The organism is Acidovorax sp. sic0104, assembly GCF_019219095.1.
Lineage (GTDB): Bacteria > Pseudomonadota > Gammaproteobacteria > Burkholderiales > Burkholderiaceae_C > Acidovorax.
The window spans coordinates 1-57,011 of record NZ_JAHUWH010000003.1 but is presented as its reverse complement, the minus strand read 5'-3'; the positions used below and the strand labels follow the sequence as shown (position 1 = coordinate 57,011).

Annotated in this window: 52 protein-coding genes and 2 riboswitches (1 of these 54 running past the window's edge); of the genes, 30 read left to right on the top strand and 22 right to left on the bottom strand. The window is 66.7% G+C overall.

Annotation, left to right across the window (positions count from 1 at the left end):
- From KW835_RS27040 to KW835_RS06760, 4 genes are all read left to right on the top strand, one after another.
- Positions 1-2,035, top strand: partial view of an EAL domain-containing protein gene (locus KW835_RS27040; RefSeq protein ID WP_304505161.1) — the 3' portion only. It extends 929 nt beyond the left edge of the window; 2,035 of the gene's 2,964 nt are visible here — the last part of the coding sequence; the start codon falls outside the window, past its left edge; it ends in the stop codon at positions 2,033-2,035.
- A 109-nt stretch (positions 2,036-2,144) separates the two neighbouring features.
- Positions 2,145-2,696, top strand: coding sequence for a hypothetical protein (locus KW835_RS06770; protein ID WP_255593349.1), 552 nt, complete (start codon positions 2,145-2,147; stop codon positions 2,694-2,696).
- Between the two features lie 94 nt (positions 2,697-2,790).
- Positions 2,791-3,570: a 2OG-Fe dioxygenase family protein gene (locus tag KW835_RS06765; protein ID WP_218381602.1), complete on the top strand. Its 780-nt coding sequence runs from the start codon at positions 2,791-2,793 to the stop codon at positions 3,568-3,570.
- 179 nt (positions 3,571-3,749) lie between these two features.
- Positions 3,750-4,187 (top strand): universal stress protein, encoded by a 438-nt coding sequence (locus KW835_RS06760; protein WP_218381601.1) that lies wholly within the window; start codon positions 3,750-3,752, stop codon positions 4,185-4,187.
- A 190-nt stretch (positions 4,188-4,377) separates the two neighbouring features.
- Here KW835_RS06760 and KW835_RS06755 read toward each other — a convergent pair whose 3' ends face one another.
- The 4 genes from KW835_RS06755 to KW835_RS06740 all read right to left on the bottom strand — a co-directional run bounded on the left by KW835_RS06755 (position 4,378) and on the right by KW835_RS06740 (position 8,175).
- Entirely contained in the window at positions 4,378-5,373 is a 996-nt protein-coding gene (locus KW835_RS06755; protein ID WP_218381600.1) for a tripartite tricarboxylate transporter substrate binding protein, read from the bottom strand.
- Positions 5,374-5,567: 194 nt separating this feature from the next.
- Entirely contained in the window at positions 5,568-6,752 is a 1,185-nt protein-coding gene (gene bktB / locus KW835_RS06750; RefSeq protein WP_218381599.1) for a beta-ketothiolase BktB, read from the bottom strand.
- 92 nt (positions 6,753-6,844) lie between these two features.
- Positions 6,845-7,609, bottom strand: coding sequence for an SDR family NAD(P)-dependent oxidoreductase (locus KW835_RS06745; protein WP_218381598.1), 765 nt, complete (start codon positions 7,607-7,609; stop codon positions 6,845-6,847).
- Between the two features lie 44 nt (positions 7,610-7,653).
- A complete protein-coding gene (locus tag KW835_RS06740; RefSeq protein WP_218381597.1) occupies positions 7,654-8,175 on the bottom strand; it encodes a MarR family winged helix-turn-helix transcriptional regulator in 522 nt (173 codons plus the stop codon).
- 76 nt (positions 8,176-8,251) lie between these two features.
- On the opposite strand from KW835_RS06740, the gene KW835_RS06735 reads away from it, so the two are divergent.
- The gene (locus KW835_RS06735) at positions 8,252-9,139 is read left to right on the top strand and encodes an EamA family transporter (protein ID WP_218381596.1); all 888 of its coding nucleotides are present in this window, start codon (positions 8,252-8,254) and stop codon (positions 9,137-9,139) included.
- 56 nt (positions 9,140-9,195) lie between these two features.
- Here the strand turns inward: KW835_RS06735 and KW835_RS06730 are convergent, their stop codons facing one another.
- Both KW835_RS06730 and KW835_RS06725 read right to left on the bottom strand, forming a co-directional pair.
- Positions 9,196-9,870, bottom strand: coding sequence for an RluA family pseudouridine synthase (locus KW835_RS06730; protein ID WP_218381595.1), 675 nt, complete (start codon positions 9,868-9,870; stop codon positions 9,196-9,198).
- A complete protein-coding gene (locus KW835_RS06725) occupies positions 9,857-12,091 on the bottom strand; it encodes an ATP-binding protein (protein ID WP_218381594.1) in 2,235 nt (744 codons plus the stop codon). Before KW835_RS06725 ends, KW835_RS06730 begins: the two co-directional genes overlap by 14 nt.
- 368 nt (positions 12,092-12,459) lie before the next feature.
- Between KW835_RS06725 and KW835_RS06720 the strand changes: the two genes are divergently transcribed.
- Entirely contained in the window at positions 12,460-13,122 is a 663-nt protein-coding gene (locus tag KW835_RS06720; protein ID WP_218381593.1) for an NAD(P)H-dependent oxidoreductase, read from the top strand.
- Positions 13,123-13,188: 66 nt separating this feature from the next.
- Here KW835_RS06720 and KW835_RS06715 read toward each other — a convergent pair whose 3' ends face one another.
- The 10 genes from KW835_RS06715 to KW835_RS06670 form a co-directional block, all read right to left on the bottom strand.
- Positions 13,189-14,553: an MFS transporter gene (locus KW835_RS06715; RefSeq protein ID WP_218381592.1), complete on the bottom strand. Its 1,365-nt coding sequence runs from the start codon at positions 14,551-14,553 to the stop codon at positions 13,189-13,191.
- Positions 14,543-15,820 (bottom strand): acyltransferase family protein, encoded by a 1,278-nt coding sequence (locus tag KW835_RS06710; protein WP_218381591.1) that lies wholly within the window; start codon positions 15,818-15,820, stop codon positions 14,543-14,545. The genes KW835_RS06715 and KW835_RS06710 overlap by 11 nt, the downstream gene beginning before the upstream one ends.
- A 58-nt stretch (positions 15,821-15,878) precedes the next feature.
- Positions 15,879-16,928: a MerR family transcriptional regulator gene (locus KW835_RS06705; RefSeq protein WP_218381590.1), complete on the bottom strand. Its 1,050-nt coding sequence runs from the start codon at positions 16,926-16,928 to the stop codon at positions 15,879-15,881.
- 116 nt (positions 16,929-17,044) lie between these two features.
- Positions 17,045-17,443 carry an FKBP-type peptidyl-prolyl cis-trans isomerase gene (locus KW835_RS06700; protein ID WP_218381589.1) on the bottom strand — a complete coding sequence of 133 codons (399 nt, stop codon included), beginning with the start codon at positions 17,441-17,443 and terminating at the stop codon, positions 17,045-17,047.
- Positions 17,444-17,600: 157 nt separating this feature from the next.
- Positions 17,601-20,510, bottom strand: a complete 2,910-nt coding sequence (gcvP, locus tag KW835_RS06695) for an aminomethyl-transferring glycine dehydrogenase (protein WP_218381588.1) — start codon at positions 20,508-20,510, stop codon at positions 17,601-17,603.
- Between the two features lie 74 nt (positions 20,511-20,584).
- Complete coding sequence (gene gcvH / locus KW835_RS06690) at positions 20,585-20,959, bottom strand: glycine cleavage system protein GcvH (protein ID WP_218381587.1); 375 nt, start codon at positions 20,957-20,959, stop codon at positions 20,585-20,587.
- Between the two features lie 81 nt (positions 20,960-21,040).
- Positions 21,041-22,192: a glycine cleavage system aminomethyltransferase GcvT gene (gene gcvT, locus KW835_RS06685; RefSeq protein ID WP_218381586.1), complete on the bottom strand. Its 1,152-nt coding sequence runs from the start codon at positions 22,190-22,192 to the stop codon at positions 21,041-21,043.
- A 55-nt stretch (positions 22,193-22,247) separates the two neighbouring features.
- A riboswitch (glycine riboswitch) is annotated at positions 22,248-22,378 on the bottom strand.
- 13 nt (positions 22,379-22,391) lie between these two features.
- Positions 22,392-22,498: riboswitch (glycine riboswitch) on the bottom strand.
- Positions 22,499-22,504: 6 nt separating this feature from the next.
- Positions 22,505-23,782, bottom strand: a complete 1,278-nt coding sequence (locus tag KW835_RS06680; RefSeq protein ID WP_218381585.1) for a TRAP transporter large permease — start codon at positions 23,780-23,782, stop codon at positions 22,505-22,507.
- Complete coding sequence (locus KW835_RS06675) at positions 23,779-24,273, bottom strand: TRAP transporter small permease (protein ID WP_218381584.1); 495 nt, start codon at positions 24,271-24,273, stop codon at positions 23,779-23,781. The genes KW835_RS06680 and KW835_RS06675 overlap by 4 nt, the downstream gene beginning before the upstream one ends.
- 112 nt (positions 24,274-24,385) lie before the next feature.
- A complete protein-coding gene (locus KW835_RS06670) occupies positions 24,386-25,357 on the bottom strand; it encodes a TRAP transporter substrate-binding protein (protein ID WP_218381583.1) in 972 nt (323 codons plus the stop codon).
- Positions 25,358-25,726: 369 nt separating this feature from the next.
- On the opposite strand from KW835_RS06670, the gene KW835_RS06665 reads away from it, so the two are divergent.
- The 10 genes from KW835_RS06665 (at position 25,727) to KW835_RS06620 (ending at position 37,870) form a co-directional block, all read left to right on the top strand.
- Positions 25,727-26,185: an Lrp/AsnC family transcriptional regulator gene (locus tag KW835_RS06665; RefSeq protein WP_218381582.1), complete on the top strand. Its 459-nt coding sequence runs from the start codon at positions 25,727-25,729 to the stop codon at positions 26,183-26,185.
- A gap of 90 nt (positions 26,186-26,275) precedes the next feature.
- The gene (locus KW835_RS06660; protein WP_218381581.1) at positions 26,276-27,181 is read left to right on the top strand and encodes a LysR family transcriptional regulator; all 906 of its coding nucleotides are present in this window, start codon (positions 26,276-26,278) and stop codon (positions 27,179-27,181) included.
- A gap of 425 nt (positions 27,182-27,606) precedes the next feature.
- Entirely contained in the window at positions 27,607-28,446 is an 840-nt protein-coding gene (locus tag KW835_RS06655) for a putative hydro-lyase (protein ID WP_218381580.1), read from the top strand.
- Between the two features lie 47 nt (positions 28,447-28,493).
- Positions 28,494-29,759, top strand: coding sequence for an ABC transporter substrate-binding protein (locus tag KW835_RS06650; RefSeq protein WP_218381579.1), 1,266 nt, complete (start codon positions 28,494-28,496; stop codon positions 29,757-29,759).
- A gap of 32 nt (positions 29,760-29,791) precedes the next feature.
- Positions 29,792-30,658, top strand: coding sequence for a branched-chain amino acid ABC transporter permease (locus tag KW835_RS06645; protein WP_218381578.1), 867 nt, complete (start codon positions 29,792-29,794; stop codon positions 30,656-30,658).
- Positions 30,659-30,663: 5 nt separating this feature from the next.
- A complete protein-coding gene (locus KW835_RS06640) occupies positions 30,664-31,683 on the top strand; it encodes a branched-chain amino acid ABC transporter permease (protein ID WP_218381577.1) in 1,020 nt (339 codons plus the stop codon).
- A complete protein-coding gene (locus KW835_RS06635) occupies positions 31,683-32,396 on the top strand; it encodes an ABC transporter ATP-binding protein (protein WP_056412448.1) in 714 nt (237 codons plus the stop codon). The genes KW835_RS06640 and KW835_RS06635 overlap by 1 nt, the downstream gene beginning before the upstream one ends.
- A gap of 2 nt (positions 32,397-32,398) precedes the next feature.
- Complete coding sequence (locus KW835_RS06630; RefSeq protein ID WP_218381576.1) at positions 32,399-33,103, top strand: ABC transporter ATP-binding protein; 705 nt, start codon at positions 32,399-32,401, stop codon at positions 33,101-33,103.
- An 83-nt stretch (positions 33,104-33,186) separates the two neighbouring features.
- On the top strand, positions 33,187-34,155 hold the full coding sequence (locus tag KW835_RS06625) for a TRAP transporter substrate-binding protein (protein WP_255593343.1): 969 nt from the start codon (positions 33,187-33,189) through the stop codon (positions 34,153-34,155).
- A gap of 55 nt (positions 34,156-34,210) precedes the next feature.
- Positions 34,211-37,870, top strand: coding sequence for a hydantoinase B/oxoprolinase family protein (locus KW835_RS06620; protein ID WP_218381575.1), 3,660 nt, complete (start codon positions 34,211-34,213; stop codon positions 37,868-37,870).
- Between the two features lie 84 nt (positions 37,871-37,954).
- On the opposite strand, the gene KW835_RS06615 is transcribed toward KW835_RS06620, so the two are convergent.
- A complete protein-coding gene (locus tag KW835_RS06615) occupies positions 37,955-39,655 on the bottom strand; it encodes an electron transfer flavoprotein-ubiquinone oxidoreductase (protein WP_218381574.1) in 1,701 nt (566 codons plus the stop codon).
- Positions 39,656-39,794: 139 nt separating this feature from the next.
- Here KW835_RS06615 and KW835_RS06610 point away from each other — a divergent pair, with 139 nt between their 5' ends.
- Both KW835_RS06610 and KW835_RS06605 read left to right on the top strand, forming a co-directional pair.
- Positions 39,795-40,577, top strand: a complete 783-nt coding sequence (locus KW835_RS06610; RefSeq protein WP_218381573.1) for an SDR family oxidoreductase — start codon at positions 39,795-39,797, stop codon at positions 40,575-40,577.
- Between the two features lie 21 nt (positions 40,578-40,598).
- A complete protein-coding gene (locus KW835_RS06605; protein WP_218381572.1) occupies positions 40,599-41,024 on the top strand; it encodes a thioesterase family protein in 426 nt (141 codons plus the stop codon).
- Positions 41,025-41,103: 79 nt separating this feature from the next.
- Here the strand turns inward: KW835_RS06605 and KW835_RS06600 are convergent, their stop codons facing one another.
- Positions 41,104-41,676 (bottom strand): peroxidase-related enzyme, encoded by a 573-nt coding sequence (locus KW835_RS06600; protein ID WP_218381571.1) that lies wholly within the window; start codon positions 41,674-41,676, stop codon positions 41,104-41,106.
- A gap of 179 nt (positions 41,677-41,855) precedes the next feature.
- On the bottom strand, positions 41,856-42,671 hold the full coding sequence (locus tag KW835_RS06595; RefSeq protein ID WP_255593342.1) for an IclR family transcriptional regulator: 816 nt from the start codon (positions 42,669-42,671) through the stop codon (positions 41,856-41,858).
- A gap of 135 nt (positions 42,672-42,806) precedes the next feature.
- Here KW835_RS06595 and KW835_RS06590 point away from each other — a divergent pair, with 135 nt between their 5' ends.
- From KW835_RS06590 to KW835_RS06560, 7 genes are all read left to right on the top strand, one after another.
- On the top strand, positions 42,807-43,814 hold the full coding sequence (locus KW835_RS06590) for a tripartite tricarboxylate transporter substrate binding protein (RefSeq protein WP_218381570.1): 1,008 nt from the start codon (positions 42,807-42,809) through the stop codon (positions 43,812-43,814).
- 47 nt (positions 43,815-43,861) lie between these two features.
- The gene (locus KW835_RS06585) at positions 43,862-44,785 is read left to right on the top strand and encodes an amidohydrolase (protein WP_218381569.1); all 924 of its coding nucleotides are present in this window, start codon (positions 43,862-43,864) and stop codon (positions 44,783-44,785) included.
- A 20-nt stretch (positions 44,786-44,805) separates the two neighbouring features.
- Positions 44,806-45,825, top strand: a complete 1,020-nt coding sequence (locus KW835_RS06580) for a tripartite tricarboxylate transporter substrate binding protein (protein WP_218381568.1) — start codon at positions 44,806-44,808, stop codon at positions 45,823-45,825.
- Positions 45,826-45,900: 75 nt separating this feature from the next.
- Entirely contained in the window at positions 45,901-46,587 is a 687-nt protein-coding gene (locus tag KW835_RS06575; RefSeq protein ID WP_218381567.1) for an RraA family protein, read from the top strand.
- Positions 46,584-47,528 (top strand): NAD(P)-dependent oxidoreductase, encoded by a 945-nt coding sequence (locus KW835_RS06570; RefSeq protein ID WP_218381566.1) that lies wholly within the window; start codon positions 46,584-46,586, stop codon positions 47,526-47,528. The genes KW835_RS06575 and KW835_RS06570 overlap by 4 nt, the downstream gene beginning before the upstream one ends.
- Positions 47,529-47,665: 137 nt before the next feature.
- Entirely contained in the window at positions 47,666-48,622 is a 957-nt protein-coding gene (locus tag KW835_RS06565) for a tripartite tricarboxylate transporter substrate binding protein (protein ID WP_218381565.1), read from the top strand.
- A gap of 125 nt (positions 48,623-48,747) precedes the next feature.
- A complete protein-coding gene (locus KW835_RS06560) occupies positions 48,748-49,671 on the top strand; it encodes an SMP-30/gluconolactonase/LRE family protein (RefSeq protein ID WP_218381564.1) in 924 nt (307 codons plus the stop codon).
- Between the two features lie 18 nt (positions 49,672-49,689).
- Here KW835_RS06560 and KW835_RS06555 read toward each other — a convergent pair whose 3' ends face one another.
- Entirely contained in the window at positions 49,690-50,814 is a 1,125-nt protein-coding gene (locus KW835_RS06555) for an NADH:flavin oxidoreductase/NADH oxidase (RefSeq protein ID WP_218381563.1), read from the bottom strand.
- Positions 50,815-50,947: 133 nt separating this feature from the next.
- Between KW835_RS06555 and KW835_RS06550 the strand changes: the two genes are divergently transcribed.
- The 3 genes from KW835_RS06550 to pcaC all read left to right on the top strand — a co-directional run bounded on the left by KW835_RS06550 (position 50,948) and on the right by pcaC (position 54,734).
- A complete protein-coding gene (locus KW835_RS06550; RefSeq protein WP_218381562.1) occupies positions 50,948-51,877 on the top strand; it encodes a LysR family transcriptional regulator in 930 nt (309 codons plus the stop codon).
- Positions 51,878-51,984: 107 nt separating this feature from the next.
- Positions 51,985-54,195: a catalase/peroxidase HPI gene (gene katG, locus KW835_RS06545; protein WP_218381561.1), complete on the top strand. Its 2,211-nt coding sequence runs from the start codon at positions 51,985-51,987 to the stop codon at positions 54,193-54,195.
- 146 nt (positions 54,196-54,341) lie between these two features.
- Positions 54,342-54,734 (top strand): 4-carboxymuconolactone decarboxylase, encoded by a 393-nt coding sequence (gene pcaC, locus KW835_RS06540; RefSeq protein ID WP_218381560.1) that lies wholly within the window; start codon positions 54,342-54,344, stop codon positions 54,732-54,734.
- Between the two features lie 29 nt (positions 54,735-54,763).
- On the opposite strand, the gene KW835_RS06535 is transcribed toward pcaC, so the two are convergent.
- Entirely contained in the window at positions 54,764-55,312 is a 549-nt protein-coding gene (locus KW835_RS06535) for a PAS and helix-turn-helix domain-containing protein (protein WP_218381559.1), read from the bottom strand.
- A gap of 76 nt (positions 55,313-55,388) precedes the next feature.
- Here KW835_RS06535 and KW835_RS06530 point away from each other — a divergent pair, with 76 nt between their 5' ends.
- Positions 55,389-56,099: a CoA transferase subunit A gene (locus tag KW835_RS06530; RefSeq protein WP_218381558.1), complete on the top strand. Its 711-nt coding sequence runs from the start codon at positions 55,389-55,391 to the stop codon at positions 56,097-56,099.
- Between the two features lie 3 nt (positions 56,100-56,102).
- Complete coding sequence (locus KW835_RS06525) at positions 56,103-56,741, top strand: 3-oxoacid CoA-transferase subunit B (RefSeq protein WP_218381557.1); 639 nt, start codon at positions 56,103-56,105, stop codon at positions 56,739-56,741.
- Between the two features lie 70 nt (positions 56,742-56,811).
- Here KW835_RS06525 and KW835_RS06520 read toward each other — a convergent pair.
- Positions 56,812-57,011, bottom strand: a 200-nt coding sequence (locus KW835_RS06520) for a DUF4148 domain-containing protein (RefSeq protein ID WP_218381556.1), incomplete at its 5' end; no start/stop codon positions are given.

Here is a 57,011-nt window from a genome sequence, read left to right as displayed (position 1 = left end):
TTTCCGCTACGAGTACGCCAACCATCACATCCTGGAGCTTTTCGGCAGGCCCGCGCGGGACGTGGTGGGGCTGGACGATTCCGCCTTCTTCGACCAGGCCACCACCGCGCAATTGCAGGCCAATGACCGCCGCGTGCTGCAGCAGGGCGAACGGCTGGAGGTGGAAGAGGTCAACACCCACCTGGATACGGGCGAGACGCGGGCCTATCTGTCCGTCAAGATTCCGCTGCGCCAGCCCGACGGCAGCATCCATGCGTTGTGCGGCATTTCCACCGACATCACCGAGCGGCGCAGGGCGGAAGAGTCGCTGCGCATCGCAGCCACGGTGTTCGAGTCATTCGAGGGCATGGTGGTGACCGGCCCCGACCAGCGGATCCTGTCGGCCAACCAGTCGTACGCGCGGCTCACAGGGTACTCGGTGGACGAACTCATCGGACAGACGCCCCGGATGCTGCAGTCCGGCCGGCATGATGCACAGTTCTACGCCGCGCTGAAGGATGCGCTCGGCGCCACAGGCTCCTGGCAGGGCGAGGTCTGGAACCGCCGTAAGAACGGCGAGGTGTACCCCGCGTGGATCACCGTCACTGCCGTGCGCTCGCCGCAGGGCGAGATCACGCACTACGTGGGCACGCAGACCGACATCTCGGCCCGCAAGGCCGCCGAGGAGGAGATCCGGCTGCTCGCGTTCTACGACCCGCTTACCGGCCTGCCCAACCGGCGCCTCATGGCCGACCGACTGCAGCATGGGCTGGCAAGCGCCGCGCGCCTGGGCACTGGCGGGGCTTTGCTGTTCGTGGATCTGGACAACTTCAAGGACCTGAACGACACACAGGGGCACGAGATCGGTGACCAGTTGCTGTGCCAGGTGGCTTCAAGGCTGGGCGGCGTGCGCCAGGGCGTCACGGTGGCGCGTCTGGGCGGCGACGAATTCGTACTGTTGATCGAGGGGTTGAGCCCTCAGCCCGCGGAAGCCGCCGCGCAGGCCGAGGCGGTGGGCCGCACGGTGCTGCTGGCGCTGGGGCAGGGCTATCCGCTGGGTGGGCGCATGTACCACGGCTCCTGCAGCATCGGTGTGGCGCTGTACGCTGACGCACAGGGCTCGGTGGACGAGTTGCTCAAGCGCGGCGACCTCGCCATGTACCAGGCCAAGGGGGCCGGGCGCAACACGCTGCGCTTCTTCGATCCCCGCACGCAGGCGGCCGTGTCGGCCCGCACGGCGCTGGAGGCCGACCTGCGCGAGGCGCTGCGCGAAGGCCAGTTTTTGCTGCACTACCAGCCGCAGATCAGCCAGCGCGACGGCATGGTGGGGGCCGAGGCGCTGGTGCGCTGGCAGCACCCGGAACGCGGGCTGGTGTCGCCGGCGGAGTTCATCCCGGTGGCCGAGGCGGCGGGCCTGATTGTGCCGCTGGGCACCTGGATTCTGCGCTCTGCCTGCGAGCAACTGGTGCGCTGGGCCGCGAGCCCGGCGACCGCCTCTTGGAGCCTGGCCGTGAACGTGAGCGCGCGCCAGTTCCGCCACCCGGATTTCGTCGACGACGTGCTGGGCGTGCTGGAGGGCACCGGTGCCGACCCGCAGTGCCTGAAGCTGGAGCTGACCGAAACGCTGCTGCTGGACGATGTGGAGGACACCATCGTGCGCATGACCACGTTGCGTGCGTTGGGCATCCGCTTCTCGCTGGACGATTTCGGCACCGGTTATTCCAGCCTGGGCTACCTCAAGCGCCTGCCGCTGGACCAGCTCAAGATCGACCAGGGCTTCGTGCGTGATCTGCTCACCGACGCCAACGACGCCAGCATCGCGCGCGCCATCGTCACGCTGGCCCACAGCCTGGACCTGGGCGTGATTGCCGAAGGCGTGGAAACCGTGGAGCAGCGGGACATGCTGGCCAGCCTGGGCTGCCACCTGTGGCAAGGCTACCTGTTCGGGCGGCCGGGGCCCGCGGAGACTCTCCCGGGCAGTGACCCTGCGGACGCCGAGCCCCGCCCGCGTCCCACCGATGCTGGCGCGGATGCCGACTTCGTCGTTCTTGGCTGACGCCGCTGCCGGCGTATTCGGTGTAGGCTGGGGCGTGCCCCGGCTGGCATGCGGTTGCATGGCCTGATGCGGCGCGCTGGATAACAACACGACACCAAGGAGAGTCTCCATGACAGGCACCCCCACCACCGACAACCCTGGCGCCAGCCTGGCCCCGGCGCGCACCGGATTGCGCCAGGCGCTCAGCGGGGCAGCCGCTGCGCTGCTGCTGGCGGCTGCGGCCGGCGCGGCGCACGCGCAGGCCTATGTGAACGCCACCGTGGGCGGCGAGCTTGCGCCCGGCGTGTACGGCCGGATCAATATCGGCAATGCGCCCCCACCGCCGTTGCTGTATGCCGAGCCCGTGGTCATCCACCGCCCCGCCGTGGTGGTCCCCCGCTCGCCCATCTACATGTATGTGCCGCCAGGCCACGCCAAGAACTGGGGCAAGCACTGCGCGCGCTATAACGCGTGCAACCAGCCGGTCTACTTCGTGCAGGAACCGCCGCCGCGCCGGGGGCCGCCGCACCACCGTGGGCCGCATGGGCGCGATGACCGCCACTGGGACAACGACCACCGCCACGGCGGCAAGCATGACCGTGACCGCGGCAGGGACCACGACCGCGATGGCGACCGTGGACGCGGTCATGGCAAGGGCCACGGGCACGGCCACCGCGACTGAGGCCACTGCGCTGGTGCAGATGACCGCGCGAGAGGGCCACCGCTTGCGCCAGCGCAGACGCAACGCCGGTGCCAGCGGTTAAGCTCGGGCCTCTATGGCCCAAGTCACTTTTTCTCCCCCGTTCACCACTCCGTCCGACGTTGCCAACCATCTCGGCCAGCGGGGCTACGCCGTGCTGGCGCCGGATGATGTGGCCCGCTTCATCGGTTGCGACCTTCCAGCCCTGATGGCGCTCAACGGCGACTGGGACAGTCTGCCGCCCGATGGCTTCCTGAAGGATGGTGGCCGCTACCGGCGCCGGCGTCACGCGTGCTTCGTGGTGGAAGGCGGACAGGTGCGGCAGGCGCCGCACCGCGCGCACTGGCAACCGGTGGAATACAACGCACTGCACGGCGGCATGGAGCGCTGGTTCGCGCCCATGGAGCCTGCCACTGTGGCCCGGCCCGCCTGGCAGAAGTTGCTGGCGGCTTTGGCCGGCGTGTCCGATGCCGTGTTCGCAAGCCAGGCCGCGCCGGCGCCATGGTTTGTGGAGGCCCACCAGTTCCGCATCGACACCACCGACGGCATCGGCCGCCCCACGCCCGAAGGTGCGCACCGCGATGGTGTGGACCTGGTGGCCGTGTTCCTCGTGGGGCGCTCGGGCGTCAAGGGCGGAGAAACGCGCGTGTTCGAGGCCAACGGCCCCAGCGGCCAGCGCTTCACCCTGACCGAGCCCTGGTCGCTGCTGCTGCTCGACGACGCACGCATGATCCACGAGTCCACCCCCATCCAGCCGCTGGCAGCTGCCGGCCACCGCGACACGCTGGTGGTGACCTGCCGGCGAGGCAATTTCCAGGGTGCCGATGTGGTGGGTGAATCGCCAAGAGATTCCTGAGGCGCAAGTGCGGAGCCGTGCGGGTGGCGCGATGAAGCCCTCGTGCCCGGCGGGATGAGTGGCGTCGATTTGATGCGAATCAAGATGCGCGGTATGGTGGGCCTTCACACTGGAGTCCAATGCCGGGCCACAAGCCCGGTGACGCCATCCATCCACGCATTCACTCAAGGAGAAGCACCATGTTCAAGCACATTCTGGTTCCTGTCGACGGCTCGGAAACCTCCATGCTGGCAGTTTCCAAGGCCGCAGCCCTGGCCAAGACCTTCGGTAGCGCGGTGACGGCGGTGTATGTGGTCGACCCTTATCCCTTCACGGGCGTGGGGGCCGATTTTGCCTACGGCCAGGCGCAGTACATCAACGCCGCCACTGCAGAAGCCAACAGCGCCCTTGACGCCGCCAAGAAGGCCATGGCCGATGCCGGCGTGCAGGCCACCACGGTGGTGGGCGAAGGTCACGCCGTGCACGACGGCATCCTGCGCGCGCTGGAGAGCACCGGCGCGGACCTCATCGTGATGGGTTCCCACGGCCGCCGCGGCCTGGAAAAGCTGGTCCTGGGCAGCGTCACCCAGCGCGTGCTGGGCGTGGTGCACATCCCCGTGCTGGTCGTGCGCACCTGACCATCGCAAACCGTATCGCCCCATGACAAACGGCTCCCCAGGGAGCCGTTTTCATTGAGGTTCTCAGTGGCGCTACGTTCGTCACAGCCATGAAAACTGGCACACCCCCCGCCAGTGCACCCGTGGATCTGGCTCCGCCAGGCCACTGGGTGCGTCCCCCTTGGGGGAAGGCGCGAAGCGTCTCAGGGGGTTACTCTATTTTTGCGCCAGAGGCTTCCACGATCCCCTTCCACTGCACGTACTCCGTCTTGAGCAGCGTGCCCAACTGGGCCGGTGTCATGGCTTCCGGCTCCGCGCCCTGCGCATGGATGGCGGCCTTCATGTCGGCGGTGGCCAGCAGCTTGTTGACCTCGGCGTTCACGGCGGCGACCACGTTGGCCGGTGTGCCGGCCGGAGCGAACACGCCGTACCAGGTGCTCACGTCGAAGCCCTTGAAGCCGGACTCGGCCACGGTGGGTACATCGGGCAAGGACGAGCTGCGCTTGGCCGACGTGACGGCCAGCGGGCGCAGCTTGCCGGACTTGATCTGGCCCATGGCCGACGGCAGCGACGACACCAGCAGGTCCACATTGCCGGCCAGCGCATCCATCAGCGCCGGGTTGGAGCCCTTGTAGGGGATGTGGCTGAGCTTGACGCCCGCGGCTTTCTCGAACAGATCGCCTGCCAGGTGGATGGAGGTGCCGTTGCCGGGCGAGCCGTAGGTCACCGTGCCGGGCGATGCCTTGGCGGCGGCCACCACGTCGGCCAGGGTCTTGTACTTGGAGTTCACGCTGGTGGCGATGACCACGGGCGTGTAGGCCACGTGCGCCACGGGCGTCAGGTCCTTGGTCGGGTCCCACGGCAGGTTCTTGTACAGCCAGGGTCCGATGACCAGATTGTCCTTCTGGCCCATCACCAGGTCGTAGCCGGTGGGCGCGGCCTTCACGGCTTCGCCGATGCCGATGGTGCCGCCCGCGCCGGCCTTGTTGTCGGCCACCACGGTCCACTTGGCGCTTTCAGTCAGCTTGGTGGCCACCAGACGCGAGAGGATGTCGGTGCCGCCACCGGGCGGGAAGGGCACGATCAGGCGGATGGGCTTGCTGGGGTAGGCACCGGGCGCTGCGGGTGCAGCGGACGTCTGGGCCTGCGCGGTGGCGCCCATCGCCAAGGCGAGCGCGGTGAAGGAAGAAAGCAGTGTGCGAATCATGGTGAGAAATGTCTCCGTCGGTTCAATGAAATCGGCGGGTCGCGTTGCCAGGTGCAAGGCCCGCGCGCCGCTTTGCCGGTCTTGGTGCCGGCACCCGGGGATGATCGCTGATCCTCCACCGGCCATGCCTTGCCAATGCAGGGTGGCAGCATCGCCGCTGGCGATGGCTGCCGCCATGGACGGCGGTGGCGGACCTACAGACGTTCGAAGATCGCCGCGATGCCCTGGCCGCCGCCAATGCACATCGTCACCAGTGCATAGCGGCCCTGCACGCGCTGCAGCTCGTGCAGTGCCTTCACGGTGATCAGCGCGCCCGTGGCGCCGATGGGGTGGCCCAGTGATATGCCCGAACCATTCGGGTTGACCTTGGCGGGGTCCAGGCCCAGGTCCTTGGTGACGGCGCAGGCCTGCGCGGCGAAGGCCTCGTTGGCCTCGATCACGTCGAGGTCGGCCACGGTGAGGCCTGCCTTCTTGAGCGCCAGCTGCGTGGCCGGCACGGGGCCGATGCCCATGTACTTCGGGTCCACGCCCGCGTGGGCATAGGCCACCAGGCGGGCCAGGGGCTTGGCGCCGCGCGCCTTGGCAGCGCCGGCTTCCATCAGCACCACGGCCGCGGCGGCGTCATTGATGCCCGATGCATTGCCGGCCGTCACCGTGCCGTTTTCCTTGGCGAACACGGGTTTCAGCTTGGCCATGTCGGCCAGTGTGGCGCCGGCTCGAAAGTGCTCGTCGGTCGCGTACAGCACGTCGCCCTTCTTGCTCTTCAAGGTGACGGGAACGATCTGGTCCTTGAAGTAGCCGGCGGCCGTGGCGCGTTCCGCGCGGTTGTGGCTTTCGACCGCCAGCTGGTCCTGCTGCTCGCGGCTGATGCCCCACTTGGCGGCGATGTTCTCGGCCGTTACGCCCATGTGGATGTTGTGGAAGGGGTCGTGCAGCGCGCCGATCATCATGTCCACCATCTTGGTGTCGCCCATGCGGGCGCCCCAGCGCATGTTCAGGCTCGCGAACGGGGCGCGGCTCATCACCTCGGCGCCCGCGCCGATGGCGATGTCGGTGTCGCCCAGCTGGATGGTCTGCGCGGCCGACACGATGGCCTGCAGGCCCGAGCCGCACAGGCGGTTGACGTTGAAAGCGGGCGTGCCCTCTGCGCAGCCGCCCTGGATGGCCGCCACGCGCGAGAGGTACATGTCCTTGGGCTCGGTGTTGACCACGTGGCCGAATACCACGTGGCCCACGTCCTTGCCTTCCACGCTGGCACGCGCCAGCGATTCCTTGACGACGAGCGCGCCCAGCTCGGTGGGGGCGATGTCCTTGAGGCTGCCGCCAAAGGTGCCGATGGCGGTGCGCACTGCGCTGACGACGACGACTTCACGGGTCATGGGAGAGTCCTTTCAACGGTTTTTTTGAATCAAATCGGCCGCTAGCGCGCTTGCATGAAGCGCCGTTAGCTATCAAATGAGGAGCTTTCGAGTCACGCGTCCCTGACGTCTGCAACGGGGTTCGCACCGAAGTCGGCGCGTTCCAGCCAGGCCAGAACGCGGGCGGCGGCATCGGCGGGCGATGTGAGCTGGCCGCCGTCCTTGAGGTTGGCGAAGTTCTGCCGGTCCGGGAAGGCGGCGGGGTCTGCGCCACGCAACTGCACCTGCATGTCGGTGTCGATCACGCCGGGTGCCAGCGAGCACACCTTGGCACCATGGGACTTGGTGGCCTCGTCCAGCGCCACGCAGCGTGTGAAGTGGTCCATGCCGGCCTTGGCGGCGCAGTATGCAGCCTGCGAGGCCATGGCGCGGCGGCCCAGGCCTGAGGAGATATTGAGCACCTTGCGCGGCACGGCCGTCCAGGTGTCGGTCGTACCGAGGAAGGCCGCCGTGAGCTGCATGGGCGCCTCCAGTCCCACCCGCAAGGCTGTGGCCAGGTCGGCGGGATCGCTGCCCGACAGCGGGGCGATGCGCGGGATCATGCCGGCGTTGTTGATCAGCGTGGCGCTGGCGAATGCCTGCGGGCCTTGGGCGGCAAGCCAGGCCTTCAGTTCGTGCGCGGCCTGCTCGCCCTGCGACAGGTCTTGCTGCCACTGCTCGATCGTGACGCCTGCGGCCCGGGCTTCAGCGGCCAGGTCGGTGTTGGCACTGCGCGCGATGCAGATGAGAGTGTTGCCGGCCGTCAGAAGCTGCCGGGCCATGGCAAGGCCCATGCCGCGCGAGGCGCCGGTGAGGATGTAGAGGTGGTTGTGAGGCATCCCGCCATGTTACTGCGCAGTACGCATGGCGGTGCCGGTCCGTGCTATGCCTGCTGACCCGCGTGGGACTCCAGCGCCGCCAGCAGCAGCGACAGCCGCGCATCCAGCGCCGCCAGATCGGCGGCCTTGAGCGGCGCCAGGATGCGGTGCTCGTTGGCCACGTGCGCCTCCACCGCGCGGTCGATCAGCGCCAGGCCCTCGGGGGTGAGCTGCACCAGCGAGCTGCGCGCATCGGCGGGGTTGGGCAGCCGCGCTATCCAGCCGCTGGCCTCCAGCTTGCCCATGCGGTGCGTCATGGTGCCCGAGGTGACCATGAGCGTAGAGAACAGCGTGGTCGGCGCCAGGCAAAAGGGCGCGCCCGAGCGGCGCAGCGTGGCCAGCACGTCGAACTCCCAGAAGCTCAGGCCGAACTCGGCGAAGGTTTCGTCCAGGCGGCGCTGCAGCAGGGCCGCGCAGCGCTTGATGCGGCCAATCGGCCCCATGGGGCTCACGTCGAGGTCAGGGCGCTCGCGGTGCCATTGGTCGAGGATGGCATCGACGGCATCGGGTTGGCGTTGGGTGGCCATGGCAATGTGCTCGAAATTATCTTGATTTCAAGATTGTATGGTAGAGTTATTTATCTTGAATTTAAGATAAATAACCATGTCGAACGACCGCACCTCCCCCTGGCTGGACGCGTTGACCACGGCGGTGGGGCCTGTCATCTGGGGCTCCACCTACATCGTCACCACCGAGCTGCTGCCGCCCGATCGGCCCTTCACTGCCGCACTGCTGCGCACCTTGCCCGCCGGCCTGCTTTTGGTGCTGTGGTGCCGCCGCTGGCCTGCCTGGGGCGACCGGACGGGGTGGTGGCGCCTGATGGTGCTGGCGGCGCTGAACATCGGCGTCTTCCAGGCGCTGCTGTTCGTGGCGGCTTACCGGTTGCCGGGTGGCGTTGCGGCGGTGGTGGGAGCCATCGGGCCGCTGGTGGTGATGGGGCTGACCTGGGCGCTCGACCATCGCCGCCCACCGGCCGTGGCCCTCGCGGCGGGTGGGCTGGGTGTGGCGGGCATGGCGGCGCTGCTGCTGTCGCCGGGCGCGCGCTGGGACATGGTGGGCGTGGCCGCCGCGCTGGCGGGCACGCTGTGCATGGCGGCGGGCACGTTCTGGTCGCGCCGCTGGCGCTCCGACCTGCCGGTGCTGGCCTTCACGGGCTGGCAGCTGCTGGCCGGTGGCGTGATGCTGGCGCCCGTGGCCTGGCTGGTGGACCCGCCCCTGCCCACGCTGACGGCGGCCCATGTGGCCGGCTATGTGTACCTGAGCGTGGCGGGGGCCTTGCTGGCCTATGGGCTGTGGTTCCGCGGCATTGCGCGCCTGCCCTCGGTGGCCGTGGCGTCGCTGGGCCTGCTGAGCCCGGTGACGGCGGTGCTGCTGGGGTGGGCGCTGCTCGGGCAGTCCATGCGAGGCATCTCGCTGGCCGGCATGCTGGTGGTGCTGTGCAGCATCCTGGCGGTGCAGTGGGCGATGTCGCGGCAGGCATCGCGTGGGTGATTTGCTATTGAATTGGTAGCTTATAGCGCTTGCTGAAAGCGCGTAAGAGCACGTTTTTATTCAAAATCCGCAGGCCATTGCAGCACCATATCGGCGCCTGTCGCCGGGTGCATGAAGCGCAGGTCGCTCGCATGCAGCAGCAGCCTGGGAGCCTGCACCTGCGTGGCGGCGTCTGCGTACAGCGCGTCGCCCAGGATCGGGTGGCCCACGGCCGCCAGATGCACGCGCAACTGGTGGGTGCGGCCCGTCACGGGCTCCAGCTCGACGTGGCTTGTACCGGCGGCGGCATCGTGCCCTCGCACGCGCCAGCGGGTGAGGCTGGGCTTGCCCAGGGCATGGTCGATCACGCGCAGCGGGCGGCGCTCCCAGTCGGCGGCGATGGGCAGGTCGATGTCCTGCCAGGCTTCGGCGTCGCCCGGGCCCTGTCGCATGTGGCCCTGCACTACGGCCTGGTAGCGTTTGTGCACCTGGCGCTCCGCGAACGCGTGGCTCAGGCGCCGCTGCGCGTCGATGTGGCGCGCCATGATCACGAGGCCCGAGGTGGCCTGGTCCAGCCGGTGCACGATGAGCGCGCCGGGCCAGCGCTGCTCTGCGCGGGCGCTCAGGCAGTCCTGCTTGTCGGGGCCCCGGCCCGGCACGCACAGCAGGCCGGCGGGCTTGTGCAACACGAGCAGGTCGGCGTCTTCATACGCCGCGTGCACGCTGCATGCCGGCAGCTCAGGCTGCGTCATCGCCCGCTGCGCTGCCGGCGATGAGCCGCTGCACCGTGGCGCAGAGTTCCTCCACGTCGTTGGGCTTGTGGATCAGCGCGCGGGCGCCTTCGGCCCGTGCCTCCTGCTCGATCTCGGCCGTCACGTAGCCGGACGCAAGCGCCACGGGCAGGTCGGGGCGGATGTGGCGTGCCTCGCGCACCAGGTCCACGCCGCAAAAGCCCGGCATGTTGTAGTCGGTGACGAGCAGGTCATAGCAGTGGGGCGCTGCGCGCAGCGCTGCGGTGGCCTCGTGCGGGTCGGTGAAGCCGCTCACCTCGTAGCCTCGGCGGCGCAGCAGGCGCTGCACCAGGAAGACCAGCGCTTCGTCGTCGTCCACGTACATCACATGCGGCTTGCGTGGCGGCGGGGTGCAGCCCGGGTTGTCGTTGGACGGCTCGGCGGGGGCTGTGGACTCGGTCACCAGTTGCGCCGCGGCCGGGAGCGAGGACTGGGCGGCATCGCCCGGCGCCACCGGGAAATACAGCGTGAAGCGGCTGCCCTGGCCGGGCGCGCTTTGCACGTCCACGCCGCCTTCGTGCGTGCGCATCACGCCATGCACCACGGCCAGGCCCAGGCCCGTGCCCTGGCCCACGGGCTTGGTGGTGAAGAAGGGCTCGAAGATGCGCGCCAGCAAGGCGTCGTCCATGCCGGGGCCGGTGTCGCGCACCGTCAGCGCCACGTAGTCGGCAGACGCCAGGCCCAGCCGTTCCGAGAGACGGTGGTCGGGCTGAACGGCGGCGGCTTCGACATGGATGCTGCCGCGCTCGGTGCCCTGGCCCTGGATGGCGTGGACGGCGTTGGTGCACAGGTTGAGCAGTGCCTGTTCCACCTGCGTGGCGTCGCCCAGAACGGGCGGCAGGCCCTGCTGCAGGTGCATGTGCAGTTCGATGGCCGGTGGCAGCGTCACGCGCAGCAGGCGCTCGGTATCGTGCACCACCTCGGCCAGCGACACGGCGGTGCGCCGGGGTGGCTCGTTGCGGCTGAAGGTGAGGATCTGGCGCACCAGGTCGCGCGCTCGGCGGCCGGCCTTGTCGATCTCCAGCAGGCTTTCCAGCACGGGCGAGTTCGGTGCGCAGTCGGCCTTGGCCAGCTCCACATTGCCGAGGATGGCCCCCAGGATGTTGTTGAAGTCGTGCGCGATGCCGCCGGCCATGGTGCCCACGGCCTGCATCTTCTGCGACTCGCGCAACTGCGACTCCAGCTCGTTGCGGTGGGCTTCGGCCTTCTTGCGGCCAGTGAGGTCGCGCGCGAACACAGTGGTGGTCTCGCCCTCGGAGTGGCGCTCGAACGAGACGCTGACTTCCACCGCCAGCTCCTTGCCGCTGGCGGTGAGCGCGGTCATTTCGCCCAGCATGGCCTGCGTGGTGAGCTGCGCGAATGCCAGGGCCTGAGCCGCGTCTGGCAGGAAGCGGTCGAGCGTGCTGCCCAGCGCGTCGCCCGCGCTGCACTGGAACAGCGCAGCCGCGGTGGGGTTGAACACGGTGATGCGCCGATGCTGGTCTACGCACAGGATGGCGTCGAGCGCGGAGTTGATGATGGCTTCGAGCCGCTTCTCACTGGCGTACAGCTGCTGGTTGCGCTGTTGGAGTGCCCGCGCGCTGTGCTGCAGGGCCTGGCGTTCGGCCAGCACGGGGCCTTGGTCGATCACGGCGCACAGGAACTGCGGAAGGGGTGGGCCGCTGGCTTGCGGGGCCTCGATGTGGGCGATGTGCAGGTCGCCGGTGATGCGGCTGTCGGCATTGATGGTGAACACCACCTCCTTGACCTCGCTGTGCCCCAGATCTTCCGCGAGGGCGAAAGCCTCGCGCACGCGCCCAGCGTCCTGTTCGCGCACGAAGGGCATCAGCGCGGTGAGGGGGCGGTCGCGCTCGGAGGGCTGGAACGAGCGATGGGCCATGGAATTGGCCTGCACCACCAGATCATGTTCGTCCACCACCATCAGCGCCAGCGGCACGCTGGCGAACAGCGTTTCGAACCGTTCGTAAGCGCTCTCGGCCACGGTCTGGCTGTAACGCAGCACTTTGTTCTGGTTTTCCAGTTCGGCCTGGTAAGCGCGCAGCTCGGCCACCAGCCCCTCTGTGGAAGCGCCTGGCGGCAAGGCGGGGGGGGCTGTGCGCACCACCGGCTGGCCCGGCGCGCCGGCCGCTTGGGCGGGCATGCGGCGCGATGGGTCCAGAAAAGACAGGTCGTGTTCAATCATGGAAGAAAAGGCGGTGCGTTCTCCACGCAACTGCACGCAACTGCAAGCCATCGCATGGCGGGTTGACGGCCAATGGTCGCTGCGGTGCGCGGCTGCAGGCTACCGCAAGGCATGCGTCGGAGTGTACGCCCGCAGGTCGCGGGTGGGCGCGGGGGCGCGCCCAAGACCCCACGGGTCCAGCCCGTCCAGAAGGCGCTCACCCCGCCATCGGCGGCGGCATAAACGGCCGATTGTTGATCAAACGCGAACAATCCTTTTCCCGTTGATGCCTTACCGGGCGCTCGGGGCTTGCATACAGTTCATATGCCGCCTGACCGCAAGGCTCGCGCAAAAAACATCAACGGCCCAGATCACAGGACGACTACAACATGACCACAGCCAACACCGCCAATGCAGCCCAGCCGCTGCTCAACCAACTGCAATGGCGCTATGCCGCCAAGAAGCTCAACCCCGCCAAGAAGGTCCCCCAGGACAAGGTAGAGCGCATCCTGGAGGCCGCTCGCCTGGCCCCCACCTCCAGCGGCCTGCAGCCCTTCGAGATCATCGTCGTGACCGACCCCGCAGTGCGCGCCAAAATCCAGCCCATCGCCTGGAACCAGGCGCAGATCACGGACGGCTCGCACCTGCTGGTGTTCGCCGCGTGGGACAACTACACGGCCGAGCGCATCAACATGATGTTCGATCTGACCAACGACCAGCGCGGCTTCAAGAATGAAGGCTGGGAAAACTACCGCCAGATGCTGCTGAACAGCTACCCTCAGCGCGATGCGGAGGTCAACTTCCAGCATGCCGCCCGCCAGGCGTACATCGGGATGAGCGCCGCATTGATCGCCGCAGCCTTCGAGGAAGTCGACTCGACCCCGATGGAGGGTTTCGACCCCAACGCGCTCGATGAGATCCTGGGCCTGAGGGCACGTGGACTGCGCAGCGTGTCCATCCTGCCGCTGGGCTATCGCGCCGACGAAGGCGACTGGCTGGTGAACCTCAAGAAGGTGCGCCGCCCGCGTGAGCAGTTCGTGACGGAAGTCTGAGCCCCGGGCTTGTAGCGCACAAGAAAATGCCGGGCCCATGCCCGGCATTTCTCATGGTGCGGCCCGTCAACGGGCCGCAGGTGCCGCGTCCGTCACGCGGCGCATGGGGGTGATCACGAAGGCCAGTGCTGCCAGCACCACCAGCGTGCCGCCGCTGGCCGCGAACAGCTGCGCGAGCGTCACGCTTTTCATCACCCACCCCGTCACGGCGGCGGAGATGGGCGCCAGGCCCATGAAGATGAACATGAACAGGCTCATCGCGCGGCCCAGCAGCATGGGCGGCACGCGCTGCTGGATCCAGGTGAACACGCTCACCTGCATGAAGCCGCCCAGAAGGCCGATGACCAGCATCAGCGCCGCGCCCTGCCACACGGCGGTGATCAGGCCCATGGGCATGAACAGCGCGCCGATGATCGCGTCGAATGCGAGGATGGTCACGCCCAGGCTGCCGATGCGCAGGCGCGGCACCGCCCCCGAGATCACCATGCCCAGCAGAGTGCCCGCTCCGTGCGCGCCCACGATGATGCCGAAGGCGGCCGCACCGAGCGCGGGCGTGCTGCTGGCCAGCACCGGGATCGCGATGTGGATGGGCCCCATGATGAAGAGGGCGATCGCGCTCCAGTAGAGAAAGCAGGTGCGCAGCTCGTGGTCGCTCCAGAAATGCGCAAGACCCTGCCACACCGACGCCAGCACGGCCTGGGGCGGCGCGGCAGCATGAGCGGGATGGGCGCCACTGTCACCCCGGACCTGCACTTTGGCCAGCGTCCAGGCCGACACTGCAAAGCTCAGCGCATCGAGCGCGAAGGCAAGGCCGATACCGGTGGCGTTGGCCCGCATGCCGCCCGCTGGCGACCCCGTGGCATCGCCGAACAGCGCGATCAGCACGCCCGCGAGCAGCGGCCCGAGGAACATGGTGAGCTGGCGCAGCCCCAGGTTGATGCCGTTGGCCGCCTGCAGCTGGTGGCGCGCCACCACGTGCGGCATCATGGCCGTGCCCGCCGGGATGCTGAAGGCCGTGGCCAGGCCGATGCCCAGCGACAGCGCATACACCATCCACAGCGTGAGGCTGCCCGCCAGCACCAGCGCCGCCAGCGCGGCCAGCAGCACCAGGTTGACGTACTTGGTGATCATCAGCACCTGCTTGGGCGAATGGCGGTCCACGAGCGCGCCGCCGATCAGGATGAACAGGGCGCGGGGAACGCTGACGAGCGCCAATACGGTGCCCAGCACCAAAGTGTCGCCAGTCATCTGCAGCACCAGCCATGGCAGGGCGATCAGCGTGAACTGGTCGCCGAGCATCGACAAAAAGGCGCCGCCGGTCAGCCAGCGGAAATTGTGGTCTCTGAGCAGCGCGGCGCGCAGGTCCTGGTCCGGCGGGGCAGGCTGGGGGCGGCGCGCTGGGGCGTCGCGATCGGGGGTCTCAGTGGGCATGGGAAGGCTCTCCAGTCAAAGGGCGGGGATGGCGCTGGCCGTTGAGCAGCTGGCCGATGGCAGTGCTGCGCACGCACAGGTGGTAGCTGGCCAGGCACAGGGCCGTGGTGGCCAGCACGTTGATCAAAATCTTGGCAAGAGCCGGAATGGGCACGCCGTACAGCAGGGCGCTGAAGCCCACCGTCATCGGCAGGTGCACCAGATAGACCCAGTACGAGCTGTCTGCCAGGTACGCCAGCCAGGCCCGGGGCTTCGATGCGTGGCGCAGGAACAGGCCGATCAGCGCAAAGCTCCACAGCCACGACGCGGCGTTGTAGGCCAGCGCCATCCAGAACTGCAGGTGCCGCGTGGCGGGCACGGGTGCCGCCAGCATGTCCGTGAACGCGCCGGTCACCATCACCAGCGCGAAGGCAGACGCCTCGGGCTGGGCCAGCACCTCCGCCAGCAAACCCGTGACCACGAAACACGCGAAGCCCATGGCTGCGAACACTGGCCAATGTCGCTCGTAGCGCGCCATCAGCAGGCGTCGCTGGGTATGCAGGCACAGGCCGAACGCGTAGAACAGGCCGTTGTGCGCCCATTCCGCCAGGGGTGGCAGGAACGAGCCGCTGGGCGTGACGATGCCGTGGGTGTAGTGCGCGCCGATCCAGGCCAGCGGCAGCGTCAACGCCACGAACCCGGCGGGTGAGCCGCACAGCCATGCGGCCATGCGCTGCAGCGCGCGAAGGAGTGCCGCTGGCAAAGCGCGGGTCACAGCCCACAGGGGCGGGGTGAGCAATGTCAGCCACAGCAGCATCCACAAGAACCACAGGTGCATGGTGGGCGGACCCTGCGGCACGTTGGGCCCGTGCGGCAGCAGGCTGCGGTCCACGCCCCAGGTGCCGTGCGCCATGCGGTGCAGGAACATCAGCCCGAGCAGCGCCGTGGCGACGAAAAGCGGCGGCCAGAACACCGCGAAAGGCAGGCCCAGGCGGCGTACGCGGTGCCGCGCCATGCCGGCCAGGCCGCGCTGCTGCACCAGCAGCGCCACGAAGAACCCGGCCAGGATGAAGAACAGCGGCATGCGGAACGCGTGGATCACCGCCACAAAAAGGTCGGCTACCGGAGTGGACAGGTCGTCGTGCCACGGCAGCGGCGATGGTGCCTTCATGTACGCGATGGATGCGTGCAGCACGATGCCCAGCCACATCATCGCGGCGCGAAGGTGGTCCAGCGCGTGCAGCCGCTGGGGGGCCTCGGTGGGAGAACGGGAAGGGTCGTCAGTCATGGGTCGGTCCATCAGGAGACCGACTGTCAGGCCTCACGTTGCGTGAGGGTCAAGCGATTTACGCTGTTTTTTTGGCTGCGCGTGGCTTCTCGGGCACGGCCTGTTGATGCGCATGGGCCAGCGCGGCGTGCAGATACGCACGCACCGGCGCACTGAGCGGAGAGCCCGCCTGCAGCAAGGGCTCCTGCGCCGACGCCGTGAGGAGCTTGCGGCGCAATACAGGGTCGTTGCGGGTCAATTGCCCGAAGAGCGCATCCCAGCGCCGTCCGGCCGCCATGGCATCCGGGTGATGCGGTGGCAGGCCCCGGGCCAGAAGCTGCTGCGCGGTTTCTTCGAGCGCGGCCCAATCGGCATAGGGCACATGGCCCAGTGCGCGCAGGTCGTCGCGGGTCAGGTACTTGTCCAGCAGTTCCATGCGCAGCTTGATGGCGATTTCGACGTACTCGATCATCTCGCCGGGCGGCGCGTGGTTGCGGCCATGCGTGCTGGGCTCGGTGCGGAACATATGGCCCCAGCGCTCCAGCAGGTCCATGTCGCCTTTCATCCAGTGCAGCATGAGCGCCATCCACCGGTAGGCCAGGGCCTGAACTTCGGGTGAATCGGGCGGCAGCCGGCGGTCCATGGCGTTCTTCACCAAGTCCTTGACGATCAGCCAATCGGCTTCGATCAGGCTCCAGTTGGTGAAGATCTGCTTGAGCTCAGCCGAGCTGAAATACTTGCCGTAGGTGGTCATGAGCGCCAGCGCTTGGAGCCAGTTGCCCATGTCGGGCTCGGCCCCGGCCATGAGCCCGTCGCGCAGCATGGTCAGTCGCCCGCGCAGTTCGGTGGCCTGCGAAATCTGCTGGTCCAGCGCACGGATCTGCTGGCCGATGATGCGCTCGGGTGCCACGCCGTCGCCCGCCAGCAGGTCACCAATATCGCTGAGCGGCAGGCCCATCTGGCGCATCGTCTGGATGCCATGCAGCCGCTGCACGTCGGCCTGGCTGTACAGCCGGTAGCCCGCCTCGGAGCGGCCCGAAGGCTTGAGCAGCCCGATCTCGTCGTAGTGGTGCAGCGTGCGCACCGTGAGGCCGGTGCGCCGTGCGAGGTCGCCGACTTTCAGCAGCATGGTCTTTCCACAGCCGATGGCCATATGGGGGGCCGCAGGCTGTCCGTGCGACGGGCGCATTGGCCCCCCGGCCTGATGGTCGACGGCGCAATGCAGCGGCAGGGGGGCTTCATCCGTCAGCGCACGGAGATCAGTTCGATCTCGAAGATCAGCGTGGTGTTGGGCGGAATCAGGCCACCTGCGCCGCGCTCGCCGTAGGCGATGGCGGCAGGGCAGGTCAGCTTGGCCTTGCCGCCCGGCTTCATCAACTGCACGCCTTCCGTCCAGCAGGGGATCACCCCCTTGAGCGGGAACTCGGTGGGGGTGCCGCGCTTGTACGAGCTGTCGAATTCCTTGCCATCAAGGAACGTGCCCTTGTAGTGCACCTTCACGGTGCTGCTGGCTTTGGGAGATTCGCCAGCGCCTTCCTTCAGGGATTCATAGACCAGGCCGCTGGCGGTGGTGACAGGCTGGGCTTGCGCCAGGGCGGGAGCGATCACAACGCTGGCAAGCAGCACGCACAAAGTATTTCGCAAAGGAGTCTCCGTGATGGAAGTCGAGTGAGGCTGCGATCTTATTCGCGTTCGGGATGCGCTCGGGTTGCCGCCAGCGGGCGGATCGGCCCCATGCAAAAAACCTCGGCGCAGGCTGGGCCCGCGCCGAGGTTCTTGCGATGGAGGCGACGGCGCAGGCTCAGGCGTAGTCGGACACGGGGATGCAACTGCAAGACAGGTTGCGGTCACCCCAGACGTTGTCCACGCGGCCCACGGGCGACCAGTACTTGGCCTGGCGCAGCGCGGCCACGGGGTAGGCGGCGGCCTCGCGGCTGTACGGGCGTGCCCACTCGCCGGACAGAAGGTTCTCGGCCGTGTGCGGGGCGTTCTTCAGCGGGTTGTTGTCCTGCGGCAGCTTGCCGGCCTCGATCTGGCGGATCTCTTCGCGGATGGCGATCATCGCGTCGATGAAGCGGTCGATCTCGAACAGTGTCTCGCTCTCGGTGGGCTCCACCATCAGCGTGTTGGGCACCGGGAAGGAGAGCGTGGGCGCGTGGAAGCCGTAGTCGATCAGGCGCTTGGCCACGTCCTCGGCCATCACGCCGCTGGTTTCCTTCAGGCCGCGCAGGTCCAGGATGCACTCGTGCGCCACGTGGCCGTTGGCGCTGGCGTACAGCGTGGGGTAGTGGTCCTTCAGGCGTGCGCTGATGTAGTTGGCGGACAGGATGGCCGTTTCGGTGGCGGCCTGCAGGCCCACGGCGCCCATCATGCGGATGTACATCCAGCTGATCGGCAGCACGGCGGCGTTGCCCAGGGGGGCGGCGCTCACCGGACCGACCTTGCCGTCGGCGGGAGTAAGCGGCTGGTCGCCCTGGCCCGGCAGGCCGGGCAGGTAGGGCACCAGGTCTTCGACCACGCAGACGGGGCCGACGCCCGGGCCGCCACCGCCATGGGGAATGCAGAAGGTCTTGTGCAGGTTCAGGTGGCTCACGTCACCGCCGAACTCGCCGGGGGCGGCCACGCCCACCAGGGCGTTCATGTTGGCGCCGTCCACGTACACGCGGCCGCCGTGGCTGTGCACCAGGGCGCACAGCTCCTTGACCTGGGTCTCGAACACGCCGTGCGTGCTGGGGTAGGTGATCATCACGCAGGCAATGCTGCCGCTGTGCTGCTCGCACTTGGCCTTGAGGTCTGCCAGGTCCACGTTGCCGGCGGCGTCGCACGCCGTCACCACCACCTGCATGCCCACCATCTGCGCGCTGGCGGGGTTGGTGCCGTGTGCGCTGCTGGGGATCAGGCAGATGTTGCGGTGGCCTTCGCCGCGCGCCTGGTGGTAGGCCTGGATGGCCAGCAGGCCCGCGTATTCGCCCTGGCTGCCGGCGTTGGGCTGCAGGCTGATGCCGGCGTAGCCGGTGGCCTGGCACAGCCAGGCGCGCAGCTGTTCATCGAGTTCGCGGTAGCCGGCCTGCTGGTCGGCGGGCGCGTAGGGGTGCATGTGCGCGAACTCGGGCCAGGTGATGGGGATCATCTCGCTGGTGGCGTTGAGCTTCATGGTGCAGCTGCCCAGCGGAATCATGCTGCGGTCCAGCGCCAGGTCCTTGTCGGACAGCTGGCGGATGTAGCGCAGCATGCCGGTTTCGGAATGGTGGGTGTTGAACACCGGGTGCGTGAGGTAGCGGCTGGTGCGGCGCAGCCCAGCCGGGATCAGCGGCTCCACGCCGTTCTCGAAAGCATCGAAGGTGGGCAGGGCCTGGCCGTCCTTGGCGAAGACTTTCCACAGCAGCTCGATGTCGGCGCGCGTGGTGGTCTCGTCCAGCGAGATGCACAGGTATTCTTCAAAGTAGATTCGCAGGTTGGCGCCCATCTGGATTGCGCGAGCAGCTATTGATTTGGTAGCAGACCCGGTATGCAGGCTGAGCGTGTCGAAGGTGGCTTGCGGACGCACCGGCGCGCCCAGCTGCACCAGGCCCTGGGCCAGGATGGCGGTGTAGCTGGCCACGCGCTGGGCGATGCGCGCGAGGCCCTCGGGGCCGTGGTACACGGCGTACATGCTGGCGATCACGGCGGGCAGCACCTGCGCAGTGCAGATGTTGGACGTGGCCTTCTCGCGGCGGATGTGCTGCTCGCGCGTCTGCAGGGCCAGGCGGTAGGCGGGCTTGCCGTGCACGTCCACGCTCACGCCCACCAGGCGGCCGGGCAGGCTGCGCTTGAACTCGTCGCGGCAGGCCATGTAGGCAGCGTGGGGCCCGCCCGCGCCCATGGGCATGCCAAAGCGCTGCGTGGTGCCGACCACGATGTCGGCGCCGTACTCGCCGGGCGGCGTGATGAGCGTCAGCGCCAGCAGGTCGGCGGCCACGATGAAGGCGGCCTGCTTGGCGTGGGCTTTTTCCACATCGGCGCGCAGGTCGTCGATGCGGCCGCTGGTGGAAGGGTACTGGGCCAGCACGGCGAAGTAGTCGCCGGCCAGCAGGTCGTTCCATTCCTCTGCCGAGTTGGCCAGGCGCACTTCCAGGCCCAGGGGCTTGGCGCGGGTCTGGATGACCTCGATGGTCTGTGGGTGCGCGTCGCCGGCCACCACGAAGATGTTGCTCTTGGATTTGACGGATCGCTTGGCCAGGGTCATGGCTTCGGCGGCGGCGGTGGCTTCGTCCAGCATGGATGCGTTGGCGATCGGCATGCCGGTCAGGTCGCACACCATGGTCTGGAAGTTGACCAGGGCCTCCATGCGGCCTTGCGAGATCTCGGCCTGGTAGGGCGTGTAGGCGGTGTACCAGGCGGGGTTCTCCAGGATGTTGCGCAGGATGACGCCCGGCGTGTGCGTGCCGTAATAGCCCTGGCCGATGAAGCTGCGCAGGACCTTGTTCTTGCCAGCGATGGCCTTGAGCTCGGCCAGCGCCGCCGCTTCGGTGGCGGGCAGGGGCAGGTCCATGGGCGCGCTGCGCGCGATGGAGCGCGGCACGATGCTTTCGATGAGGGCGCTGCGCGAGGCTTCGCCGATCACCGACAGCATGTGGGTTTCATCCGCTGCGTCGATGCCAATATGGCGGGGCAGGAATTCGGTGGCGTTCTCGAGCGCGGCGAGAGAGGGCAGGGTGGCTTGGGAGGTCATCGGCGGCGGCGGCAAGGGCGGGGACACATGGCCCGGCGGGTGGCTGCCGGGCCGCGAAGGGAGGGGCGGTCCGATCAGGCGTTCTTGGCGAACTCGGCGTAGGCCGGCTCGTCCATGAGCGCGTCGAACTGCGTCATGTCGGTCACGTGGACCTTGAAGAACCAGCCAGCGCCCATCGGGTCGCTGTTGGCCAGGGACGGGTCGGCGCGCAGCGCCTCGTTCACTTCGACGATCTCGCCGGTGACAGGCATGTACACGTCGGCCGCTGCCTTCACGGACTCGACCACGCCGGCCACGTCACCCTGGGTGAAGGTGGTGCCGACGGCGGGCAGGTCCACGAACACCACGTCGCCCAGCGCGTCCTGCGCATGCAGCGTGATGCCGACGGTGGCGGCTTCGTGGTCGGAGATGTCGATCCACTCGTGGTCCTTGGAATACTTGACAGTCATGGGGGCTCCTGAAAAAAGGGATAACAAAGAAAGTTGCCGATGCCAGGCGCGACTGTAGCCCGGCCGGGGTTGTCCGGCGTGTTAGCCCCGGTAGTACCTTGCGGGTGTGAATGGCATGGCCCGCACTTCCATGGGCACTGCCTTGCCGCGCACGATGGCGTTCACGCGCGTGCCGATGGCGGCAAATTCTGGGGTGACGTAACCCATGGCCACGGGCTCGTTCACCGTGGGGCCCAGCAGGCCGCTGGTGACTTCGCCGATCTTCTGGCCCTCCGTGCTCTGCAGTTCGGTGTGCTCGCGCACGGGCACGCGCTCCAGCGCCACCAGACCGACGCGCTTGCGCTGCAGCGTGGCGGGGTTGTCGATCTGCGCGAGGACCTTGTCCGCGCCCGGAAAGCCGCCCGCCCGTGCGCCGCCGGTGCGGCGCACCTTCTGGATGGCCCAGTTCAGGGCCGCTTCGGGCGGGGTGGTGGTGGTGTCGATGTCGTTGCCGTACAGGCACAGGCCCGCTTCCAGGCGCAAAGAGTTGCGCGCGCCCAGGCCAATGGGCTTGACCTCGGGCTGGGCCAGCAGCGCCCGCGCCAGCGCGTCGGCCTGGGCCGCGGGCACCGAGATTTCAAAGCCGTCTTCGCCGGTGTAGCCGCTGCGGGTGACGAAGCAGTCGCAGCCCGCAATGTCGAACGCGCCGCCGGTCATGAACACCAGCTTGTCCGCACCCGGCGCCAGGCGGGCGAGGGCGGTGACCGCCTGCGGGCCTTGCAGCGCCAGCAGCGCATGGTCGGGCATGGGCACCACCTGGCAGCGCTGGCCGATGCGAGCCTGGATGTGGGCGATGTCGCCGACCTTGCACGCGCCGTTCACGATGACGAACAGGGTGGGCTCGCCATCGACCGTACCCTGGTTGAAGAACATCAGGTCGTCGATGACCGTGCCCTCATCGGTCAGCAGCAGGCCGTAGCGCTGCTTGCCCACGGGCAGGTCGATGACGTCCACCGGCATCAGGGTTTCGAAGGCGGCCGCAGCGTCCGGGCCGACAAGCTTGAGCTGGCCCATGTGGGAGACATCGAACAGCCCTGCCGCTGAGCGTGTGTGCAAGTGTTCGGCCATGAGGCCGGCCGGGTACTGCACGGGCATGGAATAGCCAGCGAACGGCACCATGCGGGCGCCCAGCTCGACGTGCAGTGCGTTCAGGGGCGTGGTGAGCAGGGGGGCTGTGGTTGCGGAGTCGGACATGGCGGGCTTCTCAGGGCAAGGCAAATGAAAGCCGCGGCCTGCAAGAGGCCACGGTATTTGCCCTGCTGTCCGCTTTACCTGAGAGATTCACCGCAGCGCCCTGGCTGGCCGTGCGGCTTGCTCCTTCGGTGGATGGGTGCCGCGTGCGGTATGACCGGCGGTCCATCTCTCTCCAGCAAGGAAACGCCCGCATCGCTGCGGGCGGTTGCCAGTCCTTTTGCCTGAGCGTTCGGGTTGTCCCTGCGCCTTCGGCGGTGCTGCTCACCCGTTAGATGCGGGTGGAGCACTCTCTCCTGACGAAACGGATTCTAACTACTTCGCGTAGACCAGATCCCGCAGCGCCAGTGAAATCGACGGCACGTAGGTAATGATCATCAGGCACACCAGGATGACCACCACGAAGGGAAGCAGGTGCTTGATGATGCGGTCCAGTGAAATCCTGGCCACCGTGCACGCGGCAAACAGGTTCACGCCAAAGGGCGGGGTGATCATGCCCAGCGCGAGGTTGACCACCATGATGAGCCCGAAGTGAACCGGGTCAATTCCAAAGTGCATCGCCACAGGCGCCAGGATCGGCGCCAGCACGATGATGGCCGCGCTGGTCTCGATGAACATGCCGATCACGAACAAGGCGGCATTCACGCCCAGCAGGAAAAGCGCGGGCGACTGCAGCACGGCTTCAAGCCAACGCCCGATGGCGTCCGGCACACCGGCGCGGGTGATCAGAAATGCGAACAGGCCCGCGTTGGCGATGATGAACATGATCACGGCCGAAGAAATGGCCGACTTGCGCAGGATCGCGAACAGGTCCTTCAGTCGAATCTCGCGGTAGATCACGACGCCGACGATCAGCGCGTAGAACACGGCCACTGCCGAAGCCTCGGTGGGTGTGAAAACGCCGCCATAGATGCCGCCCAGGATGATCACCGGCATCAGCAGCGCCCAGCCCGCCTGCAGCGTGGCCTTGCCAAAGCCCATGCGGCCTTCGCCATCGTTCTTGCCCCAGCCCTTCCATTTGCAGTACGCCCAGACGAAGAGCATCAGCGCAGCGCTGATCAAGAGGCCCGGCCCGAAGCCTGCGATGAACAGCTCGCCGATCGACACTTCGGCGCTCACGCCGTACAGAATCATCGGAATGGAGGGCGGGATGATCACGCCCAGTTCTGCGCTCGTGGCCTGCAGCGCTGCGGCGTAGCTGGTGGGGTAGCCATGCTTGATGAGCGCAGGGATCAAGATTGCGCCGATCGCAAAGGTGGTGGCCACCGACGAGCCCGATACGGCTGCAAAAATCATGCACGTGAGCACGCAGGTCATGGGCAGGCCGCCCTGAACGCCGCCGACGATGCTCTTGGCGAATTCCACCAGGCGGCGGGAGATCCCGCCTGTCTCCATCAGGTTGCCGGCGAGTATGAAAAACGGAATCGCTGCCAGCGGAAACTTGTTGATGGAGCCGAACATCTCCTTGACGGAAATCAGCATGTTGGCGTTGGACGCCTGAATGCCCAGAATCGATGCCAGTCCGATGGACACTGCCACGGAGATGGTGAGTGCAAAGCACAGCACCATGGTTGAAATCATGACCACGCTCATTGGGCCGTCTCCAGTTCCATGCGCAAGGGATCGATCAGGTTGCCGATGATGCCGACGACACAGAACAATCCGCCCACAGGCATCGCCAGATAGGCCCAGAACATCGACACCGACTCCAATCCCGCCATGCTCTGAACGCCCCCCCGCACCGAGTAGTCCCATCCCCACCAGATGATGATGCCGATGAGCGCGAGGGCCGCCAATGCCACCACCCAGTCCAGCACGCGCCGCAGCTTGGGTGGGCTCCAGCGGTACAGCACGTCCACGCTCACCATGGCCCCTTGGCGAAAGGCCGCGGGAATGGCAAGGAACACCATCCAGATCAGGCTGAAGCGGATCAGCACTTCGGTCCATTCGGCGGGTTGTTCGAGCACGAAGCGGGTCACTATCTGGAACATGCCGAGCGAGGAAGCCACCGCCAGCATGGCGCAGGCACCGAGCATGGCAACGAAGGTGCTCCATCGCTCAAAGGTCAAAAAAGCATTTTTCATGGGGCAGCGCCGACCGGCGGTGGCGAATCAAACCGAAGAAAACAATAAACAAACGCCCGCTAGCGCAAGGCCCACGGGCGTTAGTTGCTCCTAAAATAATAGCGTAGCAGCGTTACTTGACGTCGCGAATCTTGTCCAGCGTGGCTTTGCCGAACTGCTTTTCGAAGTCTGCATTGACGGGGGCCAAAGCGGCCACGAACTTCGCCTTGTCCACGTTGTCGATCACGGTCATGCCCTTGGCGCGCAGGTCGGCCACACCCTTGGCATCGTCTTCGTCCACGCGGGCACGGTTGGCTTTGGTGCCTTCCTTGGCGGCGTCGAGGAAGGCTTGCTTGTCAGCCGCGCTCAGCTTGTCGAACGCAGCCTTGTTCATGACGAAGATGCAAGGCGAATAGACGTGACCGGTGAGCGTCAGGTGCTTTTGCACCTGGTCGAACTTGGCCGAGATGATCACTGGAAGAGGGTTCTCCTGACCGTCCACCGTGCCTTGCTGCAGCGCAGTGAACACCTCAGGGAATGCCATGGGCGTCGTGATGATGCCGAAACCCTTGTACGCTGCGATGTGCACCGGATTCTCCATAGTGCGCATCTTCAGGCCCTTGAGGTCGCCCGGTTCTTTCACGTCGCGCTTGCTGTTGGTCATGTGGCGGAAACCGTTTTCCGCCCATGCCAGGGCTTTGAAACCCTTTGCGTCGAACTTGGTCAGCATCTCCTGGCCGATAGGGCCGTCCAGCACGGCACGTGCATGGGCCTTGTCGCGGAACAGGAAGGGCACATCCAGAATCTTGGTCTCCGGCACGAAGTTGGGGATGGGGCCGGTAGAGCTGAAGGCCAGCTCCTGGGTGCCCAACTGCACTGCCTCAATCGACTCCCGCTCACCGCCCAAGGCGCCGTTGTAGAAGGTCTGCACCTTGTAGCGGCCACCCGTGCGTTTTTCCACCTCTTTGGCAAACGTGTCGATGGCCACGCCCTGGTGCGAGTTCTGGGCGGTCGAAATGCTGATGCGCATGGTGGTCTGCGCAGCGGCGCTGGCCACAAATCCGAGCGCAAGACTCAGGCCGACGACGAGTTTGGTCAATTGCATGTTGTCTCCATTGGGTTCTTTTGGTCCAGGACATTGCCGGCGGAAGCCGTGTTCAACTGCCCATGCACAGGGCCCTGGTCTGCACAAATTATGGCGGCGCAACATGGCCGGGGCATCGGGGTTTGTGCTGGTAAGCGTGCTTATCAATGGCACGGCGAGCGCCGTGCACCGCGATCCACCGGAAATGCCAACGGCCCCGTGCTGGCGGTAACCAGCCGGGGCCTTGTCAGTTTGTGCGATCCGGTAAGACCGCCTTGATGTGAGAAGTATGCGCGTCACTACGGAGATGAATTTGCTGAATTGGCTTTGAAATGCCATGGAGTCAGAATAATTTTCTGAGATGGTTAAAAATATTGAATAATTCATCCAATGGACCGTCTGGATAAGAAAATTCTCGCTGTGCTGCAGGGCGACGCGCGCGCCAGCCTGCAGGAGATCGGCCAGGCTGTCGGCCTGAGCCCGTCGCCCTGCTGGGGCCGCATCAAGAAGATGGAAGAGGCTGGTGTCATCCAGGGCTACACCGTGCGGCTCAACCCGCAGGCGCTGGGCCTGTCCGACACGGTGCTGGTGCAGGTCACGCTCGACAGCCACTCGGATAACACGCTCGAGAAGTTCGGTGAAACGCTCGCCAGCATCCCCGAAGTGATCGAGGCGCACCTGGTCTCGGGCGACTACGACTATCTGCTGCGCGTGGTGGTCAAGGACACGCGCGACTACGAGCGCCTGCTGCGCGAGAAGCTCTACAAGATCAAGGGCATACGCCACAGCCGCTCCAGCTTCGTGCTGCGCACGCTGAAAAAGGCCGACATGCCCCTGTTCACCGAATAGGTCGCTGGCAGGTTCGCTGCTCTGCCGGAGCTGGCGTCGGCGCAAAATCCAGCCGCCGCACCTATCGCACATAGCGCCCACACACTCACCATGAACTTGCGTTTCGTCGAAGCCTTCTACTGGGTCGCCTCCCTGCGCAGCGTGACGCGCGCCGCCGAAAAACTGTTCCTCACCCAGTCGGCCATGTCCAGCCGCGTGGCGGCGCTGGAGGAAGAGCTGGGCGTGCTGCTGCTGGACCGCAGCGACAAGCGTTTCAAGCTCACGGTGGCGGGCACGCGGTTTCTGACCTACGCCAAGCGCATGCTGGAGCTGCAGCGCCAGCTCAAGGCCGAGATGGGGTCGGGCGGGCCGATGGAAGTCTCCATACGCCTGGGCGCGATCGAGTCGGTGCTGCACTCCTGGCTGATCCCGTGGATCGAGCAATTGCGCAAGGACAACCCGGCGCTGGAACTCGAACTCACCATGGAAACTACGCCCGTGCTGCTGGACCAGATCCGCCGCGGCGCGCTGGACACCGTGTTCGCTGCGCTGCCGGCGTCGGCCGAGGGCATACGCACCCAGGCGCTTGCACCCATGGAGATGGTGTTCGTCGGCAACAGCAAGCTGCACCGCAAACGGCGTTATGCGCTGGCGGATTTTGCAGAGATGGACATCCTGACCTTCCAGCGCGGATCGCACCCGCACGTGACTCTGCTCGACGTGCTGCGCCAGGGTCAGGTGGAGCCGCGCCGCGTGCACACCATCTCGTCCATATCGGCGATGGTGCAGCTGGTGCAGGGCGGCTTCGGCATCGCCACCTTGCCGCGCCATGCGGTGCAGCGGCTGCTGGCGTTTCCGGACCTGCGGGCGCTGGCCTGCGACACGGAGCTGCGTCCACTGCCCATCCACCTGAGCTACCGCGAAGACCCGTCCACCCCGGTCGAGAGCGTGGTGCGTTCGGCCATGGCCTTCCTCGAGCTGCAGTCGGAACGCACCAAGGTGCGCGCCAAAGGCTGAAGCCAGGCTGACGGGCGAAGCTCTACCCCGGACCGCTGTCGCGGCAGTTCGCGCACTGGGCAACCCTGAGGTGGCCCCGCGCAGCGGCCTTGCACACCTTCCGATGGTCCCGGCGCGTGACGGTGCCCGTTGTTGGTGCATGCCATCGACAAGTACCAGCCCGTGCGCGGCTTGTATCGGCTGGATGGCGCGCCACCAACGTTGGCGGCAAAAGCCCGCTGCGCGCGGCCTGCGGCGCGACGGGCCAGGTGCCTGGCGGCGCGCATTTCAATCCCTAGGGTTTTTACCGAGCACCAATTTGGGTGAAGTGTGCTCCAGCGTAGTGCATCGAAAAAATCGATGAAGTAAGAGAAAATTTTTGAATTTGCCAGTGTGCGCGCCCCGCCAACACAATCCTTCCATCGTCATTCATTTGACATTTCGCGATGCAAGGAAACACGGTGGAACCGGAAGAAAAAAACACGCTGGCAGCCTTCGGCCTTGAAGGCCATGGCGACGCCGCCCATGTGCGCGGCGTCATCCGCAAAGGGCTGTGGACCCTGCACACCAGTGGCCTGGCGCATGGCTACGTACAGGGCAACCTGGTCATCCTGCCCGAGGCACTGGCCGGCGACTTCCTGCGCTTTTGCCAGCGCAACCCCAAGCCCTGCCCGGTGCTGGCCGTGGGCGAGCCGGGCCAGGTGGGCCTGCCCAGCCTGGGCGAGGGCATCGACATCCGCAGCGATGTGCCGATGTACCGCGTCTGGCGCCATGGGGAACTCAAGGACGAAGTTGCCGACATCACGGACCTGTGGCGCCCCGACCTGGTGACCTTCGTTCTGGGCTGCTCGTTCTCGTTCGAGCATGCGCTGCAGGAGGCTGGCATCCGCCTGCGCCACATCGACGAGAACCGCAACGTGGCGATGTACCGCACCAACATCGCAACCGAGCCTGCAGGCCCTTTCGGCGGCGCCATGGTCGTGTCCATGCGGCCCATGCCTGCAGCCGACGTGATCCGGGCGGTGCAGGTCACCTCGCGCTTTCCCAGTGTGCACGGCGCTCCTGTGCACATCGGCGACCCCGCGCTCATCGGCATCAAGGACCTGGGCCGGCCTGACTACGGCGACCCGGTGGACCTGGCGCCGGGCGACATCCCCGTCTTCTGGGCCTGCGGCGTCACGCCCCAGTCCGCGATCCTGACCGCGCAGCCCGCGTTCTGCATCACGCACGCGCCGGGCGCCATGTTGGTGACCTCGCTGCTCAACCAGCAGCTGGCCTCTTTCTGAGTTGTTTGCCTGCGATGAAACGTTCAATTTTCAAAGGAGTATCCGAGATGAAAAAGACCCTGTGGACCCGTGTGGCCGTGGCGATCGGCAGTGGTTGCGTGGCGCTGGTGGCGCACGCGCAGCAAGAGGTGAAGATCGGCGTGATCTACCCGCTGACCGGCACCGGAGCCGCCGTTGGCGCCGAGCTGCGCAATGCGCTGGAGCTGGCGGCCGACATCGTCAACAACGGCGCGCCATCTGTGCCGAACCTGCCGTTTGCGGCCGGCAAGGGGCTACCCAACCTCAAGGGCGCCAAGATCAAGCTGGTCTTCGCCGACCACCAGTCCAATCCTCAGATCGGCGCGACGGAAGCCGAGCGCCTGATCACGCAGGAAAAGGTGGTCGCCCTGATCGGCTCGTACAACAGCAACGTCACCGCCACGGCCAGCCAGGTGGCCGAGCGCGCGGGCATTCCATTTCTGAACCCCGAGTCGTCCTCGGCCTCGCTCACGCAGCGCAATTTCAAGTGGTTCTTTCGCACTACGCCGCACGACGATTTGTTCGTGCACAACGCCTTCGAGTTCTTGAAGGAGTTCGAGGCCAAGCGTGGCATCAAGCCCAAGGTGGTGGCATCGCTCAATGAAAACGGCCTGTGGGGTGCCGAGACGACCAAGCTGCAGACCAAGCTTGCGGCGGAGTTCGGCCAGAACATCGCCAAGCAAGTGTCCTATCCCGCCAAGACCACGCAGCTGACCTCGGAAGTGCAGGCGCTCAAGGCCGCCAACCCCAATCTGGTGCTGCAGTCGTCGTACACGGCGGACGCCATCATGTCCATCAAGACATACAAGGAACTGGGATTTTCGCCCGACATGATCCTGGCCAACAACGCCGGCTTCACCGACACCGACTTCATCCGCACGCTGGGCAAGGACGCCGACTTCATCATCACCCGCGAGACCTGGGCGCTGGACCTGGCCACGCGCAATCCGATGATCAAGGAGGTCAATGACCTCTTTCAAAAACGCTACAAGATCAACTTCACCGGCAACAGCTCGCGCACCTTCACCGGCCTGATGGTGATGGCCGACGCGATCAACCGTGCCGGCTCCACCGAGCCCGAGGCCGTGCGCACAGCGCTCACGCAGACCAACATCCGCGCCGACGACATCATCATGCCGTGGAAGGGCGTGAAGTTCGACACCTCGGGCCAGAACACGCTGGGCCGCGGCATCCTGGTGCAGATCATCGACGGCAAGTACCACACGGTCTGGCCCTTCAACATGGCGACCCGCGAAGTGGTGTGGCCCATGCCCAAGTGGGACCAGCGCAAGTGAAGGCCCCACGGGCTGAATCCTGAAAGAAAACCATGACTGCGGAAATTCTGTTTCAGACGCTGGCCTCGGGCGTGATGATCGGGTTGATATATGCGCTGGTTGCGATCGGATTGACCATGATTTTCGGGGTCATGGACATCGTGAACTTCGCGCACGGCGAATTCCTGATGCTGGGCATGTACTCGGCGTTCTGGATGTTCTCGCTGTATGCGCTCGACCCCCTCTACACCCTGCCGCTCACGGTGCTCATGCTGTTCGCCTTCGGCGTATTGCTGTACCAGTTCGTGATCGTGCGCATCATCAACGCGCCCATGCTCTCGCAGATCTTCACGACCTTCGGGATCATGATCCTCTTGCGTGGCATCGCGCAATTCCTGTGGAAGCCCGACTTCCGCTCGATCGAGAACTCGCTGGTCAGCGGCACCGTCAAGGGCTTCGGCGTGCAGGTCGGGCAGCCCCAGCTGGTGGCGGGCATCGGGGCCATTGTCATCACCGGCCTCATCTACTTCTTCCTCAACAAGACGCGCCTGGGGGCGGCGCTGGAAGCCACCGCGTCCGACAAGGAAGCCGCGCGCCTGATGGGGATTGACTCGCACAGGATGTTCGCTCTGGCCTGGGGTGTGGCTGCGGCGTGTGCCGGTGCCGCCGGCGTGCTGCTGTCCACCTTCTTCCCGATCTTCCCGGACGTGGGAGCCAACTTCATCCTGCTGGCCTTCGTGGTGGTGAACCTGGGCGGCTTCGGCAGCATCACCGGCGCGTTCTGGGCCGGGATCCTGGTGGGCGTGATCGAGGTGATGGGGGGCCTGCTGCTCGGGCCCCAGTACAAGACCGCGGTAGTGCTGGCGCTCTTTCTCGGAGTGCTGATGTTCCGTCCGCAAGGCCTCATGGGCAAAGCGTGATCACCATGAAAAACTCAATCCTTATCGCAGCGCTGCTGCTGGCCACCCTGGCGTTGCCGTCCTTCGTGGATGCGTCGCACCTGAACATGGCCATCCTCGTGCTCATGGCCGCCCAACTGGGGGTGGCATGGAACATGCTCGGTGGCTACGCCGGGCAGGTGTCTCTGGGCCATGCAGCCTTCTTCGGGCTGGGCGCCTACACCTCGACGCTGCTGCTGCTCAAGTTCGGCGTCAACCCGTGGATCGGTGCGCTGGCAGGTGGCGCACTGTCGGCCCTGCTCAGCCTGGGCTTCGGCTGGTCGTGCTTTCGCTTGAAGGGCCACTACTTCGCGATGGCCACCATCGCCGTGGCCGAGCTGGTGCAGATCTTCTTCAACGAGTGGGAGTACGGCGGCGCGGCCGTGGGCCTGTATGTGCCCATGGACAAGCAGGGCTGGCTGTGGATGAACTTCGCCACCAAGCTGCCCTACTACTGGCTGGCGCTGGGCCTGCTGGTGATCACGCTGGCGGCCAACTGGTGGGTGGAGCGCAGCTACCTGGGCTACTACTTCCGCGCGATCAAGGACGAGCCCGATGCTGCGCGCAGCGTGGGCATCAACATCGCCCGCTACAAGCAGGTGGCCCTGTCGCTGAGCGCCTTCTTCGCGGCGCTGGGGGGCAGCCTGTATGCCCAGAAGGAGCTGTTCATCGACCCGGGCTCCGTGCTATCCACGGCGCTGTCGATCAAGATGGCCCTGGTGGCCATCCTCGGTGGAGTCGGCACGCTGTTCGGTCCAGTCCTGGGTTCCGTGGTGCTCACCAGCATCGAAGAATTCACACGCATCGTCTTCGGAGGCACGGGCCGGGGTACCGACGTGATCATCTACGCGACCATGATCATCCTGATAGCCGTGTACTACCCCACGGGCATTCTCGGGTGGTTCAAGAGCGTCCAGGAGCGGCGTGCGGCGCGGGCCGACGCATCACGCCAGGTGGCTGAGCATGCCGGCGCCGCGCCCCTGCAGTCGGCAAAGGGAGAGGCGTGATGAAACTGCTCGAAGTCAAACAGGTCAGCAAGCGCTTTGGCGGGCTGACCGCCAATCAGGACGTCTCATTCGATGTGGACAAGGGCACCGTCGTGGGGCTGATCGGGCCCAACGGCGCGGGCAAGACCACCATGTTCAACTGTGTGGCGGGCTACTTCGCGCCCACCGAGGGCAGCATCCTGCTGGGCGGGCGCAATATCGCCGGTCTGCCGCCCGAGGCCTGTGCCCGTGCCGGCGTGGGCCGCACCTTCCAGGTGGCGCGCAGTTTCACCAGCATGACGGCCTGCGAGAACGTCATGACCGGTGCCATGCTGCTGCAGCACAACGTGGCCAAGGCCCGGGCTTCGGCGATGCAGTGGCTGGCGTTCGTCAACCTGCACCGCTTTGCCGACAAGCCTGCGGGCAGCATGACCATCAGCGAGCAGCGCCGCCTAGCGGTGGCCCGCGCGCTGGCCATCGAGCCGCAGATATTGCTGATGGACGAGGTGATGGCGGGATTGAACCCGTCCGAAGTGCGCGAAGCCGTGGACGTGGTGCTCAAGATCCGCGAGCGGGGCATCGCCTGCCTGATCGTGGAGCATGTGCTGGAAGGCATCATGCCCATTGCCGACAAGATCGTGGTGCTGGACCGGGGCGTGAAGATCGCGGAGGGAACGCCGCAACAGGTCTCCAGCGACCCGCACGTCATCTCCGCCTACCTGGGAGACGAATGAAAATGCTCGACATCCAAAACCTCAAGGTCTGCTACGACGACGTGCTGGCCATCTCGGACGTGAGCCTCAACGTGGGGGCCGGCGAGATCGTGGCCCTGGTGGGCGGCAACGGCAATGGCAAGTCCACCACGCTGCGTGCAGTGGCGGGGCTGAACGCGGCTGCCGCAGGCGAAGTGTCCTTCAACGGCCAGCAGATCGGCGGCATGCCCGCCCATCGCAGGGTGTCGCTCGGTCTGTCGCTGGTGCCCGAAGGGCGCCGGCTGTTCCCGCGCCTCACGGTGCTGCGCAACCTGGAGCTTGGTGCGTTCACGCGTGCCGACAAGCACGAGGTGGCCAGCAGCATCGACGAGATGCTGGGGCTGTTCCCCATCCTCAAGGAGCGCGCGACGCAGCTCGCGGGCACGATGAGCGGCGGCGAGCAGCAGATGCTGGCCATCGCCCGGGGCCTGATGGCGCGGCCCAAGCTGCTGATGCTGGATGAACCCTCGTGGGGCATCGCGCCCAAGTTCGTGACCAAGGTGCTGGACGTGATCCAGCAGATCAACGCCAAGGGCGTGTCCATCCTGCTGGTGGAGCAGAACCTGCACAAGGCGCTGGCCATCGCACACCGCGGCTACGTCATACAGACCGGGCGCATTGCGATGGAAGGCCCGGCCCAGACGCTGCTGCACGACGAAGGCGTCAAGAAGGCGTACCTGGGCCTCTGAGCCTTCGCGCCCGCGTGCCCGACCTGCCACGCCCAGCCAGCCGGTCATTTCACCTCCCAGGAGTTCCTGTGAAAGCTTTTTGGATGACCGCACTGTGTGCGGCGGGGATGGGCTGCGCCTTCGGTGTGCTGGCCCAGACGCCGGTGCAATGGAAGCTGGCCACGGGCTACCGTGCCGAATCGTTCCACACGCGCAACCTGGTGCAGTTCGCGCAGGACGTCGAGGCCGCATCGTCGGGTGCGCTGCGCATCGAGGTGCACGCCAACAACACGCTGGCCAAGCTGGCCGACATTCCTGCGGCAGTGCAGGGCGGCAAGGTCCAGGCGGGTGAGACCATCATGACCAGCCTGGTGGCCGAGATGCCCATCGCAGGGGCCGACGCCGTGCCCTTCGTGGTGCACAGCTATGCCGATGCCCGGCGCATGTGGGGACTGCAGCGGCCGCTGATCGAGGGGCATTTCGCGCGCAAGGGGCTCAAGGCCCTGTACGCGGTGCCGTGGCCGCCGCAGGGGTTGTTCTCCGTGGCGCCTGTGAAGTCGTCCGCCGACTTCAAGGGCACCCGCATGCGCACCTACAACCCCGCCACCGTTCGCATTGCCGAGCTGCTGGGCGCCACGCCGGTGGACGTTCCCATGGTCGAGGTCAACAAGGCGCTGGCCGGCGGGCAGCTCGACTCCATGATCACCTCGGCCCTCACCGGCGTGGAGAACCAGGTCTGGGGCCAGATCCGCCAGTACTACGGCATCGACGCGTGGTTCCCCAAGAACATCGTGTTCGTGAACCAGCAGGCCTTCGATGCGGTGTCGCCGCAGGTGCGCCAGGCTGTTGCCAAAGCGGCCGCCGAGGCCGAGGCGCGGGGCTGGGCCATGAGCGAGACCATCGCGCAGGATTCCGTAGCCGAACTGCAGCGCAGGGGCGTCAAGGTGGAGCGACCCACAGCCGAACTCAACGCAGACCTCAAGCGCCTGGGTGAGCGCTTCTCCCGCGAATGGGTGCGCTCGGTGGGCGCAGAGGCCAACCAGCTCTTCATTCCCTATTACACGCAGCGCTGAGCAACGTGCTGCGCCATTGGGTACTTCATTTCTCAACTGTCGGAACCATCACACCATGAAAAACCTGACACCCTCCACACATGTTCCCCGCTGGCAGTTCTGGATCGACCGGGGCGGCACTTTCACCGACATTGTGGCCAAGCGGCCCGATGGCTCGCTCACCACCCACAAGCTGCTGTCCGAAAACCCCGAGCAGTACAAGGACGCCGCGGTGGCGGGCATACGCCACCTGCTGGGGCTCAAGCCCGGCGAGCCGGTGACGCCTGCACAGGTCGAGTGCGTGAAGATGGGCACCACCGTGGCCACCAATGCACTGCTGGAGCGCAAGGGCGAGCCCACGCTGCTGGTCACCACGCGCGGCTTTCGCGATGCGCTGCGCATTGCGTACCAGAACCGTCCGCGCCTGTTCGACCGCCATATCCAGTTGCCCGAGCTGCTCTACACCGAGGTGATCGAGGCCCGCGAACGCATGGGTGCGCACGGCAGCGTGATGCTGCCCCTGGACGAGCCAACGCTGCGCGGCGACCTGCTGGCAGCCTACGCGCGCGGCCTGCGCAGCGTGGCGATCGTCTTCATGCACGGCTACCGCTACACCGCGCACGAGCAGGCAGCGCGCCGCATCGCGCACGAGGTGGGATTCACGCAGATCAGCACATCGCACGAAACCAGCCCCATGATGAAGTTCGTGAGCCGGGGCGACACCACGGTGGTGGATGCATACCTCTCGCCCATCCTGCGCCGCTACGTGGACCAGGTGGCCAGCGAGATGCCGGGCGTCAAGCTGTTCTTCATGCAGTCGTCGGGCGGCCTGACCGATGCGGGCACCTTCCAGGGCAAGGACGCCATCCTGTCGGGCCCCGCCGGCGGCATCGTGGGCATGGCGCGCACGGCAGGCCTGGCCGGGCATGAGAAAGTCATCGGCTTCGACATGGGCGGCACGTCCACCGACGTGAGCCACTATGCCGGTGCGTTCGAGCGCGAGTTCGAAACCCATGTCGCCGGCGTGCGCATGCGTGCGCCCATGATGAGCATCCACACGGTGGCCGCAGGCGGCGGTTCGGTGCTGGCGTACGACGGCTCTCGGTTCCGGGTGGGACCGGAGAGCGCGGGTGCCAACCCCGGCCCCGTCAGCTACCGCCGCGGCGGCCCGCTGGCCGTGACCGACGCGAACGTGATGGTCGGCAAGGTGCAGCCACGCTACTTCCCCAGCGTGTTCGGCCCTGCCGCCAACGAGACGCTGGACGCCGACGCGGTGCGCGCCCGTTTTCAGGACATCGCCACCCAGACCGAGCGCAAGCCCGAGGAAGTGGCCGAAGGCTTCATCCAGATCGCCGTGCAGCAGATGGCCAACGCCATCAAGAAGATCAGCGTGGCACGCGGCTACGACGTGACGCGCTACACGCTGCAGTGCTTTGGTGGCGCGGGCGGCCAGCACGCCTGCCTGGTGGCCGACGCCTTGGGCATGACGCGGGTGTTCGTGCACCCGCTGGCGGGCGTGCTCAGCGCCTACGGCATGGGCCTGGCGGACCAGAACGTGATCCGTGAACAAGCGGTGGAGATGCCGCTCGCCAGCGAGGTGCTGCCCCTGATTGCCGAGCGCCTGGACGCGCTGGGCTCTGCTGCCCAGGCGGAGCTGGAGCGCCAGCAGGTCAGCGCCAACCCCGTGCAGGTGCGCCACAACGTGCATGTGCGCTACGAGGGCACCGACTCGGCGCTGGTCGTGCCCTTCGGCGACATCGCGGCCATCCAGTCTTCCTTCGAAGCGGCGTACCGCCAGCGCTTTGCCTTCCTGATGGTGGGCAAGGGCCTGGTGGTGGAAGCCGTGTCGGTAGAGGCGGTGATCGCAGGCGATGCGCCCGCCGAGCCGCGCTTGCCGGTGCACGCCCACCGCAAGCACCCGCTGCGCGAGACGGTGCAGATGTATTCGGGCAGCGAGTGGCACGACGCAGCCCTGGTGGTGCGCGAGGACCTGCGCCCCGGCGACGTGGTCCCCGGCCCCGCGATCATCGCCGAGAAGAACACCACTACCGTGGTTGAGCCGGGCTGGTCGGCGCGCCTGACCGATCTGGACCACCTGGTGCTGGACCGCGTGACCGCGCGCAAGGTCCAGTACGCCGCCGGCACCACGGTGGACCCGGTGCTGCTGGAGGTGTTCAACAACCTGTTCATGAACATCGCCGAGCAGATGGGCCTGCAGCTGCAGAACACGGCCTATTCAGTGAACATCAAGGAGCGCCTGGATTTCAGCTGCGCGCTGTTCGATGCCCAGGGCAACCTGATCGCCAACGCGCCGCACATGCCGGTGCACCTGGGGTCCATGGGCGAGAGCATCAAGACCGTGATCCGCGAGAACACCGGCAAGATGCACCCGGGCGATGTGTTCATGCTCAACGACCCCTACCACGGCGGCACCCATCTGCCTGATGTGACGGTGATCACGCCGGTGTACGTGGCCGCGGGCACGGAGCCCACCTTCTATGTCGGAAGCCGGGGGCACCATGCGGACATCGGCGGCACCACGCCGGGATCCATGCCGCCGTTCTCCACGCGCATCGAGGAAGAGGGCGTTCAGATCAACAACGTGAAGCTGGTGGACCGCGGCATCTTCCTGGAAGACGATGTGCGCGCTCTGCTGGCCACCGGCGGCGGCACCACGCCGTACCCCAGCCGCAACCCGCACCAGAATCTCGCCGACCTGCGCGCGCAGATCGCCGCCAACGAGAAAGGCGTGCAAGAGCTCTCCAAGATGGTCGAGCAGTTCGGCCTTGACGTCGTGCAGGCCTACATGCGCCACGTGCAGGACAACGCCGAGGAATCGGTGCGCCGGGTGATCACGCACCTGAAGGACGGCCAGTTCACGCTGCCGCTGGACAACGGAGCGCAGATCAGCGTGTCGGTGAAGGTCGACACCGCCGAGCGCAGCGCGGTGATCGACTTTGCGGGCACCAGCGCCCAGCAGGTGAACAACTTCAATGCCCCGCGCGCGGTGTGCATGGCGGCGGTGCTGTACGTGTTCCGTACGCTGGTGGACGACGACATCCCGCTCAACGCGGGCTGCCTCAAGCCCCTGCAGGTGATCATCCCGCAGGGCTCCATGCTCAACCCCAACCCGCCGGCCTCGGTGGTGGCGGGCAACGTGGAGACGTCCACCTGCATCACCAACGCGCTGTTCGGCGCCCTGGGCGTGATGGCGGGCAGCCAGCCGACCATGAACAACTTCACCTTCGGCAACGCGCAGTACCAGTACTACGAAACCATTGCGGGCGGCAGCGGTGCCGGCGCGGTACTCGATGCGCAGGGCAGGGTGGTGCGCGGCTTCGAGGGCACGAGTGTGGTGCAGACGCACATGACCAATTCGCGCCTGACGGACCCGGAGATCCTGGAGTTCCGCTTCCCCGTGGTGCTCGACAGCTACGAAATCCGCGAGGGCTCGGGCGGCCGGGGCCGCTGGGGGGGCGGCAACGGCGGCGTGCGCCGCGTGCGCTTCCTGGAGCAGATGACGGCCAGCATTTTGTCCAATGGCCGTGTGAAGCCGGCCTTCGGCATGGCGGGCGGGCAGGCCGGGTTGACGGGGGCGAACCGCGTGCTGCGCGCCAACGGGCAGGTGGAGGAGCTTCAGCACATCGGCGCCGCCCTGATGGAGCCGGGGGATGTGTTCGAGATATCCACGCCGGGCGGCGGCGGGTTCGGCGACGCGCGCGTTGCCCAAGCCTGAGCGCGCGTTGCTCGGCATCCACCATGACAAAAGGCCTGCATTGCAGGCCCTTTGCTCTGGGGTGGGCGGGATCGCCGGCGCGGACTACATGCCCGAGTAGTTCGGGCCGCCACCGCCTTCGGGCGTGACCCAGACGATGTTCTGCGTGGGGTCCTTGATGTCGCAGGTCTTGCAGTGCACGCAGTTCTGCGCGTTGATCTGCAGGCGCTGGGCGCTGCCGCCCTTGGCCTCGTCGGGCACGAACTCGTACACGCCGGCGGGGCAGTAGCGCGCCTCGGGGCCCGCGTACTTGGCGAGGTTGATGTCCACCGGCACGCTGGAGTTCTTCAGCGTCAGGTGGGCGGGCTGGTTCTCTTCGTGGTTGGTGTTGCTGATGAAGACGCTGGAGAGGCGGTCGAAGGTCAGCTTGCCGTCGGGCTTGGGGTAGACGATGGGCTTGCACTCGGCCGCAGGTTTGAGGTACGCGTGGTCGGGCTTGTCGCGGTGCAGCGTCCAGGGGATGTGGCCGCGCAGCACGAACTGCTCGAACCCGTTCATCAGCGTCGCGGTGGTCAGGCCGTATTTGAACCAGTTCTTGAAGTTGCGGTCCTTGTTCAGCTCGGTGTAGAGCCAGCTTTCCTCGAAGGCCTTGGGGTAGGCCTTGAGTTCGTCATGCTGGCGGCCGGCCACGACGGCGTCATAGGCCGCCTCGGCGGCCAGCATGCCGGTCTTGATGGCCGCGTGGCTGCCCTTGATGCGGCCCACGTTCAGGTACCCTGCGTTGCAGCCCACCAGTGCGCCACCGGGGAAGATGGTCTTTGGCAGGGCATTGATGCCGCTGGCGTTGATGGCGCGCGCGCCGTACGACAGGCGCTTTGCGGTGATCTCGCCCTTCTCGTTCTCGAAGTAGTAGCGGACGTTCGGGTGCGTCTTCCAGCGCTGGAACTCCTCGAACGGGCTGAGGTAGGGGTTCTTGTAGCCCAGGCCGGTCACGAAGCCGAGCGCGACCTTGTTGTCGTCCAGGTGGTAGAGGAATGCGCCGCCGTAGGTGTCGTTCTCCATCGGCCAGCCGGCGGTGTGCATCACGAAGCCAGGCTGGTGCTTCTTGGGGTCGATCTCCCACAGTTCCTTCACGCCGATGCCGAAGCTTTGCGGGTCGCGCCCTTCGTCGAGGTGGAAGCGCGCAATGAGCTGGCGGCCGAGGTGGCCGCGCGCGCCTTCGGCGAACACGGTGTACTTGCCCAACAGCTCCATGCCCAGCTGGAAGTTCTCGGTGGGCTCGCCGTCCTTGCCCACGCCCATGTTGCCGGTGGCCACGCCCTTGACCGAACCGTTCTCGTTGTAGAGCACCTCGGCGGCCGCAAAGCCAGGGAAGATCTCCACGCCCAGGGCCTCGGCCTGCTCGGCCATCCACTTGGTCACGTCGCCCAGGCGCACGATGTAGTTGCCATGGTTCTGCGCGAACGGCGGCAGGAAGACATTGGGCACGCGAAAGCCCGATTTTTCAGACAGGAAGATGTAGGCGTCGTCGGTGACGGGCTGCTTGAGCGGAGCGCCGCGCTTCTTCCAGTCGGGGATCAGCTCGGTCAGGGCCTTGGGGTCCATGATGGCGCCCGAGAGAATGTGCGCGCCGGGCTCGGATCCTTTTTCGAGCACCACCACCGACACGTCCTGGCCTTTTTCGGCGGCCAGCTGCTTCAGACGGATCGCCGTGGCCAGGCCGCCCGGGCCGCCGCCGACGACCACCACGTCGTATTCCATCGATTCACGGGGACCATACTGGGCGATGATTTCTTCGTTTGTCATGGGCTTCTCGTCGGGCGTTTGATAATGGATATTCTGAACAGAACAAGGTGCAATGCCCTGTCTGGCTGGCGACTGATTGTATTCACGGAATCGCGACAATCGAACGACCGTTCTATTTTGTTGAGTGGAGAGACTCTAAATGGCTTACAGCATCGACTTGTCCGGCCGCGTGGCCTTCATCACTGGAGCGTCCAGCGGCCTGGGCGCGCAGTTCGCTCGCACGCTGGCGAGGGCCGGCGCGGGCGTGGTGCTGGCCAGCCGCCGGGTGGAAAAGCTCAAGGAGCTGCGCGCGCGCATTGAAGGCGAGGGCGGTGACGCCCACGTGATCGAACTGGATGTGACCGACCACGACTCCATCAAGTCCGCCGTGGCGCACGCCGAGACCGAGATGGGCTCCATCGACATCCTGGTCAACAACTCGGGCGTGAGCACCACCCAGCGCCTGCAGGACGTGACGCCCGAGGACTACGACTTCATCTTCGACACCAACGTGAAGGGTGCGTTCTTCGTGGCGCAGGAGGTCGGCAAGCGCATGCTGGCCCGCTCGCGTGGCGCTGCGCCGGGCAGCTTCACGGGCGGGCGCATCATCAACATCGCGTCGATGGCGGGCCTGAAGGTGCTGCCGCAGATTGGTGCCTACTGCATGAGCAAGGCCGCCGTCGTGCAGATGACCCGCGCGATGGCGGTGGAATGGGGCAAGTTCGGTATCAACACGAATGCGATCTGCCCGGGCTACATCGACACCGAGATCAACCACCACCATTGGGACACCGAGCAAGGGCGCAAGCTCATCGACATGCTGCCGCGCAAGCGCGTCGGCAGCCCGCAGGACCTGGACGCGCTGCTGGTCATGCTGGCCAGCGACCAGAGCCATTTCGTCAACGGCGCCATCATCGCTGCCGACGACGGCTTTGCGGTGTGATCTCAGGGGCTTAGTGCAGAGATGAAGATTGAAATTCCCGAGGCCAAGAAGCTGGTCTTTGAGACGCGCTTTCCCGTGCGCTGGGGCGACATGGATGCGATGGGCCATGTGAACAACACGGTGTACTTTCGCTACCTGGAGACGGCGCGCATCGACTGGCTGGTGTCGGTGGGCTGCAACCCCGACCCGCAGGGCCAGGGGCCGGTGATCGTCAATGCGTTTTGCAACTTCTACCGCCAGCTGGAGTACCCGGCCGACGTGCTGCTCAAGCTCTATGTGAGCGACCCGGGCCGCACCACGTTCGAGACCTGGGGCACGATGGAGCGTGTGGACCAGCCGGGTGTGGTTTGCGCGGCGGGCGGTGCGACGACGATATGGGTGGACTTTCCGCGGCAGAAGGCCGCGGACCTGCCTGACTGGATGCGGGCGCTGGTGTCCGGGGACTGATTTTTCAAATGAAATGGCCGCCTACCGCTTGCCGGGAAAGCGCTAGCAGCTATTTAATTGATAGCGTTCAGCGCGCAGCTCACTTCTGCCTGGGCACGCGGCCCATCAGGTAGAACTCGGGATTTGGTTGCATGCCTGCGAAGCTGGCCATGCGGTTGGACAGCCCGAAGAACGCGGTGATGGCCGCGATGTCCCAGATGTCCTCGTCGTCGAAGCCGTGCGGATGCAGGGCTTCGAAATCGGCGTCCGCGATCTCCTGCGAGCGCTGGCAGACCTTCATCGCAAAGTCGAGCATCGCGCGTTCGCGCGGGCTGATGTCGGCCTTGCGCCAGTTGACCGCGACCTGGTCGGCGATGAAAGGCTTCTTTTCGTAGATGCGCAGGATGGCGCCGTGAGCCACCACGCAGTACAGGCACTGGTTGGCGGCGCTGGTGGCGGTGACGATCATCTCGCGTTCGCCCTTGGTCAGGCTGCCTTCTTCCTTGAGCATGAGTGCGTCGTGGTACGCGAAGAACGCGCGCCACTCTGCAGGGCGGCGCGCGAAGGCCAGGAACACATTGGGGATGAAGCCGGCCTTCTCCTGCACCTCCAGAATGCGGGCGCGGATGTCGTCGGGCAGGGTGTTCAGATCGGGGAAGGGGTAGCGGCTCACGAAGGTCTCCTTGGGTTGTGTTGTTTCGTGTGATGGATGCCAGTATCAGCGATGCACGCGTTGCGCACGCCCCCGAAACTGGCGCGGCCCGCACCAGTGCACCCGAGGATCCGGCTCCGCCGGTCCACCGAGTGCGTCCCCCTCAGGGGGAAGACGCCGTCAGGCGGCTCAGGGGGAACTCAAGGATGCCAGTGGGTCGCCCGCACCGGGCTTTGCGCAGGGGCCGCCGTGTTGCCCGCCAGCGCATACGACAGCTGTGTCGCGGCCGCGATCACCGTCTGGGCCAGGCTTTCGAGCTTTTCGGCAGGCAGGCGCGATGCGGGACCCGAAATGCACACCGAGCCCATCAGCCTCCAATGCATGCCGAACACCGGCGCCGACACGGTGGCCACGCCCTGTTCGCGCTCGCCGATGGACCAGTGGTAGCCCTTCCTGCGGATGTCTTCGTACGCCTTGCCCGGCTCGCCCGAGAACGCCAGGATCACGCGGCCCGGCGAGCCTTTGTCGAGCGGCAGGCCTTCGCCCATGCGTGCGTGGTGGCGCAAGGCCTGCGGGCCTTCCACGCGCACCAGGCAGGTCCGCACCTGGCCTTCGCGCACGTAGAAGGCCGCGCTTTCGCCGGTGGCGTGGGTCAGTTCGCGCAGGGCGGGTTCCAGCACGTTCTGCACGTCAAAGCCCGCCTGGTAGCGCGCGCCCAGCCAGCCTGCGGCCGGGCCCAGGCGCCAGTCACCGTCTTCGCGCTGCACCATGAAGCCCGACTGGGCCAGTGTGCGCGCCAGGCGCAGCACGGTGGTCTTGTGCAGGCCGCAGCGGCGGCTCAGCTCGGCCAGTGGCAGGCTGGACTCTCCCAGGGCAAACGCCTCCAGCACCTGCAGGGCGCGCGTGACGGCAATGACGCCGCCTGCGGCCTCGGCCTCGCCAGTTGAGGCCGGTGCGGCAGGTGGGGGAGCAGGGGGCAGCAGAGGGCGTGCGGTCTTGCGGGGGGTGTTGCTCATGGTGCCATTCGTTTCACTGTGCGCAACTGCATTGTATGGGTTGAAACGTCTGCGTAAAGTCGCGACCACGGTGCCGGGGCCTTGCCAGGTTGTGCAGACCGGCGTGAAGAACCACCAATAAACGGAGACAAATCCATGCCAGCTTTTCCATCGCTTTCGCGCGTCCTCGGCGCGCACCTGTGCCGTGCCCTGCTGGGCGTTGCGGCCCTGGCCGCGCCTGCGGGCGCAGCCCTGGCGCAGGGCACGTACCCGGCCAAGCCCATCCGCCTGATCGTGCCGTTCCCGCCCGGCGGCGGCACCGACATGATCGCGCGCACCGTGGCGCAAAAGCTCGCGGACCAGAACAAGTGGAACGTGATCGTGGACAACCGTCCCGGCGCTGGCGGCAACCTGGGCGTGGACGCGGCGGCCAAGTCGGCCCCTGATGGCTACACCCTGGTCATGGGCCAGACCAGCAACCTGGCGATCAACCCCACGCTGTACCCCAAGCTGCCCTACGACCCCATCAAGGACCTGGTGCCCGTGGCGCTGGTGTCGTCGTCGCCCATCGTGATCGCCGCGCCGGCCAGTTCACCGTACAAGACCTTCGCCGACGTGGTGGCCGCCTCCAAGGGCAAGCCTGACGCGCTCACCCTGGGCTACTCGGGCAACGGCACGGTGGCCCACCTGGCCGGCGAGCTCGCCGAGAACGCGGCGGGCATCAAGCTGCGCCACATCCCCTACAAGGGCGCGGCCCAGGCCATGACGGACCTGGTGGGCGGGCAGATCGATCTGTACATGTCGTCCGTGCCCACGCTGCTGGGTCAGGTGCGCAACGGCAAGCTCAAGGTGCTCGCCATCACATCGGCCAAGCGCTCGTCGCAGCTGCCGGATGTGCCCACGCTGGCCGAGTCCGGCTACAAGGGCTTCGAGGCCGTGACCTGGTTCGGCATCCTGGCGCCGGCCGGTACGCCCGCGCCCATCGTGGCGCAGCTGAACAAGGCGATCAACCAGGCGCTGCAGCACGCCGAAGTGGCCGACAAGCTGCGCTCCGAAGGCGGCGACGTGCTGGGCGGCTCGGCCGATCAATTCGGGCAACTGCTGCGCACCGAGGTGCCGCGCTGGGGCAAGATCGTCAAGGACTCGGGCGCCAGCCTGGACTGATCCGCGCCGGCACAGCCACCGCTTTGCGCCCTCCAGGAGTCCGCGCCATGCACCGCGACAGCCTTGTCACGCCTGTACGGTTCTCGTCCGGCACGGCCGCGCCGCGCACCGTGGTGCCGGCCGGCGCCTGCGACTGCCATGTGCACGTGTACGACAGCCGCTTTCCCGCCGCACCGCTGGCCAGGCTACTGCCGCCCGACGCGTCGGCGCATGACTACCGCGCACTGCAGCAGCGCATCGGCACCACGCGGGTGGTGCTGGTCACCCCATCGACCTACGGCACCGACAACCGCCCGCTGCTCGAAGGCCTGGCCGCGCTGGGCACCCTGGGCGTGCAGGCCCGGGGCGTGGCGGTGATCGACGGTGCCGAGAGCGACGCCGAGTTGCTGCGCCTGCATGCGGCTGGTGTGCGCGGCGTGCGGCTGAACCTGTCGCTGGGCGTGTCGGGCACGGCGGATTCGCTGCTGCCGCTGGCCCGCCGCATCGCGCCGCTGGGCTGGCACCTGCAGCTGCTGATGGCACCCGATGTGCTGGTCGCGCAGGCCGATGTGCTGCGCCTGCTGCCCGTGCCGGTGGTGTTCGACCACTTCGGCCGCATTGCTCCCGCGCAGGCGGGGCGGCACCCCGCCCATGCGCTGCTGCTGGCGCTGCTGCAGGGCGGGCAGGCGTGGATCAAGCTGTCTGGCGGCTACATCGTGAGCGAGCAGCATTCGGTGGAAGACCCCGCGCTCGACGCCCTGGCTGCCAGCTACCTGCGCTGCGCGCCCGACCGCGTGGTCTGGGGCAGCGACTGGCCGCATGCCACGGCATCGGCCGGCGTGCAGCCCCTGCCCGACGACGCCCGCCAGGTGGACCGGCTGGCCGACTGGGCGCGCGAGGCTGGCGACAGCAGCGCCACGCTGCAGCGCGTGCTGGTGGACAACCCGGCGGCGCTGTACGGCTTCGCACCCACCATTTCTTCATTGCCTTGATGACACCGGGAGACATCGCCATGACCGAATCCGCAACCCACACGCCACCTGCAGGCCCGTCGCGCCGCCGCGTGCTCGCCGCCAGCGGTGCCGCGCTGATGCCCCCCTGGCTGGCCGCCCCGGCGCTGGCCCAGGGCGACTGGCCTGCCGGCCGCGTCATCACCTGGGTGGTGCCGTACCCCCCAGGCGGCAGCACCGACGTGCTGGGCCGCAACGTGGCGCAGCGCATCGGCGCGGCACTGTCCACCAACGTCATCGTGGACAACAAGGCGGGTGCCACCGGCACCATCGGCGCGGCCTTCGTCGCCAAGGCCGCGCCCGACGGCACCACGCTGCTGGGCACCTCCATCGGCCCGCAGGCGATCGCACCGCACCTGATGGGCAAGCTGCCGTACGACCACATCACCGCGTTCGAGCCCGTGGTCATCATCGGCACCATCCCGCACATCCTGGTGGTGGGTGTGAACCAGCCGTTCAAGACCGTGGCCGACCTGCTGGCAGCGGCCAAGGCGCAGCCGGGCAAGCTTGCCTTTGCATCGGGCGGCAACGGCACCATCCTGCAGATGCAGGGCGAGCTGCTGCAGCAGCAGACCGGCGCGCGCTTCATCCACGTGCCCTACAAGGGTGACACGCCAGCGCTGCAGGACACGCTGGCCGAGCAGGTGCAGTTCATGTTCGCGCCCGCGGCCGCCGCGCTGCCGCATGTGCAGGCAGGCAAGCTGCGCGCGCTGGCCGTCACGTCGGCACAGCGCCTGAAGTCCCTGCCGGCCGTCCCCACGATGGGCGAGGTGGGCATGAAGGACTTCGTGGTGGAGCAATGGCAGGCGGTGTTCGCGCCTGCCAAGACGCCCGCCACCGTGGTGTCGCGACTAAACCAGGAAATCAACAAGGCCCTGAAGGACCCCGCCGTGGTGGCCCTGGCCGACAAGCTGGGCGTGACGCTGGTCGGCGGCACGCCCCAGCAGCTGGGTGACCTGCAAGAGGCCGACTCCGCCAAGTGGGCCAAGGTGATCAAGGAGGGGAATATCAAAGCCGAATAAGGCCGCGTCCTCTCTCTATTGCCGAACCGACCCAGACCTATCCCCGTTTCTTTTCTCTCAACCGGACAGAACACCATGAGCCAACTCCCCGACATCATCCGTGACATCGAGCGCGTCAGCGCCGACGTCGTCAGCAAAGCCGCCACTTACCAGGCCGCCATCCTGGCTGACGTCGCCGGCCGCCGCGGCACCCTGCACGGCCGCGTGGCGCCCGTGCACCAGAGCATGAAGGTCGCAGGCCCGGCCTTCACCGTGGAAGTGCGCCCCGGCGACAACCTCATGATCCACGCCGCCATTGCGCTCGCCCAGCCCGGCGACGTGCTGGTGATCGACGGCAAGGGCGACCTGACCGCCGCGCTCATGGGCACGCTGATGCTCAGCGCCTGCAAGAAGCGGGGCCTCGCCGGCGTGATCGTGGATGCCGCCATCCGCGACAAGCTCGAGATCCTGGAGCTGGACTTCCCCGTGTTCAGCGCAGGCTTCAACCCCGCCGGGCCCACCAAGTACGTGCCCGGCCGCATCAACCACCCGATCTCGGCCGGCGGCGCGACCGTGAACCCCGGCGACCTGGTGGTGGGCGACGCCGACGGCGTGGTCGTGATCGAGCGCGCCAAGGCCCCCGGCATGATGGCCCTGGCCGACAAGAAGGTGGCTGATGAAGCTGCCCGCATCGAGGCCATCGCCCGGGGCGACACGGCCTCCAAGTGGCTGCCCGCCGCGCTGCGTGCGGCGGGTGTCCTGACGGAAGGGGAATCGCTGTGAGCACCAACCCCGCCATCATCGTCACGGGAGCCGACCTGGCGCAGCAGGCGCTCGGCCTGCTCACCGGCTACGAAGTCATCTACGCTGGCAAGACGCCGACCGAAGACGACCTGGTCGCCCTGGCCAGGCAACACGACCCGGTGGCCATCATCGTGCGCTACGGCAAGGTGGGCCCGGCCGTGATGGACGCGGCGCCTTCGCTCAAGGTGATCTCCAAGCACGGCAGCGGCACCGACACCATCGACAAGGTGGCGGCCCAGGCGCGCGGCATCCAGGTGGTGGCCGCCGTGGGCGCCAATGCCGCAGCCGTGGCCGAGCAGGCGCTGGCGCTGCTGCTGGCCTGCGCCAAGTCGGTGGTGCAGCTGGATGCGCGCATGCATGCCGGCCACTGGGACAAGGCCACGCACAAGAGCCTGGAGCTCCACGGCCGCACCGTGGGCGTGGTGGGCCTGGGCGCCATCGGCCTGCGGTTTGCCAAGATGGCCGATGCTTTGGGCATGCGGGTGATCGGCTTCGACCCGTTCGCCCAGAACCTGCCCGACTACGTGCAGTGCGTTCCGCTCGAAACGATCTGGCGGGAGGCGGATGCCGTGTCCCTGCACTGCCCGCTGACCGACGACAACCGCGGCATGCTCAACGCCGCCACGCTCGCACAGTGCAAGCGCGGCGTCATCGTGGTGAACACCGCGCGCGGCGGCCTCATCGACGAAGCCGCGCTGCTCGCAGCCGTGCGCTCGGGCCAGGTGATGGCGGCGGGCCTGGACAGCTTTGCGGTGGAGCCCATGGTGGCCGGCCACCCGTTCCAGGGCGAGAAGAATTTCATCCTCAGCCCGCACATCGGTGGCGTGACCAGCGACGCCTACGTGAACATGGGCGTGGGCGCGGCCACGAACCTGCTGGCAGTGCTGGCCCGCGAGACGCCAGCGATGCGTGCCGCGTAGCCATGGCAGGGAAAGCCCGGCGAACAAGATTTTGAATAAAAAATGGCCTCTACCGCTTGTCCATCAAGCGGTTGTAGCTATTTTATTGATAGCGTTTTGGCTGAATGCCCCCATGAACGATGGATCGGAGACAAGACATGTTGCGTTTTCTCAAACCCCTGATCGCCGCCTGCGCCCTGGCTGCCGGCCTGGCCCATGCCGCGTTCCCGGAGCGCCCCATCACCATCGTCGTGCCTTATGCCCCGGGCGGCGCGGCCGACGCCGTGGCCCGCGTGCTGGCCACGCGCCTGGGCGCGAAGCTGGGCACCAGCGTGATCGTGGACAACAAGGCCGGTGCCAGCGGCACCATCGGCGCGAGCTACGTGGCCAAGGCCAGCCCTGATGGCTACACAGTGCTGTACGACGCCACGCCGTACTCCATCAACCCGCACCTGTTCCCCAAGATGCCATATGCCGCCAACGCGCTGCAGCCGCTTTCGCTGGTGCTGCTGGCGCCCAACGTGCTCATCGTGAAAACCGACTCGCCGATCAAGAACGTCGGCGACCTGGTCGCCAGGGCCAAGGCGGCGCCGGGCAAGCTCAACTTCGCCTCGGGCGGCAGCGGCACGGTGCAGCGGTTGGCGGCCGAGCTGTTGCGCCAGCAGCTGAATCTGGACATGGTGCACGTGCCCTACAAGAGCGGCGGCCCCGCCATCACCGACGTGATGGCCGGCCAGGTGGACTTCATGTTCGGCACCGTGGCCGCCACCTACCCGCACGTGTCGGGCGGCAAGCTGCGCGCCCTGGCCGTGTCGGCGCCCGAGCGCTCCAGGCGCCTGCCCGACGTGCCCACCGTGGCCGAGACGGTGATCCCCGGCTACGAAGCGTATGAATGGAACGGCATGTTCCTGCCCGCTGGCACGCCCGAGCCTATCGCCGCCAAGCTGCGCGAGGCCGTGCAGGAGGTGATGAAGGAAGACGAGCTCAAGCAGCGCCTGGCCGACATGGGCGCGCAGCCCGTGGGCTCCACGCCCGCCGAGTTCGCGGCCTTCCTCAAGAAGGAAGACAGCAAGTGGGGCGATGTGGTGCGCAAGGGCAACATCAAGCTGGACTGATCGCCCATGGTCCTGCCATTGCGCGATGCCATGCCGCATGGATGCGGTGGGGGCCGCCTCGTCGACAACCCGGCGCGGCGGTATGGTTTCGGCTCTCCTGCCTGAACAACAAGAAAGACACCGCCATGTTTCTGCTGCAACCACCCCAGGTCCGTGACCTGGATGTGTTCACCTCCATGCCCGACCACTTTCGCCGCCGCGAGCGCAGCGAGTGGGCCGACGCCAACCGGGGCGGCACCGTCACCGATTCGTTTCTGGAGGGCCCGGTGTTCGACGACGCAGGCCACCTGTACGTGACCGACATCCCGTGGGGCCGCATCTTTCGCATCAGCCCAGAGGGCGCGTGGACGCTGGTGGCCGAGTACGACGGCGAGCCCAACGGCATGAAGTTCATGGATGCCGGCACGCTGATCATCACCGACTACAAGAACGGCCTCATGCGCCTGGACGTGGCCACCGGCACCGTCACGCCGCACCTGGAGCGCCGCAACAGCGAGCGCTTCAAGGGCGTGAACGATTTGATCTTCGACGCCGAGGGCAACCTGTACTTCACCGACCAGGGGCAAAGCGGCCTGCATGACCCGAGCGGCCGCCTGTACCGCCTGCGCCCGAACGGCCAGCTCGACCTGCTGCTGGCCAACGTGCCCAGTCCCAACGGCGTGGCGCTGTCTCCCGACGGGCGCGTGCTGTACCTGGCCGCCACGCGCGGCAACTGCGTGTGGCGCGTGCCGCTGCTGCCCGACGGCAGCGTGGCCAAGGTGGGGCAGTTCTTCACGTCCTACGGGCCCAGCGGCCCCGACGGCTTGGCCGTGGATGCGCAGGGCCGGCTGCTGGTGGCCAACCCGGGCCTGGGCTACGTCTGGGTGCTCAATCACCGGGCCGAGCCCGAGCTGGTGCTGCGCGGGCCGGCCGGGGCATCCACCACCAACCTGGCGTTTGGCGGGGAGGGCGGCCAGACGGTGTTCGTGACCGATTCGACCCACGGCCACATTCTGCGCGCGCGGCTGGATGCGCCGGGGCTGCCGCTGCACCGCCCGGCCGGGGGCTGAGCGGCGGTTGGAGGCGGTTTACTGCGCCGCAGCGACCTTGGCCGCACCCCGATAACGCGACAGCCAGTGCGCGTACGGTGCGGGCAGCGTGGTCCATTCAGGCTTCTGCGCGCCCAGCACCTGCGCCAGATGGTAGGTGTAGTGCGGGTTGGACAGGTGGGCGCGGCCGATCATCACCAAGTCCATCTGGCCGTCGGCCACTGCGCTTTCAGCGATTTTTGGGTCGTCGATTCCCCATGACGACGCCACGGGCAGTCCGGCTTCGCTGCGCACGCGCTGGGCCACCGGGGCCAGGAAGGCCGGCGTGGCCCAGGGGATCTGGGTCTCTGCGATCACGAAATTGGCGCTGACGTTGACCATGTCCAGGCCGCGCTCGCGCATCTGGCGCACCAGCTCGATGGACTCGGCCACGGTTTCCTCGTCGCGGCCGTCGTATTCGATCACGCCGAAACGTGCCGTGAGCGGCAGGTGCGCGGGCCAGACCTTGCGCACAGCCTCCACGGTTTCCAGCAGAAAGCGTGCGCGGTTGTCGAAGCTGCCGCCGTACTGGTCGGTGCGCTGGTTGCTGTGGGGCGAGAAGAAGCTCTGCGCGAGGTAGCCGTGGGCAAAGTGCAGCTCCAGCCATTCAAAGCCCGCGGCTACCGCACGGCGGGCAGCGGCCACAAAGTCGGCCTGCACGCGCGCAATGTCCGCGAGCGTCATGGCCTTGGGCACACGGGGCAGGTCGCCGCCATAGGCAATGGCGGACGGGGCGATGGGCTGCCAGGCACGCGGGTCGTCTGCGGGAATGTGGTCGTCGCCTTCCCACGGGCGCTGGGCGCTGGCCTTGCGCCCGGCGTGGCCGATCTGAATGCCGGGCACGGCGCCAGCGGCCTTGATGTTGGCGGCGATGCGGGCCAGGCCTTCGACCTGCTGGTCGTTCCACAGGCCGGTGCAGGCCGGGGTGATGCGGCCTTCGGGCGACACGCCCGTGGCTTCCACGATGACCAGGCCTGCGCCGCCACGGGCAAGGCCGGCGTAGTGCGCCTGGTGCCATTCATTGGTCAGGCCGTCGGTGGCGCTGTACTGGCACATCGGCGGGACCGCGATGCGGTTGCGCAGGGTGACGCTTTGGAGCTGGAACGGGGTGAACAGGGCGGACATGAAGCTTTCTTTCTTGTGGGAGACTGAAAAGGGGAGTGAAGCGGGAGGGCCAAAGAAGTAATGGCCCCACACGGTGAGGATGGTGGGTACGATGCAGCCATAAACCAAATCGATATTTCTTATTCTTGAAATCATGGCAATCGATATCAGGGCGATGGACCTGAACCTGCTCAAGGCGCTGGATGCCCTGCTCGACGAGCGCAGCGTGACCCGCGCAGCCCAGCGCCTGTCGCTCACCCAGCCTGCGGTCAGCGGCATGCTGACCCGTCTGCGTGAGAGCTTCGACGACCCGCTTTTCGTGCGCACCCAGCGCGGCATCACGCCCACGCTGCGCGCGCAGGAGCTGGCCGCGCCGGTCAAGGAGCTGCTGGGTGGGATCGAGTCGCTGCTGCAACCCCAGGCTTTCGACCCCGCCACGGCGCAGATGACCGTGCAGCTGGCATCCACCGACTACGCGCTGCAGGCGGTGGTGGTGCCGTTTCTTGCCAAGCTGCGGCGCCGCGCGCCCGGCGTGCGTGTGGCCGTGGTGCCCGCCCAGCACCTGCCGGTGTACGAGCGGCTGGAGCGCGGCGATATCGACCTGGCCCTGATCAGCCCGGAGAACACCGCCCCCGACCTGTATGCCCGCCACCTGTTCGACGAGCGCTATGTGTGCGTGATGCGCGCGGGGCACCCGGACGCCAGGGGCGCGCTGTCGCTGGACCGCTTCTGCGCGCTGGACCATGCGCTCATCTCGTACACGGGCGGCAGCTTCTGCGGCGTTACGGACGAGGTGCTGGCACGCCTGGGCCGGTCGCGCCGGGTGGTGCTGTCGATCACCAGCTTTCTGGTACTACCGGAGATCCTGCGCAACAGCGACCTGATCGCAGTGGTGCCGCAGCGGGTCGTGGCCGATGCCCGTGGGCTCAAGGTACTGGAGCCACCGGTGGCCATACCGGGCTTTGTGAAAACCGCCGCCTGGCACGAACGCACCCACCGTTCGCCAGGGCATCGATGGGTGCGCTCCGTGCTGTTCGATACCTGTGGGTGCGAGGAGGCCGGGAGCCCGCTGCGCTTGCTGTGATGTGATTTGATTAGATAAAACTATTGAATCAATCGAAACGATTGTCTTTTATTTCCGGGGTGCTTTCCTTAGCATCGATCACTCATCAGTCACCAAAGGAGCGCCCCATGACACAAGAAAGCAAGTGCCCGTTCGACCACACCAAAGCCGCCGCGCCCAAGGGCCGGGGTAATGCGGACTGGTGGCCCAACCAGCTCAACCTGCGCCCCCTGAACCAGAGCTCGCCGCTGGTGGACCCCATGGGCGACGGCTTCAACTACGCCGAAGAGTTCAAAAGCCTGGACCTGGCTGCGGTGAAGGCCGACCTGCACGCGCTGATGACCGACTCGCAGGACTGGTGGCCTGCCGACTTCGGCCACTACGGCCCCCTGTTCATCCGCATGGCCTGGCACAGCGCCGGCACCTACCGCCTGGCCGATGGCCGGGGCGGCGCCGGGGCAGGGCAGCAGCGTTTTGCACCCCTGAACAGCTGGCCCGACAACGCCAACCTGGACAAGGCCCGCCGTCTGCTCTGGCCCATCAAGCAGAAGTACGGCCGCAAGATCTCGTGGGCCGACCTGATGATTCTCACGGGCAACGTCGCGCTCGAATCCATGGGCTTCAAGACCTTCGGCTTTGCCGGTGGCCGCCCCGATGTGTGGGAACCCGATGAAAACGTGTACTGGGGCGCAGAGACCACATGGCTCGGCGGCGACAAGCGCTACAGCGGCGAGCGCGACCTGGCCAAGCCCCTGGCCGCCGTGCAGATGGGCCTGATCTACGTGAACCCCGAAGGCCCGAACGGCAACCCCGACCCTCTGGCCGCGGCGCGCGACATCCGCGACACCTTTGCCCGCATGGCGATGGACGATGAAGAGACAGTGGCGCTGATCGCCGGCGGCCACACCTTCGGCAAGACCCACGGCGCGGGCGACGCGGCCCTGGTGGGCCTGGAGCCCGAAGGCGGCGGCATCGAGGACCAGGGCTTCGGCTGGATCAGCAAGCACGGCAGCGGCTTTGGCGGCGACGCCATCACCAGCGGCCTGGAAGTCACCTGGACGACGACACCCACGAAGTGGAGCAACAACTTCTTCGAGAACCTGTTCGGTTTTGAGTGGGAGCTGACCAAGAGCCCGGCAGGCGCGCACCAGTGGACAGCCAAGAATGCACAGGCGTCCATCCCGCATGCTCACGACCCGTCCAAGAAGCTGGTGCCCACCATGCTGACCACCGATTTGTCTCTGCGCTTCGATCCGGCCTACGAGAAGATCTCGCGCCGCTTCCTCGACAACCCCGACCAGTTCGCCGACGCGTTTGCCCGTGCCTGGTTCAAGCTGACCCACCGCGACATGGGCCCGCGCTCGCGCTACCTGGGCGCGGACGTGCCGGCCGAAGTGCTGGTGTGGCAAGACCCTGTGCCCGAGGTGGACCACGCGCTGGTCGATGCACAGGATGTGGCGGCGCTCAAGGCCCAGGTTCTGGCATCGGGTTTGTCGGTTGCCGAGCTGGTGTCCACGGCCTGGGCTTCTGCCTCCACTTTCCGGGGTGGCGACAAGCGTGGCGGTGCCAACGGCGCGCGCATCCGCCTGGCGCCGCAAAAGGACTGGGAGGTGAACCAGCCCGCGCAACTGGCCAAGGTGCTGGGCCGGCTCGAAGCGATCCAGCAGGCCTTCAATGCTGCGCAACAGACCAGCGGCAGCGGCAAGAAGATCTCGCTGGCCGACCTGATCGTGCTGGCCGGTGGCGCAGCCGTGGAAGCCGCAGCCAAGAAAGCCGGGCAGGACGTGACCGTGCCCTTCACGCCGGGCCGCACCGATGCATCGCAAGCGCAGACCGATGTGCCGTCGTTCGACGTCATGGAGCCGGTCGCCGATGGTTTCCGCAACTATGTGAAGCCGGGCCTGGAGGGCGCCGTGGCCGAACTTCTCATCGACCGTGCCAACCAGCTCACGCTGACCGGACCCGAGATGACGGTGCTCGTCGGTGGCCTGCGGGTGCTGGGGGCGAACGTGGCGGCCGCAGCGGCGCACGGTAGCTTCACGCAGCGTCCGCAAACATTGAGCAACGACTTCTTTGTCAACCTGCTGGACATGCGCACCAAGTGGCAGAAGTCGGCAACGTCGGCAGGTGTGCTGGAAGGCGTGGACCGCGCGAGCGGTGCCGCGAAGTGGACGGGCACGGTGGCCGACCTCGTGTTCGGCTCCAACTCGCAACTGCGCGCCCTGGCTGAGGTGTATGGCAGCAGCGACGCGCAGGCCGTCTTTGTGAAGGACTTCGTGCGCGCCTGGACCAAGGTCATGAACCTGGACCGTTTTGACGTGGCGCCGGGCAAGCACTGATGACGCATCGCGCCCGTGCCGCTGCCCGGGTGCAAGCAGCTGGAGTTGAAAACGCCGCACGCGCCATCGGGTGTGTGCGGCGTTTTTTCATGGGGCCTTGCAGGCGCAGCTAACATCGTGCGCACCCTTCGAAGGAGAAAGACTGCATGACCCAGCCACCATCATCCAAGGATTTCGACAAAGGCCTGGCCACCCGCCGCCAAGTCATGGGAGACGACTTCGTGGACCGTGCCTTCGGCAACGCGACGCCCTTTACCCAGCCCATCCAGGAATACATCACGCGCAACGCGTGGGGCGACGTCTGGCAGCGCCCCGGCCTGGACTTGCGCACCCGCAGCCTCATCACCGTGTCCATGCTCATTGCCCTGGGCAAGCAGCACGAACTCAAGGGCCACGTGCGCGGCGCTCTCAACAACGGCGTGACGGCCGAAGAGCTGCAGGAAGTACTGCTGCACGCCAGCATCTACTGCGGCGTGCCGACGGCGGTGGAAGCCTTCCGCACGGCTGCAGAAGTGGTGGATGGTCCGTTGAAGGGGTAACCGGGGATGGCGCGTAGCGGCTCAGGGGCTTAACTCCCCCCGGCGAGGAGCTTTTGCACCAGGTCCGCCGCCGTGGATGCGTTGTACTTGCGCATGAGCCGCGCCCGGTAGATCTCCACCGTGCGGTGGCTGATCTCAAGGGCCTTGCCTATCTCCTTTGACGTGAGACCTTCGAGCAACCGGGCCGCCACCTCGCGCTCTCGCCCCGTCAGCTCTGCCTTCACGGGGCGCTGCGCGGAAAGGTCCTCGAAGCTCCAGATGCCCGAGGCATGCGGGTCTGCTCGGTTCAATGCGCGGCCCGACACATGGCACCAGAAGACCTCGCCATTGGCGCGCTTCATGATGCGGTTGTCGGCGTAGTGGCCCTTGGCGTTCAGGATGGGCTCCATGTGTGCGCCCAGGCGCTCGTACTCGTCGGCGCTGGGGTACAGCACCTGGAACGACTGGCCAATCAGAACCTCGCGCGAGGCGCCGAACATCTCGCAGACATGTCGGTTGCAGTCCACCATGGTGCGGTTGCGCGACAGCACCAGGCCCACGGGCGCCATGTCGAAAGCCAGCCGGTAATCAACATCCATAGTGAAAGTCTTTACGAGAAACTACTTATTCGGATACGTAGTATCGTAGCGCATCCCAATTCATAAGGAGATCGTGGTGAACAAGATATTCCCCTCGGCCGCCGAAGCCCTGCAGGGCGTGGTGGCGGATGGCCAGCTCATGGCCGTTGGCGGCTTCGGTTTGTGCGGTATTCCGGAGGCCCTGATCGACGCGCTGCGTGATTCGGGCGCGAAGAACCTCACCGTGATCTCCAACAACGCGGGCGTGGACGGCTTCGGGCTGGGCAAGCTGCTCGAAACCCGCCAGATCAAGAAGATGATTTCGTCGTACGTGGGCGAGAACAAGGAGTTCGAGCGCCAGTACCTGGCGGGCGAGCTGGAGCTGGAATTCACGCCCCAGGGGACGCTGGCTGAGAAGCTGCGTGCGGGCGGCGCGGGCATCCCGGCCTTTTTCACCAAGACGGGCGTGGGCACCATCGTGGCCGAGGGCAAGGAGCTGCGCGAGTTCGACGGCGAAACCTATGTGATGGAGCGGTCGCTCGTGCCGGAAGTGTCGCTGGTCAAGGCCGACGTGGCCGACAAGTCGGGCAACCTGCGCTTCAACCTCACAGCGCGAAACTTCAACCCCGCAGCCGCCACCGCCGGCAAGGTCTGCATCGTCGAGGTGGAAAAGATCGTGGAAGTGGGCGAACTGGCCCCGGACGACATCCACCTGCCGGGCATCTACGTGCACCGCATCGTGCTCAATGCCAGCCCGGAAAAGCGCATCGAGAAACGCACGATCACGGAAAAGAAAGAAGGAGCCTGAACCATGCCCTGGACCCAAGACCAGATGGCCGCGCGCGCGGCCCAAGAACTCGAAGACGGCTTCTACGTCAACCTGGGCATCGGCATCCCCACGCTGGTGGCCAACTTCACCGGCGACAAGGAAGTGTGGCTGCAGTCCGAGAACGGCATGCTGGGCATCGGCCCCTTCCCGACGGATGACAAGGTAGACCCGGATCTCATCAACGCCGGCAAGCAGACCGTGACCACCATCAAGGGCTCGTCCATCTTCGGCAGCGACCAGTCGTTCGCGATGATCCGGGGCGGCAAGATCAACCTGTCCATCCTGGGCGCGATGCAGGTCAGCGAAAAGGGTGACCTGGCCAACTGGATGATCCCCGGCAAGATGGTCAAGGGCATGGGCGGTGCCATGGATCTGGTGGCCGGCGTCAAGCGTGTGATCGTGCTCATGGAGCATGTGGCCCGGAAGAAGGATGGCACCGAGGATCTCAAGATCCTGCCCGCCTGCACGCTGCCCCTCACGGGTGTGGGCGTGGTGGACCGCATCATCACCGACCTGGCCGTGCTGGATGTGACGCCAGCAGGTCTCAAGGTGGTGGAGCTGGCGCCGGGCGTGAGCTTCGAGGCGCTACAGGCCAAGACCGGAGTGACGCTGATCGCTTGATCTTTGCCGCAGGAACGCAAAAACGGGCTCCCTAGGGAGCCCGTAGTCTTTGGTGGTCAGCCCAGCCAGATTACATCGCGCTGATTTCGCCCGATGGGATGGTGCCGGTGCGCACGGCTTCCGCAGCCTGGGCACGCACGGCGGCGCGGTCGGCGGTGGACTTGTAGGTCACGACGCGCGAACCTGCGGGCTCGATGCTGCGGGTCTGGGCAACGCTCGATGCCTCGGCAGCCACTTCGGCGCGGGTGCGGTTGGTTTCGAACTTCGTGG

Bases quoted from the DNA above. Each gene is read 5' to 3' on its own strand.
- KW835_RS06620 (WP_218381575.1), top strand. From the start codon at position 34,211: ATGAAAAACCTGACACCCTCCACACATGTTCCCCGCTGGCAGTTCTGG.
- bktB (WP_218381599.1), bottom strand. From the start codon at position 6,752: ATGACCCGTGAAGTCGTCGTCGTCAGCGCAGTGCGCACCGCCATCGGC.
- KW835_RS06740 (WP_218381597.1), bottom strand. From the start codon at position 8,175: ATGGCCACCCAACGCCAACCCGATGCCGTCGATGCCATCCTCGACCAA.
- KW835_RS06615 (WP_218381574.1), bottom strand. From the start codon at position 39,655: ATGACAAACGAAGAAATCATCGCCCAGTATGGTCCCCGTGAATCGATG.
- KW835_RS06760 (WP_218381601.1), top strand. From the start codon at position 3,750: ATGTTCAAGCACATTCTGGTTCCTGTCGACGGCTCGGAAACCTCCATG.
- KW835_RS06605 (WP_218381572.1), top strand. From the start codon at position 40,599: ATGAAGATTGAAATTCCCGAGGCCAAGAAGCTGGTCTTTGAGACGCGC.
- KW835_RS06725 (WP_218381594.1), bottom strand. From the start codon at position 12,091: ATGATTGAACACGACCTGTCTTTTCTGGACCCATCGCGCCGCATGCCC.
- KW835_RS06665 (WP_218381582.1), top strand. From the start codon at position 25,727: ATGGACCGTCTGGATAAGAAAATTCTCGCTGTGCTGCAGGGCGACGCG.
- KW835_RS06650 (WP_218381579.1), top strand. From the start codon at position 28,494: ATGAAAAAGACCCTGTGGACCCGTGTGGCCGTGGCGATCGGCAGTGGT.
- KW835_RS06555 (WP_218381563.1), bottom strand. From the start codon at position 50,814: ATGTCCGCCCTGTTCACCCCGTTCCAGCTCCAAAGCGTCACCCTGCGC.
- KW835_RS06745 (WP_218381598.1), bottom strand. From the start codon at position 7,609: ATGCCTCACAACCACCTCTACATCCTCACCGGCGCCTCGCGCGGCATG.
- KW835_RS06625 (WP_255593343.1), top strand. From the start codon at position 33,187: ATGACCGCACTGTGTGCGGCGGGGATGGGCTGCGCCTTCGGTGTGCTG.
- KW835_RS06580 (WP_218381568.1), top strand. From the start codon at position 44,806: ATGACCGAATCCGCAACCCACACGCCACCTGCAGGCCCGTCGCGCCGC.
- KW835_RS06705 (WP_218381590.1), bottom strand. From the start codon at position 16,928: ATGCTGCTGAAAGTCGGCGACCTCGCACGGCGCACCGGCCTCACGGTG.
- KW835_RS06590 (WP_218381570.1), top strand. From the start codon at position 42,807: ATGCCAGCTTTTCCATCGCTTTCGCGCGTCCTCGGCGCGCACCTGTGC.
- KW835_RS06630 (WP_218381576.1), top strand. From the start codon at position 32,399: ATGCTCGACATCCAAAACCTCAAGGTCTGCTACGACGACGTGCTGGCC.
- KW835_RS06585 (WP_218381569.1), top strand. From the start codon at position 43,862: ATGCACCGCGACAGCCTTGTCACGCCTGTACGGTTCTCGTCCGGCACG.
- pcaC (WP_218381560.1), top strand. From the start codon at position 54,342: ATGACCCAGCCACCATCATCCAAGGATTTCGACAAAGGCCTGGCCACC.
- KW835_RS06670 (WP_218381583.1), bottom strand. From the start codon at position 25,357: ATGCAATTGACCAAACTCGTCGTCGGCCTGAGTCTTGCGCTCGGATTT.
- KW835_RS06525 (WP_218381557.1), top strand. From the start codon at position 56,103: ATGCCCTGGACCCAAGACCAGATGGCCGCGCGCGCGGCCCAAGAACTC.
- KW835_RS06655 (WP_218381580.1), top strand. From the start codon at position 27,607: ATGCAAGGAAACACGGTGGAACCGGAAGAAAAAAACACGCTGGCAGCC.
- KW835_RS06565 (WP_218381565.1), top strand. From the start codon at position 47,666: ATGTTGCGTTTTCTCAAACCCCTGATCGCCGCCTGCGCCCTGGCTGCC.
- KW835_RS06575 (WP_218381567.1), top strand. From the start codon at position 45,901: ATGAGCCAACTCCCCGACATCATCCGTGACATCGAGCGCGTCAGCGCC.
- KW835_RS06675 (WP_218381584.1), bottom strand. From the start codon at position 24,273: ATGAAAAATGCTTTTTTGACCTTTGAGCGATGGAGCACCTTCGTTGCC.
- KW835_RS06640 (WP_218381577.1), top strand. From the start codon at position 30,664: ATGAAAAACTCAATCCTTATCGCAGCGCTGCTGCTGGCCACCCTGGCG.
- katG (WP_218381561.1), top strand. From the start codon at position 51,985: ATGACACAAGAAAGCAAGTGCCCGTTCGACCACACCAAAGCCGCCGCG.
- KW835_RS06720 (WP_218381593.1), top strand. From the start codon at position 12,460: ATGACCACAGCCAACACCGCCAATGCAGCCCAGCCGCTGCTCAACCAA.
- KW835_RS06595 (WP_255593342.1), bottom strand. From the start codon at position 42,671: ATGAGCAACACCCCCCGCAAGACCGCACGCCCTCTGCTGCCCCCTGCT.
- KW835_RS06535 (WP_218381559.1), bottom strand. From the start codon at position 55,312: ATGGATGTTGATTACCGGCTGGCTTTCGACATGGCGCCCGTGGGCCTG.
- KW835_RS06765 (WP_218381602.1), top strand. From the start codon at position 2,791: ATGGCCCAAGTCACTTTTTCTCCCCCGTTCACCACTCCGTCCGACGTT.
- KW835_RS06645 (WP_218381578.1), top strand. From the start codon at position 29,792: ATGACTGCGGAAATTCTGTTTCAGACGCTGGCCTCGGGCGTGATGATC.
- KW835_RS06735 (WP_218381596.1), top strand. From the start codon at position 8,252: ATGTCGAACGACCGCACCTCCCCCTGGCTGGACGCGTTGACCACGGCG.
- KW835_RS06660 (WP_218381581.1), top strand. From the start codon at position 26,276: ATGAACTTGCGTTTCGTCGAAGCCTTCTACTGGGTCGCCTCCCTGCGC.
- KW835_RS06610 (WP_218381573.1), top strand. From the start codon at position 39,795: ATGGCTTACAGCATCGACTTGTCCGGCCGCGTGGCCTTCATCACTGGA.
- KW835_RS06715 (WP_218381592.1), bottom strand. From the start codon at position 14,553: ATGCCCACTGAGACCCCCGATCGCGACGCCCCAGCGCGCCGCCCCCAG.
- KW835_RS06730 (WP_218381595.1), bottom strand. From the start codon at position 9,870: ATGACGCAGCCTGAGCTGCCGGCATGCAGCGTGCACGCGGCGTATGAA.
- gcvT (WP_218381586.1), bottom strand. From the start codon at position 22,192: ATGTCCGACTCCGCAACCACAGCCCCCCTGCTCACCACGCCCCTGAAC.
- gcvH (WP_218381587.1), bottom strand. From the start codon at position 20,959: ATGACTGTCAAGTATTCCAAGGACCACGAGTGGATCGACATCTCCGAC.
- KW835_RS06635 (WP_056412448.1), top strand. From the start codon at position 31,683: ATGAAACTGCTCGAAGTCAAACAGGTCAGCAAGCGCTTTGGCGGGCTG.
- gcvP (WP_218381588.1), bottom strand. From the start codon at position 20,510: ATGACCTCCCAAGCCACCCTGCCCTCTCTCGCCGCGCTCGAGAACGCC.
- KW835_RS06680 (WP_218381585.1), bottom strand. From the start codon at position 23,782: ATGAGCGTGGTCATGATTTCAACCATGGTGCTGTGCTTTGCACTCACC.
- KW835_RS06560 (WP_218381564.1), top strand. From the start codon at position 48,748: ATGTTTCTGCTGCAACCACCCCAGGTCCGTGACCTGGATGTGTTCACC.
- KW835_RS06550 (WP_218381562.1), top strand. From the start codon at position 50,948: ATGGCAATCGATATCAGGGCGATGGACCTGAACCTGCTCAAGGCGCTG.
- KW835_RS06755 (WP_218381600.1), bottom strand. From the start codon at position 5,373: ATGATTCGCACACTGCTTTCTTCCTTCACCGCGCTCGCCTTGGCGATG.
- KW835_RS06710 (WP_218381591.1), bottom strand. From the start codon at position 15,820: ATGACTGACGACCCTTCCCGTTCTCCCACCGAGGCCCCCCAGCGGCTG.
- KW835_RS06770 (WP_255593349.1), top strand. From the start codon at position 2,145: ATGACAGGCACCCCCACCACCGACAACCCTGGCGCCAGCCTGGCCCCG.